The following is a 57,671-nucleotide window of genomic DNA, read 5'->3' on the forward strand; positions in this document are numbered from 1 at the left end:
TAATTTTCTATGGTTAAAATGCTTTTGTTTTCCAGAGAACCCATGCGTTCTCTAGGACACTTCGTTTTCGGTCGTCTCACCGTCTCGACGCCGTTCGTAGCATGGTGTCACTTATTCGTGACACAACTCACCTCTCCTTACTTTAATAAGGGGGAACGCCCCCCTTAACACTTTTTCCTATGAAAAAATAAAAGGTGAGCCGAAGGAACCGCCCACCCATTAACTGTACAACTTCCGGGTTTCCAGTCGAATTGTCCTCTGACTCACATAATTTTTATATTCTTTCCCTCTCTTCATAATGGGTATGTAATAATCTATGGGCGGTTTCTCCAAAGGGTTTACCTAGGTAGTTTTTATAAAGTTCAATAATCTCTTTATTTTCATGGGATTTTCTTACTTTCTTTTCCCCATCTTCTTGATATAATCCCTGCTGACGCTTTTTAATAACTTCATCATTACCATGGTGAAAGGGCTGTCCTCCTCCACCAATGCACCCTCCTGGGCAAGCCATAATCTCTATAATATCATACTTTGATTTGCCTTCTCTTATCTCCTCTAAAAGCTTCCGAGCATTTCCAAGACCACTTGCTATTCCAATTCTGATTTTTCTATCTCCCATTTCTACCGTTGCATCCTTTAGGCCCGTTGCACCCCTCAGCTGCTGAAAAACTACATCTTCCCCCTTTAGCTCATCTCCTGTTATCCATTCATATGCGGTACGCACAGCCGCTTCAGCAACTCCCCCAGTTGTTCCGAAAATAACAGATGCTCCTGTTGTCTCACCAAGGGGATGATCAAATTCGCTATCAGGTAATTTAGTAAATTCGATTCCTGCTTCTTTAATCATTGCTCCTAGTTCACGGGTGGTTACCACGATATCCACATGATTATGCTCATCCTTAGTAAGTTCTGGTCTTGCGGCCTCAGCCTTCTTTGCTATACAAGGCATAATAGAAACTACTACTATATTGTCTGGGTCAATTTTATTTCTCTCAGCATAATAGGTCTTTGCTATTGCGCCAAACATAATATGGGGTGACTTGGATGTTGACGGTACGTCTAATAGCTCTGGAAATTGATGCTCTATAAATTTAATCCAGGCTGGACAACAGCTGGTTAACATAGGTAGAGTTTTATTATTCTCTAAGCGATAAATAAATTCAGATGCTTCCTCCATTATGGTTAGATCAGCAGCAAAATTGGTATCAAATACAGCATCAAATCCCATACGCTTTAATGCCGTAACCATCTTACCTGTTACCCTTGTTCCTGGCTCCATTCCAAATAACTCTCCTAAGGCTACACGGATGGCTGGTGCAGTTTGTACAATAACATACTTATCTGGGTCGTTTATAGCTTCCCATACCTTGTCTGTATGATACATTTCTGTAAGGGCAGCTGTAGGACATACCTGAACACATTGACCACAATAGGTACAGGATGACTCTACCATCGGAATATTAAAGGCTGGTCCTACAAAGGCATTAAAGCCACGACCTATTCCCGATAAAATGCCACAGGTTTGAACTACATTGCATCCAGTTTCACATCGCCTACAGTAAATACATTTATTGGAGTCCTTTACGATTGCATCACTGGACAGATCTTTAGGATAATCCATTCTTTCTCCTTCCCAGCGAATCTTTCTTACATTCAGCTCTTCAGCTAAGGACTGTAGTTCACACTCTAAATTTTTAGGGCACGTAAAGCACTCATTTGGATGATTTGATAAGAGGAGTTCAACCGCCATACGTCTAGCCGTTATTGAGCGAATTGTGTCGGTCCTCACCCTCATTTTATCGTAGGTCTTTGTTACACAGGCTGGTACAAGTCTATTTCTACTCTTATCCTTTGGATCCACCAATTCTACCATACAAACTCTACAGGAAGCGGTTTTATTGTATAATTGTAAATCGTGTAAATCTAAATGACACAAAGTTGGAATTTTCACCCCTGCTTCATGGGAAGCTTCTAAAACTGTGATTCCCTCTGGCACTGACATCTCTAGGTCGTTGATCCTTATATGAATCTCTTTTTTAACTTCACTCTTTTTAGTAATATCAGTCATACTCTCACCTCTCCTTGTTAAGCTTGTTTTTGGATTTTATTCTTGGCTGCATATTTTCCTTCTCCCTGGGGGTGATCTACATCCTTAATAAAGTCTAAATATTCATTCCAGAAGTGTTTCATAGTGCTTATTACAGGATTGGGAGCAGTTTGACATAAACCACATAAAGAGCTGTCCTTCACCATATAACACAATTGCTTTATAGCATCAAGATCAGCCATGGTTGCATTTCCACTGGTTATCTTCTTTAATAACTCATAAATTCTTATGGTTCCGATTCTGCCAGGTCCACATTTTCCACAGGCTTCATCCATGGTAAACTCTAAATAAAATTTGGCTATATTAACCATGTTATCGTCCTCGTCCATTACAATCATACCGCCAGAGCCCATCATGGAGCCTTTTGCAATTAAGCTATCATAATCTATGGGGGTATCCAAGTCCTTTTCCGTAATTACCCCGCCGGAAGGCCCTCCAGTCTGTACTGCCTTAAATTTTTTGCCATTGGGAATTCCCCCACCAATATCAAAAATGATCTCCCTTAGAGTGATTCCCATGGGTACCTCCACCAAGCCTACATTATTTACCTTACCTGCTAAGGCGAAAACCTTGGTACCACTGCTTTTTTCTGTCCCTATTGAAGAAAACCATTTTCCTCCCCTATTGATGATAGCTGGAATGTTTGCCAGGGTTTCTACATTATTAACGCAGGTGGGGTGTCCCCAGTATCCCTCTTCAGCAGGAAATGGCGGCTTAAAATTTGGCTCTCCCCGTTGACCTTCACAGGAATTTAGCAATGCAGTTTCTTCACCACATACAAAGGCTCCTGCGCCTAGCTTAATATCTATATCAAAGCTAAAATCTGTTCCAAATATATTCTCCCCCAATAAGCCTAGCTCTCTAGCTTGCTTTAGGGCAATATTAAGTCGTGCTATTGCAAGGGGATACTCTGCTCTAATATATATTAAGCCCTTATCTGCTCCTATTGCATAGCCTCCAATGGCCATTGCTTCAAGAACACTATGGGGATCTCCCTCTAATATACTCCTATCCATGAATGCTCCAGGGTCACCTTCATCTGCATTACATACCATAAATTTGACCTCGCTGTCCTGCTCCTTGGTTATTCCCCACTTTAACCCAGTTGGAAATCCACCACCTCCACGACCGCGAAGTCCTGACTCTTTTACTTCGTTGATTACTTCATTCCTAGTCATAGAGATCAGGACTTTTCCCAGTGCTTCATATCCCCCTAGGGCTATGTACTCATAAATATCCTCTGGATTAATAAGGCCACAATTTTTTAAGGCTATTCTTAATTGTTTCTTATAAAAGGACATCTCTTCATGCTTATCAACAACTTTATCCTTCTCCGATTCTTTAAACAATAATCTTTCAACTTTTCGTCCCTTAACGATTTGCTCATCAACAATATCCTTGGCATCCTTTGGGCCTACTCTTACATAAAATATATTGTCAGGTTCTATTTTTACGATGGGACCTTGTTCACAAAATCCAAAGCATCCTGTTTTGACAATCTTAACTTCATCACTATATCCCCGAGCCCTTACGATTAATTCTAAATTCTTAGCTACTTTTTCACTTTCACTTGCCAAGCAGCCTGTCCCTGCACAGACCAGTATATTGGTTCGTTCTTTAGCCATATATGGTACCTCCTATCCTCTGGTATGTCTAATATCTATCTTTAGGTTTTGAATCACAACCCCTTTATGGATATGACTTTCTACGATATCCTTTACCTTATCTTCCGTTATATTTCCATAGAGCACAGGCTCTTGTCCTGGAATATTGATTTGTACAGTTGGCTCTGAATGGCAGTAGCCTATACAGCCTACAGGAATTACTCGAACATTATCTATTTTCTTCTTTGCTAATTCATCAACAAATCTATTTAGTATTCCTCTTGCTCCTGCAGATATCCCGCAGGTTCCCATTCCAACAAGAATCTCTATTGATTCCCCCCTTGCCTCTCCATGTCTCAGGTTAACTCCCCCCATGGATTCCTCTCTGATTTTTTTCAGTTCCTCTAAAGATTTGATCTTCATCTCAATACCTCCCTAGCTCCTATACTTTTCAATAATGTCGTCTAGCTCATTTTCTTTAACCCTACCAAAAACCTTATCATCCACCATAACCACTGGTGCCAGCCCACAGGCACCAATACACCGAACATCCTTTAAGGTGAAGAGTCCATCCTCTGTTATTTCATTTGACTCTACATTAAGCTTTTCTTTAAGCCCTTCAATAATTTTATCTGCTCCCCTCACAAAGCATGCAGTTCCCATACATACACTGATGGTATGTTTTCCCCTGGGCTTCGTTGTAAAGTATGAATAAAAGCTGACTACTCCAAACACTTCTGCTCCTGGTATTCCCAGCTTCCTAGCTACAAATAGCTGAACATCCCTAGGTAAGTACCCGAAAATACTTTGAGCCTTATGAAGTATCGCTATTAAGGCTCCTTTGGTGGTTTCCATTTCATCAATAAACCCCTCTAGCTCATCAAACTTTTCCTTTGGCAGGTCTTCATTTACTGGTGCCGTTACACTTATGGATTGTGGTTTAGTCATATTTCTACCATCCCTTCGATATTAAACTTATGAAATTATTTAATCTTAAATCAAGACTTATAGAATTTTATTATTTACACAATAATGATTTACAATTCAAGTAAATGGCAAATAAAAAAGATAATCTTACTGATAACACTCATTCTTTACCTCTTTTCCTTTAATTTTAAATCTTTTATATTTACACTTCTCTTTCTGGAAAATCTTTTGGCAACTGCTTAAATCTCATATATAATAAATAATAAAGTTGTTGTTATATGATTTCTTTTTAACTTCCAATCAATGGTTTTATGTTTTTCTGCATTGACAAAGAACATGAGGGTTGCTGGAAGTGGGAGAGTATCTGATAAAGATAGTATTTTTTGTATATTTAGTACTTAAAGCCTTTAAAATTGACTAAATAAGATTAAATTGGAGTGATAACATGGAGGGTGTAATTAATAAGAGCATTAAAGTAAACAAGTATCATGTTAAGAACAGAATTGTAATGCCGCCTTTAGTATGCTTTAATTGGGGGGATGATGAAGGTTTTGAAATAGTTAGTCGTGCTAAGCATTATGGTGATCGAGCTAAGGGTGGAACTGGTTTAATAATTGTTGAAGCAACCGCTATTTCTAAGGACTGTAGAATAACCGACACTGGCCTAGGTTTATGGAAGGATCAGCATATTCGCCAGTTTGAAAGAATTGCAGATAGTTGCCATCCTGAGGACTCTGTAGTAATCCTTCAATTAGTACATGCTGGAATGAAGTCTGTTGGGAAAAATGTATACTCCTCATCCAATGTTGAGGTTAAGGATAAGGAATGTCTAGAAATGTCCTTAGCCCAAATTAAAAAGGTAAAAGAAGACTTTGTATCTGCCGCTATTAGGGCCAAGAAGGCGGGATTAGATGGAGTCGAAATCCACGGAGCCCACGGTTATCTTCTTAGTCAGTTCACTTCTAAGGTAATCAACAAAAGAAATGATATCTATGGGGGCTCCTTAGATAATAGACTTAGATTGCCTATTGAAATAGTTAAAGAGGTTAGGGCCGCAGCTGGCGATGACTTCATTATATGCTATAGATTTGGAGTTAATGACCCTACCTTAGAAGAAGACAGATACTTTGCCAAAGAGCTTGAAAAGTTAGGTGTTGATATCTTAAATGTATCCTCTGGTATAGGAGCAGAGAATATTACTGTTCCTGAAGATTACCCATTTTCACCTATTACCTATATGGGAACTGAAATATACAAAGAAGTTGATATTCCAGTGATTTGTGTATATGGGATAAAGGAACCTAAACAGGCTGAATATTTACTCGAAAATGAAATGATTGATATGGTGGCAGTTGGTAAGGGCTTACTTGCTGATCCTAATTGGACAAATAAGGCGATTAATGGTGAGGATGTAAATGTTTGTTTCCATTGCTCTCCTTGGTGTAAGTATGGTAAGGATGGTAAGACTTGTCCTTGGTATGGTAAGTGATTAATAAACCTGTACTATATGTTCTTACAGAAACTAATGAGATAGTAGCCTTCATGAATGTATAGAGCCCCTCTTATTTCTCAGAGGGGCATAAGGATAGTATGTGGTTTCTACTTTCATAAAATCAGTCATCTAAAGATTCCAATTCATTAAAACTTGGTGTATATCCCAGCAATTTCAAGAAACTTTGTGCTTACTTGTGGTAGGGTTCACCGTATCGTTGTAACTGCGTTTTTTATCATCCATGTATATCATTGGTAAAAGGAAGATTATGTAATGAAATCAATCGTGTCAATATATCTGTTACTTGTCATGTTTTAGGTTTCATTTACCTTTGTCGGTATATCTATTCTAATAGCTTGCTTACAGGATTTGTTAAAGAGCACGGCACATTACACATGCATTTACCACATGCATCTCCAATACCTATAGAGTACTGTGGTATATTGTCATCATAAATTTGATTATTACATCTTTTTTTATCAACAAAAGGATATCCAGTGTCAATCGAAATTGCATTGGCTACACAATAATCAATACACTTTCCACATGTCCCATTATACTTATATAGGCAATTTTCCTGTTCTTTTTTTATAATAGGCATTAATGCCATATTGGTAACAATACTTCCCATTCTCCCGCAGCACCCTTTTTCAGTTATCAGCATATTATTTATGCCAAATGTACCAATCCCAGCTATATATCCAACATGACGATGTGACCAATCACTGATTAGTCCTTTCTCATCATAATTATAAGTAGGAGGCAAGACAGTAGATGTATATCCTTTTTCTGTTAGTATTTCATGTAAATATTTGTTTATATCTACAATAAGATTATTTGTCTCAATATTGGCAATGTCCCATTCCCTTGAACTCTCAATATCTCCAATATTGCTTTTTACAATTTTTTCTTGAAAAGGCAGAAAAAATACAATAACGGATTTAGCATCATTAATGAAATCAGAAGGTAGCGCATGAGAAGGACTTATGATGTCTTTAAGCTCCAAAAACATAGGATCACCAGCATCAGCGATTCCAACAATTGGTTCACGCCAATCGGTCTCCGTTCCTTTCATTTCCTTGTAATTTTTTACATAGTCTTTAATTAAGGATATCACTTCTTTCATTATTATCATTCCCCTTAACATAATATTCTATGGTCATTAAAAGCGCTTACTGCTTTCAGTAAATTACATGATTTGAATGTGATTTGTGAATAGCCTTTTATTCTTCTTATTGAAGCATAGTACTAACAATCCATAGAATCTTTTGCAAATCATCATTCTAATACATGTTTATAATATATCCATGATTATTTTATGCTCATGAATATTATATGATATCTGCAGGTTAATAGATAGTAATTTCAGAAAAATATCCGTTAATAGGTATATCCGGGCAAGTGTGAATGGAATATCACTACTTCTATTGCTTGGTAATATTGATATTTGAGCTAATCACTATGAAAATAAATATATAAATTCTTTTACATCCTAGTATTTTCAATGTTTCCCAAAAAACCGCCGTTACTTATGGTACGGTTCACCGTATCGCTGTAACTGCGGTTTTTTCTATTTCTTCAACCTTACATAACAAGTTAGGATATCTTTTACTTTAGACACTAATTTATTTACAGATTCCGTTATTAGAGTTTAATAGTTATATTAGGTTTCTGATAGTTTTTTAATCTTTTCAACATGAGTCTTTACTACAGAAGAATTGTTCCCCATCATTCTCATCACTATCTTTGCAAAAAACTTCATTGGTCTATTTGTTGTAGTATATACTAAATGAGTTTTGTCTTCATCAACTTTTTTTAGCACATATTTCACAGTTATATCAAACCAATTACCTAGCTCAAATCCAATCTCAAACATTTTGTTATTATCGTCTTCTAGATAATCCTTTACTTCAACTACATACTCCATAACTTTCTTACCTTCTTTGTATTCTTGAAGGTATCTAGAGCCTATACGTTTTTCAGTTTCTTCTATTACCTTACTTGATATAATTTTAGGATCCAACTTCTTTAAGTTTTCTTCACTTCCATCAATTACTTTCCATACTGTCTCAATGGGCGCATTTATTTCTATTTCCTCTGTCCACGTTTTCATAAAGATCCCTCCTAGACACTGCCATTTTATTTTGATTTTACCCTTTAAATACATATAAAAACATATTTCAATAAGACTAATTCATTATATTTCTACTTTGCTTTATATCTTCTTTCTTATTGAAAAAAGTAACATCCGCATATATAACATAAATTTATCATAGTGCTTTACACCCTCCGGAATCTAAGATCCTAAAAACAGGTGTTGAAAAGTTGCTTGTTGTAATCCAAACCTTGATTCTGAATGTGTTCTTGTTCATAACTCAAATAGAAAAGAGATGATTTATTAAAAAACATCCCTTACTAAAATACATTGCATTCTTATATAACTAAAATACTATAAAAAGTGTACTTATTAAATATTTCGAAATGAACATCATTCTTGTCCAACTTTGATAGAAGCATTGTACCTTCAAATGCAGCTATTAATGCCTTAGCTTTTTCATGTGAATTTGCTATCTTTTTTTCCTCTAATACTTCTATTATCCATCTTTCTAAAATATTGTACCATTCTAAAAGTTTTAATCTAAATCTTTCATTCTCGTCTGATAATTCCAATATCAGGTTTCCTACAGGACAACCACGTTTCAAGCTAAGTTCAATTAAACGATTGAAGAATATATTAAAGAATTGATTTAGTCCTTCTATTGATTTTTCTACTCGATTTAGACAGTTGGTTGTATCAGCTATATAAAAATCTATGATAGACAAGCCTAGTTCTTCCTTACTTTTAAAGTAATGATAAAAAGATCCTTTAGGCACGTTCACTTCGTCAAGTATAGCCTTAATCCCAACATTATTATAACCTTTTTCATGTATAAGTCTTGCAGCAGTAAACAATAAAGTTTCTCTTTTACTCATCACGTCACCTTCACTTCCTATCGTGATAATTATAGAGAAATAATGCTTTATTGTCAAACCTTTAGTAGTTAAATATATCTACGTGACCAAATCCTAAGCTGTTATCAGTAACTTTAACTTCTTTAAGATCTATTCTAAACAAACTCATCATTGAAGGATCACCTGGTAAGTCTTTTAAAAATGGATATTTAGTCATAAGTAGTCCCATAGCCTTTTGCATTTCTTCAGGTGAATCTAACTCTGTTGTAACGCCTGTACCTCTTATGTATTGAATCTGAGCAAGTTCTTCAATAGAATTAGCTGTCTTATCTACAACTATATATACCTTGTTATTCATAGCAAGCTCTTTAACTTTGTTGGTTTCTTTAAATGTAGTAAAGTAAATTTTTGATTCATCCTCTTCATCATTTGCAAAATCTATTGATCTTACATTTGGAAACCCATTTTCATCTAATGTAGCTAATCTTAATAATTCATGTGATTCTAGAATTTTTTTGATTTTATTTCTCATAATAATCCTCCATTCATAATAATTAATAGACCAGTCGTCTAGTTAATGATACAATTTTTATCTCAACTTGTCAATATTAAATTTTAGAAAATTTATTAAAGTTTTAGTAGCAACATGATAATAGTACTCAGTAATATCTATAAAAACCCAATATAGCTCTATAGCCAAGTTTTTTGATTCTTCCATATATTAAGTAATTAACTTACATCTTCTTCGAACATCCTTCGACTAAGTAAAATTGATTCTTGTGAGCATTTTCACTTGGACTAATATAAGGCTTTGTTTTATCGATATGCTTATTAATGTCAGGCATTGCTTTTTTTATATTCAATGTATTCCCCTCTTTATATGTACTTCTCATTAATCTCAATCAGATAAATACTATGCTATTGTTAAATCAAAAAAGTCTATTTGTCCTTGGTCATTTCGTTTTTCTTAACAAGATTATTAACACCTAATTGAATTATTTCAATTTTCAATTTAAAGGTATTTATTGAAACATCAATTTTGTTTTCATCTTCAATCGCTACTATTAGACAATCATTTAGAGTAGCAAATAATAGATCAATAATACTTTTTCTAAGATCCTTTTTATCTATTATTGATGATATATTATTCCAACACGCCTCAAGCATTGGGTGCTCGAGAATTACATTTGTCATTACATTGTAAAATATCGATGTTGCTTTCGCACTTTTTATTATTTGTTTTAGTAATAATAGTCTAGCTGATTCTTCCTTGTTCTTTAGCTTATTGATTTCATCCATAAATAAAGCTTCCATAAGTTCATAGATATTCAATTGCAGTTCACTTGTTATATGCTCTAACTCCCCATGACTTTGATTCCTTGTTTCAGATATCAAATAAACTAATGCTTCTTCTTTATCAGTAAAATACTGATAAAAACTACCTCTTGGTATATCAGCTGAATTAACAATATTTTTCACTGATACTTCTTCCAGGGGTACACGTGTGTACTCTTGAAAAACAGCTCTATATACTCGTTTTTGCTTCTCTTCATTCAAATTAAAATATGTTTCAGTTGGCATTATTATCTACCTTTCTAATTTCTGTATATTTAGTTTTCATTTTATCATATATTTTAGGATTTCGTGAAAAAGGACAAACACTGATACATACGGCACAGCCCATAGTTGCAGAGAATGATACAAAACATTTCTCTCGATCATAGCTTTCATATCTATCCTTTGTATTTTCTGAATGGCTGGTTTGCACAAATTTAGATTTTTCATAGATTGCTTTAGCTACACACGATCTAGCACAATTACCACACTTATTGCAAAACTCACCAATCCATTCATGTTCAGTTGTATTTGTAAACTCGAATATTTTTTCATCAATGAAAATTGGAGATATGCGGCAACGTGGTCCAAATTCTTTTGTTATAACCATTCCATGACGACCTATTAACCCTAAGCCTGCTTTTTCTGCAAGGGGTACAAAATCCACTAAGCCTCCTAATGGATGGTTAGCCATTCCTATAATGTTATACTTCGTTTTTAACCATTTTACAATATCATTTGTTGCAATTCCTAAAGAATTGTAAACATTAACAACTTCTATGCCAGCATCTAATTCCGGTGCTTTTTCAATGGGCTCTTTTTTCATTTCTTGAGCAAAAACTAGGGCATATTGAAAGGGGATTGCTTTACCTTCAAAAATATACTCTTCTGGAACTTTGGTAAATCCAACAATTACCTTATATTTATCCCATGAGTATTGAATCAAATCATTCCAAATATCCTTATTGGGGAATGATTTAACCACCTTTTCAGATGTATGGGGAATTTCTTTCCCATTTTCTAATGAATATAAATAATCATCCATATCCTTAAAATTCTTTTTAATGTTGCATTGCATACTTGGCATTCTTTTTGCCATGTGAGTGGCTAAACGAATACTGCCTTCTATTCCATGATTAGTAAACATTTTTTTTGCTCTATTCTTTACTGCCCCAGGTTTTTTCTTGTAGTCACTGGTTTCAAAATATTCAAATCCTTCCATAACTGATATGTTACTGGCCCTAAATATTTTTTCTGGAAACTTCTTCAGTCTTGTTAAAAACTTTTTTTCTTCTTTGCTTTTCATAATATATCCTCCATCTAATGACACGTGTCATGTTTATGATAGTATTATATAATGACATGTGTCATTTTGTCAATTTAAAATTTGATTGCATAAATGCAGCCTACCACCAGTCTCATCAATCTGCCTATGATTTTTTAATCTCAAGAATCATAAATTCCCCTAGAAGTAAGCCTAAGAGCATAACAGATTTCTTCTCGTCTCAAAAATATTGCTCTTGAAACATTCAAAATTAAAGTATTTTCATCTCAATCATCTTTTACTTATTTTTCTATTAAGTATTCTTGTTTACTCTGTAAACCGCCACACAAAACTCTTAACAAATACGTAATATTCTCTGTTCAGCGTAATTGTATGACTCCCTAAAAAAACCCCTCAAACCGTAGTTTAAGGGAACATATCACACACTTCAATATCTATACTATTGTTAGAATTATTCCATAATATAACATCAGAACAATCCGTGCAATAGATATATTGTTATCTTCCAGAACTCACTATTGCAGACATTTCTTGATTACTTATATTAAAGCTCGTATTTTGAGTAACTGTTTCTGCTATTTGCAATATATATGTGAATGAGTTATTACAGCTATCACCTAAATAATCACAAAAATTAATTACTAATGGTTCAATAGTATTAAACTCCTGAACTGTAGTAGATATAACTTCAGATGCCCTATAATTCCAGCATTCTAATACTTTTATATCACCTGTATAGTTAGACCTGCGAATTAATCTATACACTATACTAATCATAGGACTGAAACCGCCAAAATCAAACTCTAAATTTTGAGAGTAGTTGATAAGAACATAGGGGTTTTTTATATTTCTTGTATTCACCTGTACTAAAGCTAAATTTATAGGCAAATTATTTTTTATCAACTCACTTGAAAAACTATTTTTACATATATTACCACAATATAGTAATGGTTCACCAGAACAAATTCTCATTACTGCCCCTCCTTCCTAACATAATCCTTGCTGGTGTTTTCCTGAATAGACTTTAGCAGTCATACTTTTCTGACTGATGTTATAGAATGATTTTTCAGACAACTCAGCCTCGACTAATGCGAAGGTGTAAGTACAATGTCTATCAAATTTAGAATTTAAACATTCACAGTAGTCATATACAAGGGGTTCCTTAATATTGGTATCGTTTACAAATACCCTTCTAAAAGGCCATTCCCTAAGAACTTGGGTAGTGAAATCACTACAGCTTTTTACTAATCTAAAAGTTAAGTTGTTAAAGTGATCCTCTTTTAAAATTGAGGTAACAAAACTAGAAAAATTGATTAGAATACATAGATCATTATTTCTTTCTGTATTAATTATTAATTGAGTGAGTATAACAGGTGGATCTTCTTTACTTAATTTAATAGGTAATACAGGATCAAATACTTTTCCACATTTTACATAGGGTATAAAACCTAGATTACGATCTAGAAAATAAGAGTTGTGCCTTTTTCCCTCTTCCTTTAATCCATTTATAACTATCGCTGTAAAGCTTTTATTCGTTAAACCATAGCTTGTAACATTATTTGTTTCAATTTGAACAATTTCTAGCCTATAGGTTATTCTGCCACTAGTATATCTATCCAAGCAATCACAATAATCAAGAACAGTTGGTTGATTTGTATCTACATTAGCAATTTCTAGCATCTCAGAAGATTCAAATTCAAACTCCCACTCTTTAAGAATTTGTGGATAACTTAAATATCTATCTTCTCTAACTAACCGGTAAATAATATTAAATTTTGGATTCAATCCTAATAATGTAAAATTAATAAATTCAGAGAATTTGACTAATATACATGGCATTGGTATGTCCTTTGTGTTCACATTGACTTCTGCTAGTACAATTGGCGGTTCACTTTCATCTAATCTATAAGGTAAATCAATTTGGTATATCTTACCACACTTTACATGTGGTGAATAATTTACTCTTCTCATTTTTACATCTCCCACATTACAATTTCTAATTATTACAGTTACGGTAGTATCCAGTATTTATTACATAGTATGTAGCCCTAGTACTTATTGTTAACTACTACATTTAATATTATCTATTATATAGTCGAGTAGATAACCAGATGTTCAAATACTGTGAAGATAAATTTTAAGACCATAATTCTTTTGAAAAGAGAACTTATAATTCAAATTATATTTATCCAAATAACCACAAATATATGGATTATTATATAAACTTTAGAACCACAAAAAAATCTTTAGGGATTCTCCCCAAGACTTTCTAAATAAATGTGTAAATTTAAAATGAGTCAAGTGTATTTCACTTCCAAGTTACCCTAGTTATTAACTTAATAAGGATAGGCTTGTTCTGCTTTGCTAGTGTGTATATATTGAAACTACTCACATCTGAAAAACCGCAGTTATTTATGGTAGGGTTCATTAGAATTAATCTTAAAAGCCCTATATATCTGCTCTAGTAGCACAACCTTCATTAGCTGATGGGGAAAAGTCATGGGTGAAAAGGATAGCTTAAAGTCTGCTCTGTTTAGCACCTCTTGTGATAGCCCCAAGGAACCACCAATGATAAAGATAAGATGGCTATTACCTTGTAGGCCTAACCCTTGGATTTTCTCTGCTAAATCTTCTGATGATAACATTTTCCCCTTAACTTCAAGGGCAATAACATAGCTTCCATCCTTTATATTTTTAATGATTCCTTCCCCTTCTTTAGCCTTTACCTGGAGGATCTCTGCTTGGCTATAACTTTCAGGGGCCTTTTCATCTTGCACTTCTATCAACTTTAACTTGCAATATATAGATAATCTCTTGCTATATTCCAATATTGCATCTTTAAAATACTTTTCTTTTATTTTACCTACAGAAATTATAGTGATGTTCAATATATTTCCTCCTTTATAAAGCCCATGAAAAAAGCCGAGATTTACCCGGCTATACCACAAGATATTTTGGGGGTTCATCACAGCAGTGACACTTTGCTGGGGCTGTCCACTCAGTAAAGCTGGTTTTTTCCAACTCATAGATATCAGGCGGCTGTTCATATACCTCTATAAATTCCTCTATAGCATCCTCAAGATGCTTATTACATACAACAAACATTGTTTTCACTCCATATTTTCCGACATTTATACTTATCTTATTATTCGATATTTTATACCTTAATAAACTAGCATAAAATCTGTAATTATTTATATTTATTACCTAGTTTATTATATAGCATTTATTGATCTTTTACAAATTTATAAAAAAATATCAGGCATATGCCTGATATTTTAATCGAAGGTTATTTCAATTTCAACTTCCTCATTACCTCTATTGACGGTAAGCACAACTTCATCACCTGGTCTGTATCTATAAAGCTCCCTTAATAGGCTACCTACAGTTTTTACCTCTGCCTCGCCTATTTTAAGAATAACATCCCCTGCAAGAAGCCCAAACCTCTCGGCTGGTGAGTCTTCAAATACTCTAACTACGTAGATTCCAGAATCAATACTTAGATCAACCCCTGTAGCATTTTCGAAGTCCTCTACGTTAATTGGAGTTATCCCGAGGTATACCCTAGTAAATTCACCTGTTTCAATAATCTGCTCAACTATTGGCTTGGCAGTATTTATTGGGATTGCAAAGCCTAATCCTTCACCAGTTCTGACCTTTATGGTATTGATACCTATAACCTGACCCCGTGCGTTTAATAGAGGTCCCCCACTATTGCCTGGATTTATAGAGGCATCTGTCTGTATAAGGTTCTCTATTGTATCTGTTTCCATTTGTATAATTCTGTTTAGTCCACTTATAACTCCTTGGGTAAGGGTTCTTTCAAAGTTCAGGCCCATGGGATTCCCAATAGCAACTGCTATTTCTCCAACCTCCAGGCTATCACTATCCCCCAGCTCTGCAACAGGGAGTTTATTTTCTGCCTCTACCTTAATAACGGCTAAATCCAAACTAATCTCATTCCATATAACCTTAGCTGGTAGCTGCTGGCCATCATGTAAGATTACCATAATTTCTTCAACATCACCGTCTCCTACAACGTGGGAATTGGTTAAAATGTATCCTCTATCATCAACAATAACACCGGTTCCTAAGCTGGGTGCCTTACGAACTCCAAAAACCGTTTGCTGTAGAGTAGTACTGGTTATCCCCACAACCGATGGCATTGCTTTTTTAGCTACTGCTGTATAAACTGTTAAGTCCTCAGTGGGCTCTATGGTAATTTGCTGTTGATTTCCAGCAAGGGAAATTCCCCTCATATTAAGAACCTCAGGCAGATAATAATAGCCTGCACCCATAGTAATCCCACTACCAAGCAGGGCTCCTATTAAAATAAGTAGTAGCATACTAAACTTAGACCTTCTGGGAGGTTTATTACTCTTCTTTACAATGGTAGAATCTACAACAACCTGAGGCGTTTTTTCTTCAGTTGAATCCTCTTCTAAAGGATTCTCGTCAGTAAATGAATCATCTACCTTATCTTCTTCTGTCTCATGAGGATTTTCCTGGTCCTCAAATTCATATTTTTTTTCATTATCCATGTCATCATCAGCCTCCTAAAGAAATTAGATATTGTTATAAAATCATTCTTTTATGGTTGACTTTATTACGTCTTCAACGTTCTTATAATATAAGTTACCCTTTTAAATAGAGTATAACCTACATTTGTGACAGTATGGTGACAATATGACGACATCTAAAAATCTACTTAAACTGATATAAATTGCTAATTCGATCACGGGATGCCAAATCAAGGATTATATCCCTTCCTACATCTACTTGGTTAGCCTTTAAAATCCCCTCCACTGTGGCAATGGCCAACTCTGGAAAATTATTTTCCTTACTAAGGTGGGCCAGCATAACCTTATGAACATTGTTTTTAACTAAATCCACTATTGCCCATCCAGCTGCATCATTGGAAAGATGCCCGTGGTCAGATAATATTCTGCGTTTTAGATAATAGGGGTAGCTACCTGCCTTCAGCATTTCCTCATCATGATTAGATTCAAGTACTACAAGGTTTGAGTCCTTAATCCTATCTATGATATTTCCATCAATATAGCCTAAATCTGTTGTAATACTGATTTTAATCTTATTGCAGTGAAAACTGAATCCAACCGACTCGTTGGCATCATGGGAAGTAGCATAGGGCATAATTGTAATGTCACCAATACTAAAGGATTTATTGGTATTAAATAATTTTATATTATTTTCCTTTAATTCACCAAGCTTACATTCCATCCCCTTCCATGTACCTTCGTTAGCATATATGGGGATATTAAACCTTCTCGATAGGATCCCAGCGCTATGTATATGATCGCTATGCTCATGGCTAATTAATATTCCTGTAAGCTGTGCTGGAGATACTCCAATCTCCTCTAGCTTCCCTTGAATTTTCTTGCCACTTAAACCAGCATCTATAAGAAGAGCTTCCTTATCGTTGCTAACAAAATGGCAGTTTCCACTACTACCACTGGCTAAAGAACAGAACCTTATTGTCATTAATAGTCCTCCAATAATTTATTCATCTGTACAAAAGCTATTTCATGAACGGTCTAAAAACCCAGTCCTTCCCGTATTTATACGTTAAGTCACTGGGCTCTATATGCCTTTAGAATAATAACTTATGTTTATTTTCTTTTCCTTAATTTACAGAAACAGCTCTTATTCCTCTATTCGTCGAATCTTTGCCCCTAAGCTTATGAGCTTTTCATGAAGGTTGTCGTATCCCCTATCAATGAAGTGAACATTTTCGATTTCTGTTATACCATCAGCAATTAAGCCAGCCACCACCAAAGCGGCTCCAGCTCTTAAATCACTGGCACTAACCTTTGCTCCCGTTAATTTTTCAACACCATAAACAACAGCTGCTCTGCCTTCTACCTTTATGTTGGCACCCATTCTCTTTAACTCATCTACATATTTAAACCTTCCATCATAAATAGTCTCTGTAACCATACTGTTACCACTGGCAGTGGTTAGTAGGCTTGTCATAGGTTGCTGTAGATCTGTTGGAAAACCAGGATAAACAAGGGTTTTAACACTAACACTACGTAGGGGATTATTTGCTACGATCCTTAAGGATTCGCCATTTTCGATTACTTCAACTCCCATCTCCTTAAGTTTAGCAGTAATGGCCTCTAAATGCTTGGGAATAACATTATTAATTAGTACATCCCCTTTAGTGGCTGCTGCAGCAATCATATAGGTTCCAGCTTCTATTTGATCCGGAATTACCATATGGTTGCAGCCCCTCATTTTATCTACGCCCTTTATTTTTATAACATCGGTTCCTGCACCTCTAATGTCTGCTCCCATGCAATTTAAAAAGTTAGCCACATCCACAACATGGGGCTCTTTAGCTGCATTTTCTATAACGGTATTTCCTTCGGCCATTGTTGCTGCCATCATGATATTTATAGTAGCCCCAACACTTACTACATCTAGATATATTTCTGCCCCCATCAATTTTTCAGCTTCTACAGATACTAAGCCGTGTTCAATAGATACCTTGGCTCCCATTGCCTCAAAGCCCTTTATGTGCTGATCTATTGGCCTACTACCTATAGAACATCCCCCGGGGTATATGCCTGTGGCCTTTTTAAATCGGCCTAGCCCAGCCCCCAAAAGGTAGTAAGATGCCCTAATATCCTTTGCAATCTCATATTCTGTATAGCTACATTCCTTAATATTACTAGTATCAATTTCTAGGGTCTTGGGTCCCCTTTGAATTACAGTAGCCCCTATTCCTGTTAAAATTTCCGATAACACCGTTACATCACTTATCTCTGGTAAATTCTCTATAATACATTTATCTCCAGCAAGTACAGTAGCTGGTATAATGGCAACTGCCGCATTTTTAAAACCACTGATATCTATAGTCCCCTTTAATTTAGAGCCACCCTCAATTATTAGTTTATTCATAGATTATTGACCACCCTCTATTAATTTAGCATTATCTTTAGTATTAAACTGATTTACATAAAAAGTTTCACATGAGTACATTATAGCATTTTATCAAGAAATTGTAATCCTTTTTTAACATACCTTAAAATGCCAACTATTGTAACCACAACAAAAAAGCAGAAAAGTTTTATTATACCTTTCTACTTTTGTTTACAAAATCCTCTAATTTTTTAAAATTTAGTTCTTTATTGCCTCTACATAATACTCTTTCCCGTTATCTAAGGTTATTTTCCAAGCTGGAAATGCATCTGCAAACTCAATGCTTTTTAAATCTGTTTCCTGCACATCATAAGGATCGAAATAATAGCCTAATTCTATATTTATTATAGCAACCCTACTGCTATTTTCTCGAGAGATATCACTCATTTTCCTCAATAGAGCATCGGTTGCAGTTATGGTTAGTTTTTTATGACTATAGGTTCTTTGATAATTTAACAGCATCGCTTCTAGAGCAACTACTCCTTTATTATTAACATAGACATAAATGTAACTCTCTCCTAAAAATCGACCTTTATAGGTCTGGTTATATACTAGCTTATAGGTTGGTATACTATCCTTACTATAGTCATTCTCTAAGTGTATTTGTGATAATTGAAGGTTATCCCTAATTAACTCATGCTCAGTAAGGAAATTGGTCACATACTCCTCTATATTGCTCTCATCAAAGGAATAGATTTCCTTTCTATCACTATAGTCATTAAATTTAAGTCTTTTACCATCCTCAATTATCAACTCCTTATCTCCAGATTTGTAGTGATCCGTTCCTACTAAACTATTAGGTACTCCTAGTAGACTTGCCGCCATTTCATCGGGATCAAAACTTTCATATTTCACTTCTATTACTGGCAAGGATAAAATTTCAGTGGGTACCTCTGTTTTTACAGTAATACCGTTTTCATTAAGATAGTTCGCCACATAGGTAATATATTCCGGAGTAATTAATTGCAAATCTCCCTTTGTTAGCATACCTCTGCTGATGAAAAAAATCAAAAACAAATTTGTGATTACAAAGGCCGCTATAATGATATTTTTTGCTTTTGACCAATCCATCTTATTCACCACCAGTTAGTTCAGTATATTGGTATTTAAAAGTTCACCCTTGTAGCTATCGAAATAGTATACTCTTTCCTTTATTTTAATTTTCCAAGTAGGCAAAAGAATCTGCCTCCTTTTATCCTCCTTCGTATCAAAATAAACCATTTCTACAGCTTCAATATGATCTAAAATTTCCTCACGGCTTTCTATAGATTCAAGATTATTTACCCTTAAATAATCATTGGTGAGTAGCTCAATATTATTTTCTATAACTTTAAAGGGCGCCAGTATTGGTTCCTGCTTTGGTATTGAGGGTAATGTCATTTTTCTTCTTGTAAAGGTTCTATAGCTTCTAATTTTGTCATCGAAAACCTCTATCTCAACAGGATAATTTAAGTTGCTACTGTGGAATGCCATGGCATACCCGTCTATAAAATAATTAAAAGCAAACAAATATCCTCTATTTTCTTCTATAGTCCTAACGGAAGCTAAGTAGGAGTTATCAGGAAATCCCCCATGCTTTTCTATAAACTCTATCGCCTCCTCTAAGGCCGATAGAACATCCATACTGCTGCGGTTTCCAACATCCTCTGTATATACAAGCCTCCCACTGGGGTTTATCCTTAAACTTTTTTCACCATATCCATAGAGATATACTCTTGCTCCACTGGTTTCTTTAATGGTTTTTACGAAGTCAAAATTATCAAAATATCCCTTAGCCTTTAATATCATGCTTCTTTCGTTCTCAACATCAATTAAACTTTCTATAAATAGCTGAGGTACTGGTGTAGTAAAATTTGTAGGAAACATTATTTTGTTATTAAAAAGTGGCCTATATTCGGAATGGGCTTTACTTTGGATTTCTTCCTTGATATAGTCCTTCAGTAAATCATTACCGTAATTATCTAAGGTTAGCTGAAATATCTCCTCATCTTCCCCAACCATGAATACAATCCCTTTATAAGCTGCAGGTATCAGGATTTTCTTTATGGTCCTAATATTTCCAACTACTCTGTTATCTAATTCTTTACTAAAAACAGAAGAAACTAAAACCGAAGAAAAGTTTTCTCCAAATTCTAGTTCTACATATTGTCTTAGATAATTCTCAATATATGTTTCTTTTGTAATTTTTCTTATGACAGGCTCCTCTAAAAAGAAGGAGGCTATAACTAGCTTGCTTAAATCCCATACTTCCTTAGCATCATCGTAGACCAATACAGTTCCCAAATGGCTTGGGAAGCTAGCCCCAAAACCCACAGTCACCTTCTGGGGAGATATTATCTGATTCTTTGCCTCTAATATATCCTGTTGGCTAATGTCATTTGCTGCCTCCGATTGGATCACACCAATGGGAGCAAATCTCCATATCTGATTGGTCAGTAAAACACTTATTGCAACGAGTATGGAAAGAATGATGGTTTTAACTCTTTCTCTGTTCATTGCTATCAACTCTCTCAAGTATTATTTGGTTAACGGGTTAATTCTATTTTCTGGCAGTAGCTTTGCTGGTAGCTTAGGTTCATATTTTAAATCCTCTACATTGATCATGCGTACTACCGTTTTCTCTGTCCCATCTGGATATATAGCCGTTATTTCTATTTTGTTTCTTCTTTCCTTTAACTTAACCTCAGCCATGCCTATCTCTAACGCTCCAATTTCTACTTCAATAGCATCGGCAGAAGCTGTAAAGGTTTCCTCATTCTTAACAACGCTATTGTTATAGTATACTTGTATGATTACCTTGGTACCTTCGGGAGCAATAAACTCCAACATAACACTGTTATTACTGGTGGTAATATCCTCATCGGGGGTAACCACTTGAAAAGAAGCCACTGGTACAGTATCCGTTCCGTAGGCGGTAACAGAGGAAATCCCCAAACCTATAAAAACGATAGCCGAACATATAAAAACCTTCTTTATCATGAAAAACGCCTCCTGAACGTGCATTTATAATTATAAAATTTGTATTAAACTAATTATAAATCATTAATATTACAACCGTGTTACAAGGAAATTAAATTTAAATTACACAGCTTTTTCCTTAAATAATGGTAGATAAAGTATTACCTCTGTGCCCTCACCTTCATGGCTGGATATCTTGATTTCACCTTCATGGGCATCTATAATTTCTTTAGCAATGGATAGACCAAGACCTGTTCCTCCCAGTTCTCTAGATCTAGCCTTATCTACCCTATAGAATCTCTCGAAGATTCTTGGTAAATCACCTTCTGGTATACCCATACCATTATCCTTTATCCTAATGTCAACATATTCGCCAGTCTTATCTGCCTGTATAGTGATCTCTCCACCCTCGGGGGTATATTTTATTGAATTGCTTATGATGTTTAGTATAACCTGCTCCAGCTTATCTTCATCCGCATAAATGGTTCCTGCATTTTCATCCATCTCTACGTATATTCTTTGTTGTTTATTTTGTGCAGAAACATCTAGCTTTAGTACTGCTTTATCAATAATTTTGTTAATTATGATGGGCTTTTTATTCCACTTTGCTTGCTGAAAATCTAGATTTGATAACTGCAATAAATCCCTAACTAGCCTAGTCATTCTATCTGCCTCATTATCTATCACCTCTAAAAATCTTAGCAATAGTTCTCTACTATCTAAAGCTCCTTCTAAGAGGGTTTCTGTGTAGCTTTTTATTGTGGTAAGGGGGGTTTTTAATTCATGGGAAACATTGGCCACAAATTCCTTCCTCATGTTTTCTAGTTTTTCAAGTTCAGTAACATCCTGCAGCAACACAATGATTCCTTCATATTTCCCCTTGTCATTTTTATAGGGAGCATAATTTGCTCTAATGGTTACCCCTTCTTCCATATGAAGAATTTGAGTTCCCGACCAATTTTTACTACTTCCCTTTATTAAGTCTATTGTTAGCGGTTCCTTAAAGTTGGAAAAAAGTTTATTAAAGTTTTTATGATTAAAGGAACCTTCTTTTATTCTTAGCATCTCCAATGCTCGAGGATTGGCATGAATGATAGTACCCCTTGCTGTTGCAGCAACAAGGCCATCAGCCATGTATTTTATAATGGTGTCCATCTTCTGCTTTTCACTAGACATCTCCAGCATAAGTGAATTCAATTGGGCTGTTAAGTAGTTGAACATACTGGCCATTTGGCCAATTTCATCATCAGACTTTACCTCAACCACTTGATTAAAGTCCCCTCCAGCCATCTTTTCTGCTTTAATTGTAACATCGTTAATAGGCCCTGTTATACTTTTGGCTATTAGGTAGCCTAAAATGACTGTAATAAACAAAGCTAAAAAGGTTGCCCTTATTAATATACCTATGGATGCATCTAGGGTTTCATAAATATCATCTAAGGTTCTCCTGACATATAAAGCTCCTATTATTCTACTGTCATCGTCATATAATGGGTAAACCAGGTTCTTCGAAGTTTTATTGATGGCCTCACTTGGCGAAATATCCTTTTCAGCAACTTCACCGGCGAAGGCCTTTATAATTAGGTCGGTTTCTAATATATCTGCAGCATTCTGATTTAGATAATGTGCATTTGTACTGGCAATAATAGAAAAGTTTTTATCTTTTTCAATTACGAAGAATTCCATACCCATTTCTTCATAATAATTTATGTTCTCTTGCACCTCTTGTTTGTTATTAACCCAATCTATCTCCCTTAGTGTCTGCATAAAACTATTGGCCCTAAGGTCTATATTGTCCTTAACGGTATTTAAGTGATAGCTTTCAAACTGCTGCATGATAAATACTCCTAAAATAATCATGGCGATAAAAACCAAAAGGAAATAGATGGCAATGAACTTCCACCTTATACTCTTAAACATCTTAAGCCCTCCTAAAGTAGTATCCGACTCCCCTCTTAGTCATGATGAATTTGGGGCTACTAGAGTTATCTTCAATTTTTTCTCTTAATCGTCTTATGGTAACATCCACTGTTCTAATATCACCATAATACTCATATCCCCAAACTTCCTTTAGAAGCTGTTCTCTTGTAAAGACCTGCTCTGCCTGCACTGCCAGAAATTTAAGAAGTTCAAACTCTCTTGAGGTTAATTCTACGATATCTTTATCCTTCTTAACTTCGTATTTATTAAAATCTATGGAAAGAAGACCGGAAAAAATCATATCCTCCTTACCACTTGTTCCTTTCAAAACATTAACTCTTCTAATATTAGCCTTAACCCTAGCTAGCAATTCCCGCATTCCGAAGGGCTTTGTAATGTAATCATCTGCTCCCATTTCAAGGCCTAAAACCTTATCAAGTTCTTCTTCCTTAGCAGTCAGCATTAAAATAGGCATGGAGTAAGTTTCTCTAATCTTGCGACATACCTGAAAGCCATCCATTTTAGGCAACATAACATCCAACAGTACAAGGTCTGGTGATAACTTTGCAACTTTATGTAAAGCTTCTTCGCCATCCATGGCTACCTCTACCTGATACCCTTCCTTTTCAAGGTTAAATTTCACGATTTCTGCAATGGGCCTTTCATCCTCAACAAGTAGTATCTTTTTTTCCATTATTACATCACCTCATTATTGGATTGATGAATCTATGTTTCTATATTTAATATAAAAATCCTGCTGACTATGCTATGTTTAACCTGTCCACGGGGAGCTATCGCCCTTATAGACAGGTTTTTCATAACCATTTATTTCATAATATCATTTTTTAATAGCACTATTCAAATAAATTATAAAAATCCTTTATATTTCCTCCATCACCTAAATGATAGATCAATTCAATCAATTCTTCAGTTCCTTGGTTTTCAACAAAGCTATCAACTAATCTAAAGGATTTCGTATAGGCCTTGTATTGGTTCAAGCCATAGAAATCCCTTGTTAACTGATTTATGCTATAGGGAATCTGACTGTCCTCCAGCTCTTTTCCCCATTGGTAACCGTCAATCAGATACTCAAAATACAGACTGACACCCTCAGTAAACCATGTAGGAAAATTGCCCTTAGCTGTGTGATCAGTTAATAAATGTACCAGTTCATGAAGAATAGGACCCTCTGAATAAAATACTTCTCTATAATCCTGATTATCTCCATACCATACTTCTGGATTCAATATGTGAATGGTGTTTCCATAATATACTCCCATAGGTGATTTGGCTTTATTAAGCATTGTTGCCTTCATCATGGATGCTCCATCATTATATACGATCATCCTAACTTTATTCTTAGGCTGATACTTAAAGATTTTAGTTGCTGCATGATATTTATCCTCTGCTGTTTCTCCTAAATAATTTATAATTTCTTCATCTATATCTTGATGTTGAATAATGAAGTTTTCTGTTTCAGTTGTCTCAAAACCTCTTGTATTAAAGGAAACGTAGTTATACTGTACCGCCCTTATGACTGGTTTATATAAGCCACTGAAGGGTAGCATTCCCACATTTGACCGTAAAAAAATGGCTAAGAAAAAAACAGCTAACCAAACCAAACTAAATTTATATTTAAATTTTTTCAGTACTTTCATAACTCTATCCCCCTTTCAAAAGTTATGTAAGGGATAGCTATCATTTTCACCAAATTCAATAAAATAATTATATCACAACTTTATGTAAACTTCCATTAAAAACTAATAGCATTTTTTTCTTAGAAGAGCCAACCTTTAACTCTATCCATATCTATCACTTTTTTTTCTATACTGCATAATCTATATTAGAATGATTTTAAAGGAGGACTTATCTGTGTTTGGATATAGAAATATTATAGAAGATTTAGTTGTGGAAAGACTGATAGATACAGAAGAAGATATCCCTGTTATCATCTCAGCAAAGGACTGTGACTGTGATAACTTAGAGGAATTTGTAAAGCGAATGGGTGGAAAAATTAAGCATAAGCTTAACATCATTAATGCAGTTGCAGCTTATATGCCCAATAAAGGGGTTAGGTCTGCTGCTATGGAAAGGACTATAGAGAAAATCCAATTAGATGATAGAGCCTACAAGCTCATGAATATTGCCTCCGAGACTGTTGCTTCAGACTATGCTAATGAGCATGGTTTAACTGGAAAGAACGTGTCTGTCGCCATAATAGATACTGGGGTCCATCCTCATAGTGATTTAACAAAGCCCACAAATCGAATCATTGCCTTTAAAGATTTTGTGGGAGATAAGATCCATCCCTACGATGACGATGGCCATGGTACCCATGTTGCTGGTATCATTGCTGGTAATGGCTTTTCTTCTAGAGGAAAATACATGGGAGTTGCCCCTGATGCAAACATCGTTGGAGTAAAGGTACTAGATGAAGAGGGCGGTGGTAGCATTTCTGATGTTATTGCTGGGATTCAATGGGTCATAAACCATAAGACTACCTATAATATTAAAGTAATTACTTTATCTTTAGGTACAAAGGCTAAATCCCTTTACACCGAAGATCCCCTTTGTAAAGCTGTAGACGCAGCTACTAGGGCAGGGATAACCGTAGTTGCTGCAGCAGGTAACAATGGCCCTGAGAAGGAAACCATAAATTCACCAGCTATTAGCCCTAATATTATATCCGTTGGTGCCTGTGATGATAGAAATGGACCGTCTTCCCTGACAATTGCTGATTTTTCAAGCAGGGGTCCTGCTATAGGTGGAATTATGAAGCCCGATATTATTGCACCAGGTGTTGGAATACATTCCCTTAGTAATGAAGGCAACGACTATATAAGCTTAAGTGGTACTTCAATGGCTACTCCAATCGTTTCTGGTTCTGCAGCTCTATTATACGAATATAACCAAAATTATACTCCAAACGAAATTAAAGACTTAATCAAAAATAATGCTTCATCCCTTGGATTCCCCGTTCAAGAAGAGGGGGCGGGCCTGTTAGACCTCCGCAAAGTGATTGATAACAATCTTCAAAGGCCTATACCAAAGGAACCCCGAACTAGCCCAGATAGAGGAAGGGGAGGCTGGTCTTATAAAGGCTTTAATGGTTGGTTTTTAGTTATAGTGCTGGTTGTTTTGGTTTTACTGCTGTAATGTGAATAACAGACCCTTAATGACCACCATATGATTCATTGTTCTACAGGATTCATAATTAGCATGTTAAAAAGCGTAACCGAAGGTTACGCTTTAATTCTTTAAGTTATTCTTTTAGTAGCTTACAAATCTCAATGGATTAACTGGTACGCCATTTTTCCTTACCTCGAAATGTACATGGGGCCCAGTGCTGTTTCCTGTACTTCCAACCGTTGCAATTTTCTGTCCCTTATACACCCTTTCACCCTTCTTAACCAGTAGGGAATTGTTATGGGCATAATAGGTTTGGTATCCATTCTCATGATCAATAATTACTAAATTACCATATCCACCATTTCTACCAGAGAATGTAACTAATCCACCGTCAGCTGCAGTAATACTAGTGCCTGTTGGTGCAGCAACATCTATACCTTGATGTCTTACTCCCCATCTCATTCCAAAGCCTGAGGTTAGCCTACCCCTAGTAGGGTTTGAGAAGATACCAGTGGCCATAGTTTTAGGCCTGGGCTTTGTCCCCTTTGCAATAACCCTGGTTTTGGGATCTGAAAGAATTTCTTCCTCTAAAACATCTCTACCTACCTCAACGCCATTTTCCTTGATAATATAGGCTTTAACCTCTCGTATACCCTCAACACCTTGAACTAGGATTTTGCTATCCCCCTCATAAAGGGTTTCATTATCCTCATAGTTTGTTTCAAAGGGAACTCCTTCAACCAACTCAGCATACTCTCTTGTAACTACTGATATATAAGGTTTTGGAACGATTAAGCTAATTTCTTGGCCAATTTGTAACCTGTCAGGATTAATGTCAGGGTTTGCCTTTGCTATATCTTCAACGCTTATCTCATACTTTTTAGCTATTCCCCAGGCACTTTCGCCCTTTTGTACCTCATGAATTTTTTCTTCATCTGTACCAATAAGAATATAATTTAGAGCACTTTCAAGGGTCCTAACCGAACCTGCTGCTCCAACAATTTCTCTTAATTCTACTTTTTCTTTGTACTGAATACTAACTTGGTTATTTCCTTCAACATGATAAGGCTCCTTTATGGTATCCAACAATTTATTAGCGGTCTCCATATCTGGTAGTCTTAGCAACTCCTTACCATCCACAAGTAATGCAACTGCACTAACCTTAATGTCTACCTTCATAAGAATATTTCGAACAATTGAATCATGGTTGGTTAGCATTTCATCATCGGCATCTACTTCATTAAATTGAATTTTTTCAACAAAGGGGATATCAACATCATAGACCTGGATCTGCTCTTCTGCAGCCTCCAGTGCTTTTTGGAAATCCGCTTCATCCCTCACTATAGCCAAAACCTCTTGGTCTACTACAACCTCAAAGGCTGCAAGGGAGTCATCAAGGGTTGAAATCATCATAAAGACAGCACCAATCATCCCTACCAACAAGGCAATGGAAGTGAAGCCCAGTATTTGCTTTTTTCGATCATTCTTAAAAGAAGAGAAGAACTCTATGCCCCTAATTTTATTTAAGCCAGCTGTGTATATAGTCCTGTGTCGGCTAATTAAAACTTTTCCCCACTTATTAGCCTTCTGTTTAAAGACCATAACCCTATCCTTCATATAATTTCCCCTCTCAAAATAGGCTTTTCCATAGTTTGAGTAAGAACTTTTATGTAATGTAGTACCTTTTGCCTAATTTTGGTTTTTATTTGTAATCATTTTGTAATATTTACTACTCTATTATATACTACACTTTTTATTGCTAGCAAGCCCAAACTAGTGTTCTTTTTCATTTAATAGGAAAATTCTATTTGTTACCTATTAAATGGGGGTTTTTAAGGGGCCCCTCCCCCTTATTAAAGTAAGGAGAGGTGAGTTGTGTCACGGAAATGCTTTTGATCAAGAATATTTTTTACCAAATCAATCCTTTTTATTCAAAGCTTATCTCCAACCATTCCTCAAATAAATCTTTTAGATTATGTTTTGAATTGTTCTGCATTATTCGATAAAAATCTAGGGTGGTTACATTTTTAAATTTATAGGTATTATAATATTCTTTTAAACCATCAAAAAAGCCTTCATCTCCCATCTCCTTCCGTAAAGCTTCTATAAACATAGCCCCCCTGCTGTATACTATGCTGCTATATTCTAAGTTGCTTTCAAATTCCCTTAAGCTCCTTAGTATACCCTCCCCCCTATCGGGTTTTAACATAATATAGCTTTCATATTGAACCTCAACAATTTTTTCATATATTTGCTCTTTGATGTGGTCTCCATACCTCTCCTCAAAATATAATAGGGTTGAGTATTCAGTAAGGGCCTCATCTAACCAAGGCTCCCTAACTTCATTATTTCCCACAATTCCATACCACCACTGATGAGCAATTTCATGGGCGATTACATATTCAAGGGGAAAGTTTTCTTCCATTTTATATAAATCTTTACTAATCATCACTAAGTTTGGATATTCCATTCCTCCAAGAAAAAAATCTGTTGCTACCACCGACAATTGATTATAAGGGTATTTGCCAAATAACCTATTAAATATCGACAAAGCTTCTGCACTGATTTCTATGGCTTCCTTTTCCTTACTACCATTTATGGTAAAGGACTTAACCATTGTATCGTCTCGTGCCACCTCTTTTATGGAGAAGTTTTTACTTAATATAATTGCAAAATCCCGAACATTGTTTGCCTTTACATTATAGAAATTCTTATTCCTTTTGGACTTTTTTGATAGGATATCCCCTGTAGTTACTAATGTATATTCCTTTGGTATTTCAATTTCAAGATTATAATTGGCAATGTCACTATAAAAAGGGTCTCCTATCGGATAATAAGGATCCAAATTCCAGCCCCTATTATCATAAACAGAAAGAATGGGATACCAGTTGGTTATATTTATCGTATCCTCACCATAGCCAAAACGTCCAATGGCATTGGGGATCTTAATGATGAAATCTATATTGATCTCCGTCTCTTCTCCATTCCTTATGGGCTTACTAAAGGTAGCTCTAAGGAGATTTTCTGTTTCTCCCATAATCTTATAATCTATGGATCTTTTATTCTCCCTAACGTCCAATATCTTTATCCAACCAGAATCAAATCCATTGGGATAGGCTCTGTTAATTTCATCCTTTTCAAAGGGGGCCGTAGCTTTATTTTTAAAGGTATTGCAATACAAATGAAAATATATGTGGGGTAAATCCTTCTCAATATTGCTACTTATAACAACTTTCTGGCTACCCTTTAAAATCATCTCCTCATCGTCTAGAGATATACTAATATCATAACTAACTGGTAGACTATTATTGAATGCAGTATTAAAAACGCCCTCATCTGATGGCCCTAAAAAGATGCTGTGAAAAATGATGCTAAATAATAATGTGCTAATTACGATACCCATTGAAAAGAGCTTTCTTTTTAGCTTCATTATAAACCTCCTCTAATTCCATATAAATAAAGCTATCCAATCTTATAATATATATGCTAAAATTAATTCCTTTACCTCAATTAATTATTATTTCTTATTCCTGGTTTTATTCCATTTTTATTCTTAAGGAATTTCCTATAGCCCCATATCGTTAAAAAGGACTTCATGATATAATAAAAAATGAAGAAAAATTTTGGAGTGATTTATATGGGTTTTATTAAAGGTACGTCATCAATAGATTTAGGAGATACCCCTATTGAAAACATCTTTATAGATGTTTATATGCCCATGGCCAATGGTACCTATGTAAAAGTCTATCTTATGGCGTATAAATATGCTTGTGAGTTAGATAATAGCCTAAAGCTATGCAATTCTACCCTTGCCAAAAGTCTAATGATTTCCCTTGAAGATGTACATAGAGCTTGGGATTTTTGGGAAGGCAAGGGAATTGTAAAGAAGCATTCTGAATTAGAATCAGAAGAGGATTATAGTATAGAGTTTATCAATTTAAAGCAGCTTTATATTGACAATAATTTTAAACATATTACTGTAGACGAAACAGCCAATACTTCAGATGACTATAGCCCCTCTACTAAGGACTTAGTAGAGGCTAATCAAAACCCGTTAATAAGAGAAATGTTTACGGATATTAACAAAATAATAGCAAGGTCTTTAGTGCCAAATGATAAAAGAAAAATCATTAAATGGTTCTCAGATTATAATATTGATCCACCATTAATTGTTAAGGCCTTTAGCTATTGCAAGCACAATAAGAATATCACTAGTATAAATTATGTTGGAGGAGTTTTGAGAAACTGGTATGATATGGCCATTACCACTGTTGAGCTTCTGGAGGAGTATTTATTAAAGCAGGGGGAGCGTTATGGAGTGTATGAAAGGGTTTATAAAGCCCTTGGTTTTAGCTCTAGGGAGCCAGCTGAGGCAGATATGAGAATTATGGATAAATGGGTTGACGATTATGGATACTCTTTGGAGGTAATCCTAAAGGCCTGTGAAAGTACAAGTAAAACTACCAAGCCAAGTATTAATTATATAAATGGTATCCTAACTGACTGGCATAAGAAGGGTGTAAAAAGACTTGAGGATATTGATGTATTAGATAAGAAGGAAGCAAAAGCTACAAGTAATCAAGTAAACCAGAGTAGTTCAGTTAAGACAAAATTTCATCTGTCAAAAAGTCGTTTTGATGAATATACACCTGAAGAATTAAAGTCTTTACTACTTAGAAAACAAAGAAATAATTCATAGATTGGGGTGTAGTTGATGATGGATCAAGTAATTAAAAGGATATTGAGGGATTACGAAGATAAAAGAAGTAAATCAAAAACTCGAAAGATCAAAAGGATTCAAGAGATTTATAATAGGATTCCCAGAATTAAAGAAATAGATGATGAAATCCAAAGGATTGGAGTATCTATTACAAGGGCTATATTGGTTAAAACAGAGTCTCCAGAAATACTGGTAAACAAGCTTAAGGTCCAATTGGAGTCCTTAAAACAAGAAAAAGCCTTTCTTTTAACCGAAAACAACATTCCTATTCAGTACCTAGAGGATGAGTATTCTTGTAGCTATTGTAAAGACACTGGTTTTGTTGGAGGAGGCAAAAGGTGTAGCTGTTTTAAGCAACAACTGATTAACAGCGCTTACTCTATGTCTAACCTAGAGGGAATATTAAATAAAGAAAATTTTAAAACCTTTGACATAGAGCTATTTTCAAATAACCCCTTTATGGAATATCCTTTAACCCCTAGAGAAAACATGATGGATATACTACAAGTCTGTGAGGGCTATACCATAAACTTTGATAGAAAGAATGAGGATAAAGATAATTTGTTATTCTTTGGTGACACAGGACTTGGTAAAAGCTTTTTAGCAAACTGTATCGCAAAGGCTCTATTGGATAAGGGGAAGCTGGTGGTTTATCAAACAGCCTTTAAGATATTTGAAATAATCGAAAATGTCCGTTTCCATAATAAGCAGGATAAAGATAAATATGACTTATTGTTTAGCTGCGATTTATTAATTGTAGATGACTTAGGTACTGAAATTACAAATTCCTTTACCAATAGTGAGCTATTTAACATTATTAATAGTAGATTAATGTCAAAAAGTAAAACCATCATCTCAACCAACCTTCAGCCTATGGATTTTGGTAAGCGCTATGATGATCGTATAGCCTCTAGAATTTTTTCTAACTATAAAGTTTTAGAGTTTTATGGTAAAGATCTTCGCTGGCAAACATAATAAAAAAATCCTTCCCTATGTAAGGAAGGATTTTTTATATTTGGTGACCCCTAGGGGAATCGAACCCCTGTTACCGCCGTGAAAGGGCGGTGTCTTAACCGCTTGACCAAGGGGCCAATGGTGACCCATCCGCGACTCGAACGCGGGACACCCTGATTAAAAGTCAGGTGCTCTACCGACTGAGCTAATGGGTCTAGTTATTGCTCACATTTATATATAATAAGAGATACTTCGACATAAGTCAATACTTTTTACAAAATAAATGCAAAAACGTGAACAAAACGTTAAAAGCGTTAAAAAAGAGAAGGCTCTTAACGAGCCTTCTCTACTTTTTTTGGATGTTTATCCTTCAAAATGCTTATTCAAATCTTCTATTAGCTTAGTAACATCTATTCCGTGTACTCTACCAGCATCGCCGATGCTCTCCATTGTTGCACCAGGTCAGCCAAGGCAATGTAAACCATACTTCATGAATATTCCTGCTGCTTCTCTATCCATTTTTAAAACATCCATTATGGTCATCTCTGCTGTAATCTTATTGGCCATATTTGTAACCTCCTAACCTTTGAATATACTTATTATATTACCATTAATTATAGTAAATATCAATGTTATCCATAAAAAGCTTATCCACAAGTTGAACTATAACATTAGTCCTAGTATTCCCAACTTTTTATATTTTTATATGCCTTCAGTTTGTTGAAATTACTCAATTATGGTTGTGTATTATTTTCCTTAATATCCTATTATCCACACGGACTAAAGAACTATGCACAGGTGTTCGGTGGATAATGTGGATAAATATTCTTTTGTTTTTCATAACCTTCTTTAGTTATTAACATATGAATAAACCTACATTGTAAAACACCTTTTTCAATTTTAAAGTAATCTCGGAAATATTCTATGCTTTTATCTTTAAATACTTCCACACTCTGATCTTCAAATGGATTGTATTCTAGTTTTTCTACTTTAAAGCCGCAATTTAAATAGCATTTTCTGGCCCTATGATTAAATTCTGCAACTCGTAGAATCAGTTTTTTCATTTTCATTGTTTCAAAATAATAGGGTATAAAGGCTTTTAATGCATCCGTCCCGTAGCCTTTATCTAGATAATTAGGATCAAATACGATACCCATTTCAGCACTTCTTCTGATCATTCTGATATCCCTTAATGCAATATATCCCACAAGCTTATTTTGATTATTAAATGCTACAAAGCACTTTCTTGAAAAGGTATAATTCTTTCTGTAAAACCAATAATGCTTTTGAAGAATATCCATTTTGGGAAAATTATACGCCAAAAATAATGGATCATTATGAATTCCCCAGTTATCCATTTCATCCACATGGTTACGTTGAAGCTTTATGATATAGGAAATCTCTCCCTGTGCGATTACCATCTTGCCCTCCACTATATTGACTGTGACTAAAGTATTCATACTTAATAGCATTTTAAAAGAATGCTCTTATACTCTACATATACTAAATTTTGTTTTTTAATTAGCTATTATTCATTGTTGGTTTATCATTATAAAAAGATTTCGTTACGCATTGCTAAAGGGTTCTTATTCCCTATATTTTTCATAATCTAAAAATTTCTGGTATTGCCCCAGCCACAACAGTTCTGTTGTTCCGGTTTCACCATGACGATGCTTTGCAACGATTACCTCTGCTAAGTTCTTCTTGTCTCCATCTGGATGGTAGTATTCATCTCTATAGAGAAACATAACTAAATCAGCATCCTGCTCAATAGCTCCTGATTCTCTAAGATCTGATAGGATTGGCCTATGATCAGCCCTTAGCTCTGGAGCTCTAGATAACTGTGAAAGTGCTATAACAGGACATTCCAGCTCTTTAGCCATGATTTTTAAGTTTCTCGAAATAGCGGATATTTCCTGTTGTCTATTTTCTGTTCGTCTATCTCCCTGCATTAGCTGCAGATAATCCACCAATACTAAGTCTAATCCCTTTTCCATCTTTAATCGACGACACTTGGATCGCATCTCCATTACGGTTATTCCTGGCGTATCATCAAAATATATTTCAGCTCTAGAAAGAGGAATCATGGCTTGGGCGATCTTTCCCCATTCTTCTTCGTTTAAATTTCCTGTCTGTATTTTACTTAATTCCACCATAGACTCTGATGCAAGGACCCTCAGCATCAACTGTTCCTTCGACATTTCTAAACTGAATATTGCAACTGATGCTCCGGCTTTTATGGCAGCATTTTGAGCTAAATTTAAGGAGAAGGCTGACTTTCCCATAGCTGGCCTTGCAGCTACCAGGATTAAATCTGTAGGATGCAGTCCACTTAATTTAGTATCTAAATCTAAGAAGCCTGTGGTCATTCCTGTTATTCCCTTCTTATTTTCATAAAGGTTTTCAATTTGGTCAAAGGTTTTAGAAAGAAGTTCATTGATTGGTGTAAAACCTTCTCTAAATCTATTTTGAGATAAATCATAAATGTTTTTTTGAGCTTGTTCTATAGCCTCCTGAACCTCAACCTCTGTGCTATAACCTAGCTGTATAATTTCTTCGGATGTTCTAATGAGGTTTCTTAGGGTTGCTTTTTTTTCAACAATTTCTGCATAATACTTAACATTTGATGTTATAGGTACTACCGATGTTAAGCTACTGATATAGGGTATTCCACCAATAGCCTCTAGAATCCCTTTGCTTTTTAATTCTTCAGTAAGGGTAACAAGATCCACGGGTTCATTTCTGTTGAATAGATTAAGAATTGCAAGGCAAATCTCCCTATGGGCTTCCTTATAAAAGTCCTCAGGCTTTAACACCTCCAGGGCTGTTAAAATGGCTTCTCTATCCAATAGCATTGAACCTAAAACCGATTGTTCAGCTTCTATACTATGGGGTGGTATTTTACTAAAAACATTCATCCCTTCCATAAAATCCTCCTACTTCTAATTAAGGGCTGGAATTAGCTCCAACCCTTCCTTCTTATTCTTCTGTTACATTTACCTTTAATTTCCCTACCACCTTAGGGTGTAGCTTAATCTCAATAATTTTTGCACCCAGTTCTCTAATAGGCTCGTTTAAAAGCATTTTTCTTTTATCTATCTTTATCTTATGGGTCTTTTCAAGAACTTCGGTTATCTCCTTTGTTGTTACAGATCCAAATAACCTGCCTCCCTCTCCAGCCTTTGCTTTTATTTCTACTGAGAGTTTCTCTATTTTTTCAGCAAGCTCCTTAGCATTTTCTAGTTCCTTTTCCTTCTTTTGAGCCTCTGCTTTTTTTTGTTGATCTAATGTTTTCATATTTCCTGTACTGGCTTCAACAGCTAATCCCTTGGGTAAAAGAAAATTTCTTGCATACCCATCACTGGCATTAACCACATCGCCTTTTTTTCCTTGACCTTTAACATCCTGTAATAAAATTACCTTCATTTTTCTTCACCTTCCTCTAAGTATTCTAGTATGATTTCCTCTAGCTGCTCTAAAGCTTCCTCAAGGGTATATCCTTCTAATTGGGCCCCTGCCACAGTTAGATGCCCCCCTCCTCCAAGCTTTTCAAGAATAACCTGAACATTTACATCCCCCATGGATCGTCCACTGATGAAGATTCTTCCATCCTCCTTCATCCCAAGGACAAATGAAGATATCACTCCACGGATATTTAATAGTTCATCAGCCGATTGAGCAGCAACCAGCTGTATATTTTTAACCTGACTACAGGTTGAAATAGCCACTTTATCCTTTAATATCCTTGCTGTCCTTAAAACTTCTACCTTTGCAATAATCGTAGATAGTTCATCCTGAAAAAGCTGACGAACAGAAGTTGTATCTGCTCCCGCCCTTCTAAGGAGAGAAGCTGCTTCAAAGGTTCTTACACCCGTTTTAAAGGTAAAGTTTTTAGTATCTACAGATATACCCGCCAATAATGCTTCTGCTTCCATTTGTTCTATATTAACCTTATCCTCCATGTAGAAAAGAATTTCTGTAACCATCTCACTGGTTGAGGATACGAAGGTTTCATGATAACTTAGCACTGTATTTTCAATAAACTCTGTTCCACGTCTATGGTGATCTATTACTACAATATTCTGGGTAAGATTTAGGATTTCTGGGCACTCAGTAAAGCTTGGCCTATGGGTATCTACAACTACAATAAGGCTATTTTCACCAATCCGTCCCTTTGCTTCTTCACAGGAGATCACAGAGCTTCTAAAGTAATCCTTCTCCATCATCCTATCTAGGAGGACTTCAATTGAAGGATTTCCTTCATTTAGAATAATGAAGGCTTCTTTATCTAAGTTCATGGCAGCTCTGTATATTCCTATTGCAGAGCCCAGGGCATCCAAATCAGCATTCTTATGTCCCATTACAAATATATTATCGGCTTGCTCTATAAGCTGCTTTAAGGCATGGGCAATAACCCTAGCCTTCACCTTTGTTCTTTTTTCTACAGCCTTTGTTTTTCCACCATAAAAGCTTATTTTTTCATTATTCTTGATTGCTGCTTGATCTCCGCCTCTACCAAGGGCTAAATCCTTCGCTGTGTTGGCGAAATCGCATACTTGTTTAGGAGTTTCGCCTCCAATGCCTACTCCAATACTTAAGGTTATAGGCAGCTTATTTCCTATGTTTATCTCTCGTATCTCATCTAAAATTTCAAACCTTTTAGCCTCTAGCTTTGGTAACTGCTGATTTTCGAATACAACAATAAATTTATCATTATAGTATTTTCTAATAAAGCCATTTAGTTTATTGGCCCATAGATTTATACGTCTATCTATTTCAGCTATTACCAGTGGTCGGACTGCTTCCTCAGTACTTTGCATAACTTCATCAAAGTTATCTACCTGTATAAGGGCTACAACAGACTTTTCATTATGATATTTTCTTTTTAACAGTAATAAATCTGTTATCTCCACCCAGTATAACATGATAATATACTTTGAGGCATGTTGCTTTGAAAGCTTGATAATATTATATAACACAGTAAAATATCTGCCATTTATATGAATTTCTTTAATATTTTCTTTTTTATTTTGTAATACATCCTTTAATTCAAAACTTTCAATAATATCTTGTATGTCCTTCTCTAGTAGCTCTTTTTTACCTACAATTTCCACAAACTTCGAATTGTACCAGGTTATAGTGCCATCGAACTCTACTATTGTAAGGGGTATAGGTAGATTTAGGATGGCTTGTTTTGTTGCTGAATCTATGTCGGATGAAAGGCCTTCAATATAACGAGTCCATTCTTCCCTACGAATATTTGTGGTTTTTAAATTATAGTAAATTAAATAGGCTAAAAGAAAAACACCTATTATCCCGATTATATGATTATAAAAGGATACAATCACTATAAATACCGATATTATGATAAGGTATATTCTAGTATCTGGGGTAAAAAGCTTAAAAAACCTACTAATTTTCATGTTACTACCTCCAGGTTATTATTGTTTCTTGATGCTTCTCAGCTTTCTAATGTCAAATGCAGCATCAATTAACCCTAATGGAGCAATAATATAGGCTGTTAATGGGCTAAAAACTACAATTAGAATAATTAAGAAAATCCTTAAAGCCTTTGGTGTCTTTATTCTCTTCAGCATATAACTGATGGTGGCTATACCTTGTAAATAGAAAACAAAAATAAAAATTACAATTACATTATTTAATAATGCATTAAAATGAATACCCTCTATGAATCTTGTTAAATAGCTAAGAACAAATATGATAAATGAGCCTAATAATATGTTGCCAGGCAATCTAAATTTACTGAACTCTGGTAGTTTATCATAATCATAACGAATCTTCTTTAAAACTGAAATTGCCAAGTAATAGTTTGCAAAGGCTCCCATAACCGATTGTAATATTAGAAAGCTTGGAATTAACATAATTAGGTTATCAATTGCAGCTTTAATAGTGGCTTTACTATATTCCATAGATAGGATTTCTTCCATTTGCAGCTGAACTTCCTTGAAACTATCGGCTATGATTTCCATAAAGTTTATGCCACCGATTATGGCTATCAGCTGTATGATTAAAAAGGTTGTTACCACCCAAAGAGCAGAAGCTATTGATATGGCCGTAAAGGGTTCCTTTTTCGTTCTAATACAATACCCTATAACAAGGGCCACTGGTCCAAACATAATCAATATAAATCCTGTAAGTATGAGCTCCGTCAATAATCCAATGGCTAAACTTGATATTAAAAGGGAAAGAATCGTGTACTTTGTTCCCCGCCTGGCAGATAGAATAATAAAAGGCACTGGTAGAAAAAAAATCAGTATTGATAATACCGGTATATAGATAACGCTGATTGCAAAAAATGCTGAGATCATAGCTATAAGAGCCGATTCAATTAGAGCTCTTTTATTATTTTCCAAATTCAATTGCATTCACTCCTATTGTTTTCCTCGATTTTTAAGATATTGACTTATGCTAGAAAGGTCTCCATACCACTTTTCTAGATGATGCTCCTCTAGCATATGTAGCTTGGCCTTTTCCTGTACCTTTTTATCAACAGTATGATAGTCGATTCCAAGCCTTTTACCTAGGGAATAGGTAACTAAAATAATATTGGCTAATACTTCAACAATCGCTTCCTGTCCTTCTTTAAAACCCTTTACAAGTAGTTCAAACAATGAGGCGATGCTATTTAAAAGCTCACATTTTAAAAACTCTATCATTTTAATATTCTTCCCTATATCAATTTGTCTTTTTTCTATTTCCCCCATACTACCCCTCTTTTCTAAAACACTATTTATATTAATACAAGTATTATATCAAAAATATAGACTCATAAGTAGTATTCTATAACGAATTATCCTTTCCTTCAATGATAATTACACAGAGGCTCTAATTAATGGGATTAACCCATAGCATCAACAGCATTTATAGATCTTTAATAAAGTTGATCTTTGAAAGAATTTCTTCTAGATTATAGATCACAACCAGTAGTTTAATTACCTCATCGGAGGGAAATTTATTAACATCGGGATTATATTTGAATCTTCTTTTTGCCTGCCTAATTAAATCAACTGCAGTGTGAAGATTATCCTCTGCTCCTTTACCGCCATCATGGGTATCCTTTAATAAGAGACTTCTAATTTCCCTTAAATCTTCAATAATGAAATTAACAACCTCTCCCTTTATATCCTTTTCCATCACTCCCAATAGGTTCTGAAAGTGTAGATAGATTTCTTTGCTTAGTTTGACCCTAACCTCCATCTCTTTAAATTCACTGTTATCATAGATTTTCATTTTTCCTTCCTTAGCGTGTAGCTTAAAGAGATTCTCTACCCGATCAATTTCTGCCTCTATTTCTGATGTATTGCGTTGAAGGGTATCTAATGTTTTTTCCTCCCTTAATAGAAGATTAAAACACTCTACTACATTTCCCCATATATCCTTTAATACGTGATTTGTTTCTTCCATTAACTTTTTATCATAGGTTGGTGGATAAATTAGATAATTCACTATTAAGGCTATACTGATTCCAATAAAGGTATCAAATAGTCTATTCAATGCATAGGAAGTATACCCATCTCTATAGTTTAAGAATACTGCAATAAACACAACACTGGCAATGTTTATAGACTCATTCCATTTCAATCGATTCATAATGTGTATTAAAATGATTAAGCCCAGGGAAGCCATTAGAAAATTTTTGGGTGTGATTACAATAAATATTACCCCTACTATGGCTCCTATAAATGTTCCCAGCATTCTGTTTATGCCAGCTTGCCAAGAATCTGAAACCGTAGGCTGTATAGCAATTAAGGCTGCAACCATGGCGAAAAAAGGTTCATCAATGCCTAGAAGTCTTGATACCATCATAGTTATACCAACTGCTATACCAGTTTTAATGGTTCTTAATCCAATTTTCACTAAAATCACCTTCTCTCGTTATAAATCCTTCTCGTCTATTATAATATACCTTGTTGATTTCTTATACTCCTTTTCCTATATCTTTAAACAGAAAAAGACCGATTTAATCGATCTAAGGTGCTAAAAACTATTCTTCCAACCCATCTTCATTAAATGCCCTGCTTCCTTAAGATTGTAGCAGTAGGTTTAGTTTCTTTAAAAGTCTTCTATTTGTTAAGAACTCCAACGGTTGCAATGTATACAGTTTTAGTGGTTGGAGGTTAGAAGTTGGAGGCTGGAAAGAAGACTTTTTCTCATTTCTAGCCTCTTTCATCTTGCTTCTAAGTTACCAAGAGTGCTGGGTTTCTGAAGCAATAAAAAAATTATCCTTTTTCAACAGGCTCAGATATATTAAAGCTTATTAATTGCCACCATCAGAACAACTCCTGGTATTCCTAATATCCCAACAATGGTAGCTGTCAAAGGATTTATCGTAACAGAAACGCCTATGAAGTTGCCAATAAAGTTTGTTATAAAAAGAATGATCACTCCAATAGCTGCCTTTACTACTATTTTACCAATAAATTTTAAGGGTGTTGCTAAAACCCATACAATAATATATAGCGCAATTAGTCCAAGGGCATAAGCAAGTATAATCCCTAGTTCCATACCTATGTTCACAATATCCCCTCCAATTAAACAAAATAGGAGTAGTTTGACCTACTCCTATTTTATATTCTAGTTTATCGGATTTTATCCCTATTCTTTTGCTTTTAGGTCTAGTATCTAACTAAGATTTACTTTAATTCCCTCTTCTTTAGCCTTCTTTAATAGATAAATGTATCTACTTTTTGCTGCCTCCATCTTATAGATTGCATGGTCTATTAAGTCTGGTTCTGTAACATTTTCAAAGAAGACCTCTGCACTTTTCCATTCGTCATGGGCTATCCTAATAATATCAACAAAGGCTTGATTCTCATCAACTTCTTCTTCCATCAGATGATTTACTTTATGGTGAAGAGCACCTAGGATATTATTAAAGTTCATCATAAACTTATTCTTCTTTGTTGTAAGCTCCCTTTCCTTCATTATGGAATACCCCCTTAAAAGGATTTATTGTTTAGTAGGATATCCATTATTTTCAAGTTATATACCCATAACTTTGAAATAATACTTCTTATTTGAATGTTATAAAAGCTCTGCTGCAAGTTGAGCAAGGGAAGATCTTTCAACCTTCTTAAAGTTTATGTGGGCTGATATTTCTTGTTCTTTAAACTTATCTATGGTATAAGTAAGTCCATTACATATTGCATCCAGATATGGATGGTCTATCTGTTCAGTGTCCCCCATTAATATAATCTTAGTTCCCTCCCCTACTCGAGTTACTATGGTCTTCACTTCATGCCTTGTAAGATTTTGGGCCTCATCTATAATCATAAATTGATTGGGAATGCTTCTACCTCTAATATATGTTAAAGCTTCTATCTCAATTCTATTCATTCCAACAAGGGTGTCTTCTAACTTATTAATGGTTTTTGTTCCTAAAATAAATTCCAAATTATCATATATAGGTTGAACCCAATAGCGAAGCTTTTCATTTTTATCTCCTGGAAGATATCCTATATCTCTACCAACAGGGATTATTGGTTTTGTGATAATGAGTTTATTATAAAGCTTTTTATCATTGGTTTTATATAATCCTGCAACCAAAGATAGAAGGGTCTTTCCAGTTCCTGCCCTACCCGTAAGGGTCACTAATCTAATCTTATCATCCATTAATGCTTCTAAAGCCATTCTTTGCTCTAAGTTTTTTCCTTTTATACCCCAATAAACCTCTTCTCCATAGTGTAGGACTTCGATTTTAGTAACCTTAATATCTACTTTACCAATGGCGGATTTAGAGGTTCCACAGAGATCTTTTAAATGGAGGAACTCATTAGGATAGATGGTGGCACTATCTAAATACACTTTAAAAGCGTCTATAGGCAGAATCTTATCCTGATAAAACTGATCTATTATATCTGAAGGTACTAATATATCCTTATATCCTTCATATCCAAAACTTATGGCATCATTCCTATCCTGTATATAATCCTGACTCGAAATATTCAGTGAATCAGCCTTAATTCTCATAATTACATCTTTACTTACCAAAACTACATCAATACTTTTTTTATTACTATTGTTTTTGAGTTGCAGATTGAGTGCTACAGCTAGAATTCTATTGTCATTATTTATTTCATTAAAATACTCTGATAGAGTTTCTAAACTTCTATGATTTAACTCAACCCGTAAGGAACCCCTCCCCTTTAAACTTATGCCATTGCTCAAGCCTCCTTGATGTTTTAGTTTATCTAACTCTCTTGCAACCTCCCTTGCATTTCTTCCAATTATATCTTGAAGATTCTTTTTTTTGTCGATTTCCTCGATCACCACTGCTGGTATTACTACATTGTCGTCACCAAAGGAATAGATACTTTTAGGATCATGCAGTAAAACACTTGTATCAAGTACAAAGGTTTTGGTCATAAGGTCCCCAAATTTAAGGGATTCACCTTCCTTTCTCCTGTTTGCTATATATTATATTGCTATTATATATTTATGTTGTTATAGCAGGATGAATGTATTGTAAATTTTTATTGTAGAAATCACCCTTTACTTGTTATGTATCTAATTCTTAAGTTTATTTCCCGGGAAATAAACTAATGTTATAATAGAAAAAAGGTTTAAAAGTATGTAAGCTCTTCTAAACCTTTTCTTGATTAGGGGATTTTTTATTATTACAGCAGCACGAAAACCTTCAATTAAAACTTAAATATAAACTTACTCTCTATTATCTCTAATATCGTTAAGCCTTATAATCCTTAGGATTTGGGGCTTTTATTACAAAGAATTCTAATATATCTTCATGATTATTATTAACATTCATCTTGGTATTAAAGGGTATATTAATAATATCTCCAACAACATAAAGCTGAGTGTCCTCTTGATTGAGCTTTAATGACATGGTGCCTCTAATTACTATCATATACACATTTGAATTGGAAAAATGTTCAGGTAAGCTGGTCCCCTTTGTTAAAACCATATGGTTAAGATGAATATTATGATCGTCAATTATCCTTTCTATGATCTTTTCATTCGTAACTGAATATTTATAATTTTCCTGTATCATGACAAAACCTCCTTATTATTATTTTAATTATATATTATAATAGATTCATGATTAGTACAGTTACCATGGTAACTAAATTTAAAAGGAGATTCTAATGGATAACTCAATTGTTTCTTTAATTATGGCTACAGATCTTTTTAAGGATTTTTCTCCAATGGAAATTACTAAACTCTTAAAATCCAAAACCTCCTTTTCTAAGTACAAAAAGAACACTATGATCTATTTTGAAGGAGAAAAATGCATATCTTTAGATATTTTATTGAAGGGTGAAATCATTATCCAGCGTATTGATGAAAAGGGGAATGTTTTAACAATTGTTGATTTTCATTCAGGAGATATCATTGGAGGTAACCTTTTATTTTCCAATCATCCCTATTACCCTATGTCAATAATAGCTAAAACAGATGTAGAAATTCTCCATCTTCAAAAAATCTTAATACTTGAACTGTGTCAAGAAAGCAAAATCTTTCTTACAAAATATCTATCCTCTATTTCAGATAAAACAACCATGTTAACCAATAAAATCAAAGAAGTCTCCTTAAAAAGTATTCGAAACTCAATCATAGATTACTTAAAATATCAGCATAATATTCAAAATAGCTATAAGATAAACCTAGGAATTTCAAAAAAAGAACTAGCAGAAAGGTTAGGAATTCAAAGAACGTCCTTATCACGAGAGCTCAACAAAATGAGAAAAGATGGGCTAGTAGAATTTGATGCCCATTCCATAACAATTATCAATAATCGTATTATTAAATAAATCTTTTTTTTATCTAGATCCATAAAAAAATAGAAGGGACCCACTACAGACAACATCCCCTCTACTTTTTATTAAACTTCTCTATTTGCCTTGAAGCATAAAGGTTGCACAGTCAGTTTCTTGTGTGTCGTGGGCATTTCTAGGCTGAACTTCTATTCTTTCAGCTGCACAGTGATCACCTTGCATATAATAATGACAGGTATTAACCACACACTTAATTCCCTCATTTGGGTGATCCATTTTTTGTACCCTCATTTTGTAACCTCCTATATAGAATATTAGAATCGAAAATATTACTTGCATAATCCTTTACTCTATACAGAATAAAATCTTGAAATAGTTAGCTTTTAGTAGCTATTCAGGTTTTATTCACAGCAATATTAACTTATTGTGTTTTATATGGACATAGCCTTTTTTAAGTTCTAATTCATGTATAATTCCTATTTGTTAAAGAATTAAATAGGAAAGAGCATTAAAGAGATATCCGATAATTAGTATGCCAATAGTTACGATTGCAACAAAGACCCCTAATAATTTTTTCTTCATAACTTTACTTAACATAATCATAGAAGGCAATGATAATGCCGTCACAGCCATCATAAAGGATAGTATTGTTCCGATTCCTACACCTTTAGAAAATAAAGCCTCTGCAATTGGCAATGTTCCAAATATATCTGCATACATAGGTATTCCCACTAAGGTAGCAAGTAAAACTGAAAAGGGATTATTTTCTCCAATTACATTTTGAATCACTGATTCAGGTATCCAGTTATGAATGATGGCACCTATCCCAACTCCTATCAGAATATATAACCAAACCCTTTTAATAATTTCTGTAACTTGCCCCTTTGAATAAGAGATTCTTTCTTTACGACTCATTTCCTGAATTTCTACATCAGCAACTTGTATTTCTTTAACATATCCTTCTACATATTTTTCAAGCTTGAGTTTATCAATTAAGGTTCCTCCTATAACTGCTAGGATTAATCCCACAACAACATAGACTGTAGCAATCCTTATTCCAAAGAATGACATCAATAACAAGAATGATGCTAAATCCACCATAGGAGATGAAATTAAAAATGAAAATGTAACTCCTATTGGTAACCCTGCTGAAGTAAAACCTATAAAAATTGGAATACTAGAGCAGCTACAAAATGGTGTAATAGTACCAAGCAAAGCTCCTAAAAGGTTTCCTTTTATTCCTTTAATTCTACCAAGTATTTTCCTAGTTCTTTCTGGTGGAAAGTAACTTTGTATATAGGATATTGCAAAAATAAGTATCGAAAGAAGTAAAAAAATCTTTATTGTATCATAAATAAAGAAATGAACACTTCCTCCTAGTCTACTCCCATAATCTAATTTAAATATTTTTTCAACCAATAGTTTAACAAGATCATATAGCCATGTCATCTTTAATAATTGATCATTTAGAATACTAAAGATTTGATTGATATAATTCATTGTAAGTCCCCCTAATCATCCTTTTTTAAATCTTTAAGCTCCTTCATCTTCTCTTTAATATAATCGTCAGTATAGCTTATCCTTAGTAAATCCTCTTTTAGTGTTGGATAGTCTTCAGTATTTCTTGTGATATTTTCTAAAATTGAAACCAGCATTTTATTTTCTTTATTTAGATAGTAAAATATGAATTTTTCATCTCGTTCATCTTTAACAAAGCCCATATTTCTAAGCTTTGCTAAATGCTTTGAAATTTTAGGCTGACTTTCTTTCATTACTCCTTGCAATTGGCATACACAAAGTTTCTTTTGATATAGAAGCACTAGAATTCTCAGACGAGTTTCATCAGCTAAAACTTTAAAAATATTTATAAGTGCCCTCATTCTTACACTTCCTTTACTCTTATTTTCCTTCGCAATCATATTCTCGTATGGGTATATGTGTATATAATTATATTATTCCTCCTTTCTTCTCTTGTCAATATATAAATGATTTTCTAGAATCCTATAAAGACTGATTAATAACTGAAAGATAATGTTAACGAATTACTATACTAAAATACCCTTATAGATTTAACTTTAGCTGTTTAAATGTATTATTATGGAAACAATTTTTTATTCTCTATAATAATTCTATATCTTTACTTTTATTTCATCTTATTTAATAGGTTACTCTTCAAATTTAGATTAAAGCTGTAGCATAAAAAAACATACTAATAAGGTTGTATCAATCCTTTACCAGTATGTTTTATGTAATCTTTTATATATAAATGTTCGTACAATAATTGGTTTTTTTCAAAAAAACTAATTTGTTACTAAACTTCTCTTCTGCCCTCTAAAGCCTTTGCAAGGGTAACTTCGTCTGCATATTCAAGATCTCCACCAACGGGAATACCATGGGCTATTCTTGTAACCTTAATACCTAAGGGCTTGAGAAGTCTAGCAATATACATAGCCGTGGCTTCTCCTTCTATATTGGGATTCGTTGCTAAAATAACTTCTTTAACAGTAGTTTCTCCCACTCTGCCTAGCAATTCTTTAATCTTAATTTCCTCAGGACCAATTCCATCTAAGGGTGAAATTGCACCATGTAGCACATGATATAAACCTTTATATTCTTTCGTTTTTTCCATAGCAATTACATCACGTGGGTCTTCTACTACACAAATAACCTCATCACTTCTTGTCCTGTCTGTGCAAATATTACATTGATCAGCATCCGTCAGATTGGTGCAGATACTACAATACTTTATGCTTTCTTTTGCAACGGTTATGGCTGTCGCCAGTTGATAAGCATCCTCATTGGTTAAGCTTATCACATAAAATGCCAATCTTTGAGCTGTCTTTCTACCTATGCCGGGTAGTTTGGTAAATTCATCAATTAGTTTTGCTATAGGTGCTGAATAATAGTTCATTAATCCCCCTCAATTCCTAGAAAGCTAGAATAACCCCAGCAAGCTAACATTTCCTGTTACCTTTGCCATTTCCTTAGATACCATTTCTTCAGCAGAGCGTATAGCTTCATTTACAGCTGCCATAATTAAGTCCTGTAGCATTTCAGCATCATCTGGATCAATTACTTCAGGTTTGATTTCTATAGCAAGAATCTCCTTCTTCCCATTTATTTTAACGGTTACTGCACCACCACCAGCACTGGTTTCTAACTCTTTTCTGTTGAGCTCCTCTTGCATTTCTTCCATTTGCTTTTGCATTTTTTGAACCTGCTTCATCATATTATTCATATTGGGCATACCACCCATTCCCTGGAATCCTTTCTTCATTTCTTATACCTCCTTAAGGTTTATTAATTTTTTACTTTTTAAATTATATCACAAACTTCTCTAAATCACATTATTCTTCAATTATTTCAAGGATATTTTCTGGAACCTTCTCCCTTAGTATATTGATGGCTTCATCCTCTTGAACCTGGCTAATAGCATCCCCATCCATAACAACTTTTAATCTTATTGATTCACCTGTTACCTTATATATTACAGAAGCAATATACTCCTTAGTGGCTTCCTTATCTAAAGCTTCTCTATGAAAACCATAACCTTCTTTAAATCCTATTATTAGATTTCCATCTTTTACTCCTACAAGATGTCCTTCCATAAGAAAAGCTTTAATCTGTGCCTTCTTATTTTTCTTTAATGCTTCTAATACCTCATCCCAGTTGTCTTTAATCACATTAAAATCCGCCGCTTTTTCAGGTTTTTTTACTGTTTCTTTAGCACTTTTCTTAGTTTGATCTTCTTCTATAAATTTCTTATGGTAATTTGATTCTTCTTTAGATTTTATTTGATAATGTCCATCTAAGTTTCCTGTATCTTTAATTAAGGGAGTTTCTGCTGCAATTGCAATATTTTTACCCTTAATTAAGCTCTCCAGCTGTTGAATTCTATCCTCCAACTCTTCCACAGAAGAATTAAATCCCTTCTTGGAGATTTTAGCAATAGTAACCTCTAGTATAATTTGTGGCTGAGTTGCATATTTCATCTTACCTTCAGCTTCAGATAAATCTTGTATAATTTTAATAAGCTCCCCTTCCTTAAAGAGTTTCTCCTCTTTAGCAATATGATGAAGGGAAACATCATCTCCTCTATATAAGTCCTCAAGTTGAATTTTCATTTTTTCCATTAATAGTATTCTAAGATGTTTTATAAGATCCTTAATAAATAATTGTACATCTTTACCTTCCATTACCACCTTTTGTATATGAGTTAATGCTTGTGATGGCTCCTTTTCCCCTATTGCTTGAATCAACTGATGCAATAGCTCATCACTAATTAATCCCATGGTATCAGCTACTTTGTCATATAGTAACTCCCCTTGAGTAAAGGATATACATTGTTCAAGAATACTAAGTGAATCTCGAATGGATCCCCTACCGTTGGCAGCTATCACCCAAAGTGCCTTTTCCTCATATTTAATTTCCATACTATCGCAAATAGATAGGATATGGCTGAAAATTTCCTTTGTTTTTACAGGTTTAAAATCAAATCTTTGACACCTTGATAATATCGTCGCAGGAAGCTTATGGGGCTCTGTGGTAGCTAATATAAAAATTACATGGCTAGGTGGCTCCTCTAAGGTTTTTAGTAATGCATTAAAGGCTCCTGTGCTAAGCATGTGAACTTCATCAACAATATATACCTTATATCTTCCTCTAGATGGAGGGTATTTAACATTTTCTCTAATTTCTCTAATATGATCTACACCGTTATTGGATGCTGCGTCAATTTCCATTACATCCATAATACTTTCTGAGAGAATACCAGTACAAATGGCACATTCATTACATGGATTATTGTCAATAGGATTATTACAATTAATTGCCCTGGCGAAAATTTTAGCAGTTGAAGTTTTACCTGTTCCTCTGGTTCCTGAAAAGAGATAGGCGTGGGATATTTTTTCATCCCTCATCTGATTCTTTAAGGTTTTCACAACATGTTGTTGTCCAACTACGTCTTCGAAAATTTTCGGCCGCCATTTTCTATATAATGCCTTATAAGTCATTTTATCACCTTCACTTATTCTTAAGTAGTTTCATTATATCACAGCTTCTTCCTTCAATATAATATTACAATAACCAATTTAGAAAACTAACCAGCCAATTTTCCAAAAAGCTCTGTAATAGTATAGATTCATCTATTGCCATTGCCATTTTACCGTAAGGATTCTTTAATGTTATTGGAAGAATAATGATTAGTACTATAAGAATGATTAAAATTCCTCTTATGGCTCCTACCATGGCTCCTCCAAGTCTATTCATGGTGTTTAAAATTGGTAATTTAAAAGCATTATCGATGATTTGTGATATAAAAATTACTGTCAATCTTACAAGGATGAATATTAGTATAATACTAATTATATTAATGATGAATATTGTAATGCTATTGGATAAATCATTTTTTATTGCTGCTGCGCTTTCAGTATGGGTTAAAATACTGGTTTCTTTGATTAAATAATCCTTTAAAAAGCCCACAAGGGGATTACTTCCCTCCTCCGGGAGTTCTTTTGGAATCCATAGAGAAATCAAACCATCAAAATTGTTACCAATAAAATTTTTAATCGCTAAGTCAATGGAAGTAGTTTTTTGTATCCACTCAGATAGTTTGAGATAGTAAATCTTAGCAGCAATAACAGCTACAATATAGCTTCCAAAGCTCATCAACGAGAGAACAAATCCCTTTTTAAAACCCCATAAAATATTCATGAATATCATTATAATAATAAATATATCCAACATTTGATTTTACTCCTTCTTTTGCTATTATTGAAGCTTTGTAAAGGTTAATCTTTCCTTTGTTACAATAACCAAATGATTATTGGGGAATAAATAGGCCCTTTCTATGTCGCTGCTATATAAATGCTCTAGTATTTTTTCTTCATTAAAACCCTCAACATAAATAGATCGTTCTCCATAATACAATACTTTATCCTCTATAACATCTAACCCCTTCACCTTCTCCTTTGGTTTTATCTCCCTTATTAGCTTACCATTAGTCTTATATATTATAATTCCTAAACTATTTCTACCTTGAATTATACCACTATTTATATCATTACCTCCATATAAAACAAGGATTTCATCATTAAAGGTTTCTACAAGTTTTACATTTCTAATTGAAGCTGACCATTTTTCTTCCTTGTCTATATAACTAGTTACTTTGTTTTCCTGTACCAAAACTAAGCTTCCTTTTTTATCATAAAACATATTTAATATAATTTCATCTACTTGATTAAAACTTATTACATCTCCATTATAATTGTAGGTGATTAAGTGACTTTCTAAACTACCCCCTTTAACAGCTATGATCTGAATAAGGAGTTCATTTAGCTTTTTTGAGTTTAAAGTGCTTAGTATATCGCCTTCCCTTATTAGTATTTCTGAAATTTTCTTTCCAGCTTCATTTAATAGAGTTACCGACTTTACTAAAAGCCCCCCTTCTGCATTATGCTGAAGAACCACCAAATTCTCATTGTTGACATCAAAGCTTTTAACCTTTTTTTCTATTACCACTTTATAAACTACATTTCCATCCTTCTCTATTCGTGTTAATTGATTATTGTTTTGATCATATATATATATACTTTGGTTATTGTTTGTAATTAAAGGGTTAATTGCCCCTATATGAAGACTCCAAATCAATTCTCCCTTATAGTTATAATAGAATAAAACACCATCCCAGTATTTAGCTATTCCATCATTAAGCTTCTTATATTGAATATGGCTACTATGGGGCAATTCAATTTCTTTTAAAAGATAGATGTCTAAAGCCTCTGCCTTTATTTTTCCCTTAAAATAGTTTATAGACATTGGGTTTGCTAAAAGAAAGATCAATATCAGCACTAATAGAATATAAACTATTCTTTTTTTTATTTCCATTTCATAACCCCCTTGTTTCACGTGAAACATCCATTTAATATTTTCTAAGACCCTTTAAGTATTTACTATCATTAATTAGATAAATTCTTGTTTTTCCAACTTATCTCCTTTTGTCATGTGATTTCGTTTTTACCTATTGAATGGAACTTAATTAATAGTCTTCATTTATATCTCTATATTTTCTACCTTGAAGGCGGTAATCCTCTATATAAAACTTCTTTATAAAAGAAATTGGAGTTATCTATAAACTTCTTATCATTGTTAAAGATTTTAAAGAACTGTATTTAAATAAAAAATTTGGGCAAACTCTTTTAGAAATCATATTTTTATAACTGACTTAATACTTTAATATATGATATTTAATTTCTCATAAAGGAGGCTCTATATGTCTTTAATAAAAACTTCTTCTGATTCTATAAATATAAATATGCCTATGGCTTACATAGATTTCAGCTCTTTACTAATTGGATACCTAAAGGAATTTTACAAAGACCCCTTTGAAGAGCTTATCATTTTATGTATTGGAACAGACCGATCTACTGGTGATTCATTGGGGCCCCTCATCGGCTATAAACTTACAAGCACCCTTTCTAGATATCCTAATGTTTTTGTTTATGGTACATTAGATGAACCTGTACATGCTAAAAATTTAGATGAGAAAATTAACTATATTTATTCTAATTATAAATCTCCCTTCATAATTGCTATAGATGCTTGTTTAGGTAAAATGGACAGGATAGGTTATATAAAAATAGGTAATGGCCCCCTTAAACCAGGTGCCGGTGTTAATAAGGACCTGACAGCTGTTGGAGACTTGCATATCACAGGTATTGTGAATCTATCGGGTTATATGGAATATTTAGTGCTTCAGAATACTAGATTAAGTCTAGTCATGAAAATGGCAGAGACTATTTCAGAAGGGTTAAAATTTTCTTTATGGAAGCTAAATAAACATAGGCTATTAGTTCAAACTTAAAAAAGGGTCTTAAAGAAGGGTCTTAAAAAAGACCCTTTTTTCATATACCATATAGATTACTCAAATATTCATTATATAATATTTTAAGTAAGGTTGTGTTAGTACAAGTGATCTTTAATAAAAATATTTAACTAAATAAACTCCCATATCTTCTTTTTTCAATTATGTATTTAATATCTTCTATGGTTTTTCCCTTTGCATTTATAAGAATTGCCCCATAATCATCCCCTTGCTGATTATTAATTGTTCTTAATCCATCATAATCATCGATATATATAACTGCATCTACATGGTTAGCCATGTTAAAGCCTACAACCTCATATCCTTCTCTTTGCAAATCATTTGATAAACCCTCTAATCCTTGCTGTATTGCTATCCTTTTCAAAACAAACACCTCCTACATTTATTATTGGTTATAGGAGGTGCTTTAATACACTTATGTAGCTATTCTTAAAATGATAATTCCTTTACAACAATTATCTTACCAAAAGTTTGATTTTCCTATCAGATACCCCGATAAAAATACCATCTTTATTTTCTATTGCTTCAATGATTTCACCATCAATATTAATTTTAACTTTTTCATTGGTGTATAAAACCATCTCTTTTCCTCTTAGGGCTTCTACTTCCTTATATCTTATGTGATTGCCCTTAAATATTGAAGGGAATAGAATAAACAGTTTCAGTTTTTTCATTTTGCTCACAATGCAGATATCCAATAGGTCGTCGTTAAAGTCAGCCATTGGTGCAATTTTCATTCCTCCACCATAGGATCCTCCATTACAAAAAGCAATTAACATGGTATTTATATCCACTAACTTTCCATCTACAGATAACTTCAGTTGTATCGTTTTGTATGTGATTAATCCTTTAATTAAGGCCACAATATAGGCTTTAGTTCCAGTTATATATTTTTTTATACTTGTAACCTTATCTGCAATATGCGCATCAAGCCCTACAGATGCAACATTTACAAAATACATGTCCTGCACTATTCCCAGGTTAATCTCTCTAGTTTTACCATTTAATATAATTTCTAGGGCCTCTTGGGGATCGGAGGGAATATTTAAGCTTCTTACAAAATCATTACCTGTACCTGAAGGCAATAATCCGATAATCTTATTACCATTCTTTACACCGTTGGCTATTTCATTAATGGTACCATCTCCACCTACTGCAACGATTACATCTTCCTTAGCTTCTTCTGCTAGTTTTTTAGCATGTCCTACCCCTTCAGTTAGTTGTATCCTGTACATACAACCCTCTTTTTCCATAGTTTCTTTAATTATTTTTAGCCTATCTAAGGGCTTTCCTTTACCTGATGCTGGATTTACGATAAATAAGTAACTTCTTTTATTCATCAAACAACCTCTTTACTACGTCTGGAGGATTTCATTTCAAGTCCATCGATTTCTTTAGCCTTTGCCCTCTCCAAAGCCTGTAACTCCTCCACTGATAGACTGTAATTCGATTTACCTTCTTTTATTGGTTTGGCGTAAGATATCGTTTCGGTTCTTCCATGAATTCCTGTAATAATCAAACCATCGTTATTATCATCCAGCATTGCTATAGAAAAACTTAGATCACTACCCGTGTCTTTAAAAGCATTGTATCTTATTATTCCAATCTTTTGTACACAAAAACTTAATCTGTTATCAAATAAATCTAATCTCCTATTAAATTGTTGAAACTCTGATCTAACTTCATCAACCTCTTCTTTATGCTGCAGTAAAATACCTTCGATGTTCTTACCATTAGTACCTTTAACTAATTTCTTATACTTATCCTTAAGATTGGCTGTAATTAAATAATTACATAATAATAAAATAAATAATAAGATATTAAAGGTCATTAAGACAATAACAGCAATGGAGTTATTATCCTCTATGAACCTAAAAATTTGGTCCAAAATTAGTCCCTCCTTAACAAATAAAAAATAATAAAGCCTGTACACTATATTTTATCATTTCTTTGGGTTTACAGCCATCTTAAATATTCAAATGTCAAAAAAAACCTAACTATGTCAATTTACAAGGGTTTATCACACCTTATAGAAGCTTGTGTTTCGATGTTTTCATGAAAAAAAGGCCCAAAGGCCCTTTACAATCTCAATATAATATAAAATTAAATTTGGCTACAAATATCTTTTATTGCGTTGATTGCTTCATCAATTTCATTTCTAGTGTTAAAATATCCAATACTGAATCTCACGGTACCTTGTTCAAAGGTGCCTATTGTTTTATGGGCCATAGGGGCACAATGTAAACCGGATCTAACTGCTATATTATATACCTTATCAAGTATATAGGCTATTTCTGATGAATCTTCATTACCAATATTTATTGAAACCACTGAAGCTTGCTTAGTGGAATCCTTTGGTCCGTATATTTTTACCTTTTCCATCTTACTAAGCTCTTCTATAAAATATCCCGTTAGCAATTCTTCATGTTTCCTTATATTGTCCATACCCTCATTAAGGATAAAATCAACTCCTGCAGCTACCCCTGCTATACCTGGGGTATTAGGAGTGCCACTTTCATATCTATCTGGCAACATTTCTGGTTGAAATAATTCCTCTGATTTACTACCAGTTCCCCCTTCTTTAAAATGCTTTACATTCAAACCTTCCTTTATATAAAGTATACCCGTTCCCTGAGGTCCTAGTAGCCCCTTATGGCCTGGTAGTGCTAAAAGATCTATGTTATCCTTGACAACATCTATTTCATAGACCCCTGCAGTCTGAGCAGCATCAACCAGAAACAAAACGCCCTGGTCCTTTGCTATTTTACCTACTTCTTTTATCGGCATTATCGTACCAGTAACATTTGAGGCGTGGGTTAGTACAATTAATTTAGTATTCTCTCTAATTGCGTTTCTTATATTCTCTGGGTTCAGGCATCCATCTTCTCCACACTGAATTATCGTGCTTTCTACCCCTATCTTCTCTAAAGCTTTAATGGGTCTAAGTACGGAATTATGCTCCATACTACTGGTTATTACATGATCCCCTTTACTCAAAATCCCCTTTATAGCAAGATTCAGTGACTCGGTTGCATTTCCTGTAAAGATTATCTGCATTGGATTTTCGATGTTGAATAGTTTGCTGACTTTTTCCCTTGCAAAAAAAATACTTCTTCCAGCTTCTAGAGCTAATTTATGTCCAGATCTTCCTGGATTAGCTCCATAATCCTTCATGGTATTAAGTACTGCATCATATACTCCTTGGGGTTTTGGGAAGGTAGTTGCTGCGTTATCAAAATAAATCACCTTTATCCTCCTCACTCACTTCAATAGTTATAGACTGCTTTAATACACCATATTCCACAATGTAATAATTGTCACCCTTATGGGTGAAATATTATATTTTAACCCATCTTGATGATTCTTATTATATTAATGTTTCACGTGAAACATTTTGGGGTTTATCGATATTATTTTCTACATGTATCTCATTTGGTGTTATTGGCTATTATATCTAATATTCTTTCTAAATCTTCATTGTTATAGTATTCGATTTCTATTTTACCTTTATTTTTTCCCTTAGATATGGTAACCTTTGTTCCGAGGGCTTTCTTTAAGGTATCTTCTACATCAATTAATAAATAATCCTTACTTTTCTTTTTTACTCCTTTTTTCTTTGGAGGCATTAATATCTTTCCAATTAAATCTTCGGTTTCTCTAACACTTAGTTTTTCTTCCATGATTTTTAGGGCTATTTGATACTGCTTTTCTCCATCATCGATTCTTAGCAATACCCTACCATGGCCACTACTTAAAGAGTTACTCTTAACCAAATCAATTATTCTTCCATCCAAATTCAGAAGGCGTAGGGTATTTGCTAAGTAAGGCCTGCTTTTTCCTAAAGCTTCAGCTAACTGTTCTTGAGTAACCTTGTGATTATTGATCAAGTCCTTATATGCTAACGCTTCCTCTATAGGATTTAAATTTTCTCTTTGAAGATTTTCTACCAAAGCAACCTTCATTAATTGACTGTCCTCATAATTTTTTATTACACAAGGTATTTCCCTTAATTGTAGCTCTTTAGAAGCCCGCCATCTTCTTTCTCCAGCAATTATCATATACCCATCTTTCCTTTCAGTAACAATGATGGGTTGAATAATTCCATGGACCTTTATTGACTGAGCCAGCTCCATTATGCTATCTTCATCAAAATCCTTTCTTGGTTGATGAACATTAGGGTAGATTTTATTTATATTAATATGCTTTATCCGGTCTTCAGAAATTTCCTCTTCTACCTGCTCAAGGGTTGACATTTCTGGAATTAAGGCCTCTAGTCCTTTCCCTAATCCTCTTTTTTTGTTTTTAATCATTTATATCCCGTCCTCCTCTAAATCGATAAACTCTTCAGCTAGTTCCTTATAAGCTTCGGACCCTTTAGACTTCTCATCATAATAAATTACCGGTTGTCCAAAGCTAGGGGCTTCAGCTAATCTTACGTTTCTAGGAATGATTGTAGCATATACCTTTCCCTTAAAGTAACTTTTAACCTCATCAACAACTTGAATAGAAAGGTTTGTTCTACCATCGAACATACTAAGAACAACCCCTTGTATCTCCAGATTAGGATTTAAGTTTTTCTTCACCAATTGAATTGTGTTCATTAATTGACTAACACCCTCCAAAGCATAGTATTCACATTGTATAGGGATAAGAACACTATCAACAGCGGAAAGGGAGTTAATTGTTAATAGACCCAAGGATGGCGGACAATCAACAAATATATAATCATATGAATCTTTTATTTCATTAATAGACTGCCTGAGTTGAATTTCTCTATTGCTTACTCCTGCCAATTCAATTTCTGCTCCTGCCAGCTGAACACTTGAGGGGACGATATGTAAATTGTCGTATTGGCTTTTAATAACAACTTCCTTAATACTAACATCATTAACTATTACATCATAAATGCTATATTCAAGCTCCGTCTTATTAATTCCAAAACCACTGGTGGTATTTCCTTGAGGATCTATATCTATAACACATATTTTTTTACCCATATTGGCAAGACAAGCACTTAGGTTTACATTCGTAGTTGTCTTTCCAACACCACCCTTTTGATTAAAAATGGCTATTACCTTCCCCATTTTCATTCTCTCCCTCCACGAGTTATTTTCATATTATATACTTCTATACAATATAATTTTCACCTTCTTTATAATCACAAATGCTTTTGTTTTCACTCAATATCCTTTCTAATATTAAATTATATAATATTTTCTCGGCTTTTTATCATTTATTTTATAATAATGCTAAAAAAATACTATATAAGAGATTACTATCATAAATATTAGTATTATTGAATCTTTGAATCAGGAGGATAATAATGCTTAAAATTGTGATTATGACATTTTTTATTGTATTTATTGCTGAGTTGGGAGATAAAACTCAACTCCAGGTTATGTTACTGGCTACACAAAGCAAATCCATTTGGCCTGTTTTTATAGGCTCTTCACTAGCTTTGATTTTTAGTTCCTTAATTGCTGTTTTAGCTGCTGATTACATTTGCAAAATCATTAATCCATCGATACTACAAACAGCTGCTGGTATAATTTTTATTATATTTGGTGTTCTAACCTTATTCGGTAAACTCTAAAACTCCATAAAAAAAGATTACAGATTTACCTATGTAATCTGTAATCTTTTTTTATGCCTTTGGAATTCTTACGGTTAATTCGATATATTCACCGTGATCAATTTGTTTTAACTCA

The 57,671-nt window shown here is 34.2% G+C and carries 59 protein-coding genes and 2 tRNA genes (1 of these 61 running past the window's edge); 7 read left to right on the forward strand and 54 right to left on the reverse strand.

The window, feature by feature from the left end; all coding sequences use genetic code 11:
* Positions 1 to 274: 274 nt before the first annotated feature.
* From F8153_RS02580 to F8153_RS02595, 4 genes are read right to left on the reverse strand one after another with little or no spacing between them, the layout of a single operon-like run.
* Positions 275 to 2,068, reverse strand: coding sequence for an NADH-dependent [FeFe] hydrogenase, group A6 (locus F8153_RS02580; RefSeq protein ID WP_151864796.1), 1,794 nt, complete (start codon positions 2,066 to 2,068; stop codon positions 275 to 277).
* 17 nt (positions 2,069 to 2,085) lie between these two features.
* On the reverse strand, positions 2,086 to 3,732 hold the full coding sequence (locus tag F8153_RS02585; RefSeq protein ID WP_151864797.1) for a NuoF family protein: 1,647 nt from the start codon (positions 3,730 to 3,732) through the stop codon (positions 2,086 to 2,088).
* A 12-nt stretch (positions 3,733 to 3,744) separates the two neighbouring features.
* A complete protein-coding gene (locus F8153_RS02590) occupies positions 3,745 to 4,134 on the reverse strand; it encodes a (2Fe-2S) ferredoxin domain-containing protein (protein ID WP_151864798.1) in 390 nt (129 codons plus the stop codon).
* A 12-nt stretch (positions 4,135 to 4,146) separates the two neighbouring features.
* On the reverse strand, positions 4,147 to 4,659 hold the full coding sequence (locus F8153_RS02595; RefSeq protein ID WP_151864799.1) for an NADH-quinone oxidoreductase subunit NuoE family protein: 513 nt from the start codon (positions 4,657 to 4,659) through the stop codon (positions 4,147 to 4,149).
* A 424-nt stretch (positions 4,660 to 5,083) separates the two neighbouring features.
* Here F8153_RS02595 and F8153_RS02600 point away from each other — a divergent pair, with 424 nt between their 5' ends.
* A complete protein-coding gene (locus F8153_RS02600) occupies positions 5,084 to 6,127 on the forward strand; it encodes an oxidoreductase (RefSeq protein ID WP_151864800.1) in 1,044 nt (347 codons plus the stop codon).
* A gap of 346 nt (positions 6,128 to 6,473) precedes the next feature.
* Here the strand turns inward: F8153_RS02600 and F8153_RS02605 are convergent, their stop codons facing one another.
* The 19 genes from F8153_RS02605 to F8153_RS02695 form a co-directional block, all read right to left on the reverse strand.
* Positions 6,474 to 7,256: an epoxyqueuosine reductase gene (locus tag F8153_RS02605; RefSeq protein WP_151864801.1), complete on the reverse strand. Its 783-nt coding sequence runs from the start codon at positions 7,254 to 7,256 to the stop codon at positions 6,474 to 6,476.
* A 537-nt stretch (positions 7,257 to 7,793) separates the two neighbouring features.
* A complete protein-coding gene (locus F8153_RS02610; RefSeq protein WP_151864802.1) occupies positions 7,794 to 8,243 on the reverse strand; it encodes an SRPBCC family protein in 450 nt (149 codons plus the stop codon).
* A gap of 320 nt (positions 8,244 to 8,563) precedes the next feature.
* Positions 8,564 to 9,103, reverse strand: a complete 540-nt coding sequence (locus tag F8153_RS02615; protein WP_151864803.1) for a TetR/AcrR family transcriptional regulator — start codon at positions 9,101 to 9,103, stop codon at positions 8,564 to 8,566.
* A gap of 61 nt (positions 9,104 to 9,164) precedes the next feature.
* On the reverse strand, positions 9,165 to 9,614 hold the full coding sequence (locus F8153_RS02620; RefSeq protein WP_151864804.1) for a pyridoxamine 5'-phosphate oxidase family protein: 450 nt from the start codon (positions 9,612 to 9,614) through the stop codon (positions 9,165 to 9,167).
* 407 nt (positions 9,615 to 10,021) lie between these two features.
* Positions 10,022 to 10,663 carry a TetR/AcrR family transcriptional regulator gene (locus F8153_RS02625; protein WP_151864805.1) on the reverse strand — a complete coding sequence of 214 codons (642 nt, stop codon included), beginning with the start codon at positions 10,661 to 10,663 and terminating at the stop codon, positions 10,022 to 10,024.
* Complete coding sequence (locus F8153_RS02630) at positions 10,653 to 11,723, reverse strand: 4Fe-4S double cluster binding domain-containing protein (protein ID WP_151864806.1); 1,071 nt, start codon at positions 11,721 to 11,723, stop codon at positions 10,653 to 10,655. The genes F8153_RS02625 and F8153_RS02630 overlap by 11 nt, the downstream gene beginning before the upstream one ends.
* 477 nt (positions 11,724 to 12,200) lie before the next feature.
* The gene (locus tag F8153_RS02635; RefSeq protein ID WP_151864807.1) at positions 12,201 to 12,674 is read right to left on the reverse strand and encodes a DUF4489 domain-containing protein; all 474 of its coding nucleotides are present in this window, start codon (positions 12,672 to 12,674) and stop codon (positions 12,201 to 12,203) included.
* 15 nt (positions 12,675 to 12,689) lie between these two features.
* Positions 12,690 to 13,673, reverse strand: coding sequence for a DUF4489 domain-containing protein (locus tag F8153_RS02640; protein WP_151864808.1), 984 nt, complete (start codon positions 13,671 to 13,673; stop codon positions 12,690 to 12,692).
* A 437-nt stretch (positions 13,674 to 14,110) separates the two neighbouring features.
* Positions 14,111 to 14,590: a 23S rRNA (pseudouridine(1915)-N(3))-methyltransferase RlmH gene (rlmH, locus tag F8153_RS02645; protein WP_151864809.1), complete on the reverse strand. Its 480-nt coding sequence runs from the start codon at positions 14,588 to 14,590 to the stop codon at positions 14,111 to 14,113.
* A gap of 49 nt (positions 14,591 to 14,639) precedes the next feature.
* On the reverse strand, positions 14,640 to 14,807 hold the full coding sequence (locus tag F8153_RS02650) for a CxxH/CxxC protein (protein ID WP_151864810.1): 168 nt from the start codon (positions 14,805 to 14,807) through the stop codon (positions 14,640 to 14,642).
* Positions 14,808 to 14,980: 173 nt separating this feature from the next.
* A complete protein-coding gene (gene htrA, locus F8153_RS02655; RefSeq protein WP_151864811.1) occupies positions 14,981 to 16,243 on the reverse strand; it encodes a serine protease HtrA in 1,263 nt (420 codons plus the stop codon).
* Positions 16,244 to 16,406: 163 nt separating this feature from the next.
* Complete coding sequence (locus tag F8153_RS02660) at positions 16,407 to 17,204, reverse strand: MBL fold metallo-hydrolase (RefSeq protein ID WP_151864812.1); 798 nt, start codon at positions 17,202 to 17,204, stop codon at positions 16,407 to 16,409.
* A gap of 162 nt (positions 17,205 to 17,366) precedes the next feature.
* Positions 17,367 to 18,626 carry a UDP-N-acetylglucosamine 1-carboxyvinyltransferase gene (locus F8153_RS02665; RefSeq protein WP_151864813.1) on the reverse strand — a complete coding sequence of 420 codons (1,260 nt, stop codon included), beginning with the start codon at positions 18,624 to 18,626 and terminating at the stop codon, positions 17,367 to 17,369.
* Between the two features lie 219 nt (positions 18,627 to 18,845).
* Entirely contained in the window at positions 18,846 to 19,718 is an 873-nt protein-coding gene (gene yycI, locus F8153_RS02670; RefSeq protein ID WP_151864814.1) for a two-component system regulatory protein YycI, read from the reverse strand.
* A 15-nt stretch (positions 19,719 to 19,733) separates the two neighbouring features.
* The gene (yycH, locus tag F8153_RS02675) at positions 19,734 to 21,143 is read right to left on the reverse strand and encodes a two-component system activity regulator YycH (protein ID WP_151864815.1); all 1,410 of its coding nucleotides are present in this window, start codon (positions 21,141 to 21,143) and stop codon (positions 19,734 to 19,736) included.
* Positions 21,144 to 21,164: 21 nt separating this feature from the next.
* A complete protein-coding gene (locus F8153_RS02680; RefSeq protein ID WP_151864816.1) occupies positions 21,165 to 21,626 on the reverse strand; it encodes a hypothetical protein in 462 nt (153 codons plus the stop codon).
* Positions 21,627 to 21,728: 102 nt separating this feature from the next.
* A complete protein-coding gene (locus tag F8153_RS02685) occupies positions 21,729 to 23,525 on the reverse strand; it encodes a sensor histidine kinase (RefSeq protein WP_151864817.1) in 1,797 nt (598 codons plus the stop codon).
* Between the two features lies 1 nt (position 23,526).
* Complete coding sequence (gene yycF / locus F8153_RS02690) at positions 23,527 to 24,219, reverse strand: response regulator YycF (protein WP_151864818.1); 693 nt, start codon at positions 24,217 to 24,219, stop codon at positions 23,527 to 23,529.
* A gap of 160 nt (positions 24,220 to 24,379) precedes the next feature.
* On the reverse strand, positions 24,380 to 25,183 hold the full coding sequence (locus F8153_RS02695; RefSeq protein ID WP_151864819.1) for a peptidase MA family metallohydrolase: 804 nt from the start codon (positions 25,181 to 25,183) through the stop codon (positions 24,380 to 24,382).
* Positions 25,184 to 25,397: 214 nt separating this feature from the next.
* Between F8153_RS02695 and F8153_RS02700 the strand changes: the two genes are divergently transcribed.
* Entirely contained in the window at positions 25,398 to 26,681 is a 1,284-nt protein-coding gene (locus F8153_RS02700; protein WP_151864820.1) for a S8 family peptidase, read from the forward strand.
* Between the two features lie 114 nt (positions 26,682 to 26,795).
* Here F8153_RS02700 and F8153_RS02705 read toward each other — a convergent pair whose 3' ends face one another.
* Positions 26,796 to 28,271, reverse strand: coding sequence for a M23 family metallopeptidase (locus F8153_RS02705; protein WP_151864821.1), 1,476 nt, complete (start codon positions 28,269 to 28,271; stop codon positions 26,796 to 26,798).
* Positions 28,272 to 28,581: 310 nt separating this feature from the next.
* Positions 28,582 to 30,084 carry a M1 family metallopeptidase gene (locus F8153_RS02710; protein ID WP_151864822.1) on the reverse strand — a complete coding sequence of 501 codons (1,503 nt, stop codon included), beginning with the start codon at positions 30,082 to 30,084 and terminating at the stop codon, positions 28,582 to 28,584.
* Positions 30,085 to 30,264: 180 nt separating this feature from the next.
* Between F8153_RS02710 and F8153_RS02715 the strand changes: the two genes are divergently transcribed.
* Together F8153_RS02715 and F8153_RS02720 are read left to right on the forward strand one after the other, a co-directional pair.
* Positions 30,265 to 31,353 carry a DnaD domain-containing protein gene (locus F8153_RS02715; protein ID WP_243136875.1) on the forward strand — a complete coding sequence of 363 codons (1,089 nt, stop codon included), beginning with the start codon at positions 30,265 to 30,267 and terminating at the stop codon, positions 31,351 to 31,353.
* Between the two features lie 15 nt (positions 31,354 to 31,368).
* Positions 31,369 to 32,349, forward strand: coding sequence for an ATP-binding protein (locus F8153_RS02720; protein ID WP_151864824.1), 981 nt, complete (start codon positions 31,369 to 31,371; stop codon positions 32,347 to 32,349).
* 41 nt (positions 32,350 to 32,390) lie between these two features.
* Here the strand turns inward: F8153_RS02720 and F8153_RS02725 are convergent.
* From F8153_RS02725 to F8153_RS02790, 14 genes are all read right to left on the reverse strand, one after another.
* Positions 32,391 to 32,465, reverse strand: a tRNA-Glu gene (locus tag F8153_RS02725).
* Between the two features lie 2 nt (positions 32,466 to 32,467).
* Positions 32,468 to 32,543, reverse strand: a tRNA-Lys gene (locus F8153_RS02730).
* Positions 32,544 to 32,790: 247 nt separating this feature from the next.
* The gene (locus F8153_RS16630; protein ID WP_330577591.1) at positions 32,791 to 32,895 is read right to left on the reverse strand and encodes a DUF1858 domain-containing protein; all 105 of its coding nucleotides are present in this window, start codon (positions 32,893 to 32,895) and stop codon (positions 32,791 to 32,793) included.
* A 221-nt stretch (positions 32,896 to 33,116) separates the two neighbouring features.
* Positions 33,117 to 33,749, reverse strand: a complete 633-nt coding sequence (locus F8153_RS02740) for a GNAT family N-acetyltransferase (protein ID WP_151864826.1) — start codon at positions 33,747 to 33,749, stop codon at positions 33,117 to 33,119.
* 165 nt (positions 33,750 to 33,914) lie between these two features.
* On the reverse strand, positions 33,915 to 35,246 hold the full coding sequence (gene dnaB / locus F8153_RS02745) for a replicative DNA helicase (protein WP_192929623.1): 1,332 nt from the start codon (positions 35,244 to 35,246) through the stop codon (positions 33,915 to 33,917).
* 61 nt (positions 35,247 to 35,307) lie between these two features.
* The gene (gene rplI / locus F8153_RS02750) at positions 35,308 to 35,754 is read right to left on the reverse strand and encodes a 50S ribosomal protein L9 (RefSeq protein ID WP_151864828.1); all 447 of its coding nucleotides are present in this window, start codon (positions 35,752 to 35,754) and stop codon (positions 35,308 to 35,310) included.
* A complete protein-coding gene (locus tag F8153_RS02755; protein ID WP_151864829.1) occupies positions 35,751 to 37,751 on the reverse strand; it encodes a DHH family phosphoesterase in 2,001 nt (666 codons plus the stop codon). Before F8153_RS02755 ends, rplI begins: the two co-directional genes overlap by 4 nt.
* Before the next feature lie 18 nt (positions 37,752 to 37,769).
* The gene (locus F8153_RS02760; RefSeq protein ID WP_192929620.1) at positions 37,770 to 38,708 is read right to left on the reverse strand and encodes a YybS family protein; all 939 of its coding nucleotides are present in this window, start codon (positions 38,706 to 38,708) and stop codon (positions 37,770 to 37,772) included.
* Positions 38,709 to 38,720: 12 nt separating this feature from the next.
* Entirely contained in the window at positions 38,721 to 39,053 is a 333-nt protein-coding gene (locus F8153_RS02765; RefSeq protein WP_151864831.1) for a MazG-like family protein, read from the reverse strand.
* Positions 39,054 to 39,210: 157 nt separating this feature from the next.
* Positions 39,211 to 40,206, reverse strand: a complete 996-nt coding sequence (locus tag F8153_RS02770) for an FUSC family protein (protein WP_192929621.1) — start codon at positions 40,204 to 40,206, stop codon at positions 39,211 to 39,213.
* 390 nt (positions 40,207 to 40,596) lie between these two features.
* The gene (locus F8153_RS02775; protein ID WP_243136876.1) at positions 40,597 to 40,866 is read right to left on the reverse strand and encodes a pro-sigmaK processing inhibitor BofA family protein; all 270 of its coding nucleotides are present in this window, start codon (positions 40,864 to 40,866) and stop codon (positions 40,597 to 40,599) included.
* A 105-nt stretch (positions 40,867 to 40,971) separates the two neighbouring features.
* Positions 40,972 to 41,274 carry a DUF2508 family protein gene (locus F8153_RS02780; RefSeq protein ID WP_243136877.1) on the reverse strand — a complete coding sequence of 101 codons (303 nt, stop codon included), beginning with the start codon at positions 41,272 to 41,274 and terminating at the stop codon, positions 40,972 to 40,974.
* 99 nt (positions 41,275 to 41,373) lie between these two features.
* Positions 41,374 to 42,714 (reverse strand): PhoH family protein, encoded by a 1,341-nt coding sequence (locus tag F8153_RS02785; RefSeq protein ID WP_151864833.1) that lies wholly within the window; start codon positions 42,712 to 42,714, stop codon positions 41,374 to 41,376.
* Between the two features lie 319 nt (positions 42,715 to 43,033).
* Entirely contained in the window at positions 43,034 to 43,357 is a 324-nt protein-coding gene (locus F8153_RS02790; protein WP_151864834.1) for a cupin domain-containing protein, read from the reverse strand.
* A gap of 94 nt (positions 43,358 to 43,451) precedes the next feature.
* Here F8153_RS02790 and F8153_RS02795 point away from each other — a divergent pair, with 94 nt between their 5' ends.
* Positions 43,452 to 44,117, forward strand: a complete 666-nt coding sequence (locus F8153_RS02795; protein ID WP_151864835.1) for a Crp/Fnr family transcriptional regulator — start codon at positions 43,452 to 43,454, stop codon at positions 44,115 to 44,117.
* Positions 44,118 to 44,198: 81 nt separating this feature from the next.
* Here F8153_RS02795 and F8153_RS02800 read toward each other — a convergent pair whose 3' ends face one another.
* The 8 genes from F8153_RS02800 to F8153_RS02835 form a co-directional block, all read right to left on the reverse strand.
* Positions 44,199 to 44,372 (reverse strand): DUF1540 domain-containing protein, encoded by a 174-nt coding sequence (locus tag F8153_RS02800; protein WP_151864836.1) that lies wholly within the window; start codon positions 44,370 to 44,372, stop codon positions 44,199 to 44,201.
* Between the two features lie 192 nt (positions 44,373 to 44,564).
* On the reverse strand, positions 44,565 to 45,581 hold the full coding sequence (locus tag F8153_RS02805; RefSeq protein ID WP_151864837.1) for a permease: 1,017 nt from the start codon (positions 45,579 to 45,581) through the stop codon (positions 44,565 to 44,567).
* Positions 45,582 to 45,592: 11 nt separating this feature from the next.
* A complete protein-coding gene (locus F8153_RS02810; protein WP_243136878.1) occupies positions 45,593 to 46,000 on the reverse strand; it encodes an ArsR/SmtB family transcription factor in 408 nt (135 codons plus the stop codon).
* Positions 46,001 to 46,392: 392 nt separating this feature from the next.
* Positions 46,393 to 46,992 (reverse strand): recombination mediator RecR, encoded by a 600-nt coding sequence (gene recR, locus F8153_RS02815; protein WP_151864839.1) that lies wholly within the window; start codon positions 46,990 to 46,992, stop codon positions 46,393 to 46,395.
* A 24-nt stretch (positions 46,993 to 47,016) separates the two neighbouring features.
* Positions 47,017 to 47,358 (reverse strand): YbaB/EbfC family nucleoid-associated protein, encoded by a 342-nt coding sequence (locus F8153_RS02820; protein WP_151864840.1) that lies wholly within the window; start codon positions 47,356 to 47,358, stop codon positions 47,017 to 47,019.
* Between the two features lie 70 nt (positions 47,359 to 47,428).
* Positions 47,429 to 49,093, reverse strand: a complete 1,665-nt coding sequence (dnaX, locus tag F8153_RS02825) for a DNA polymerase III subunit gamma/tau (RefSeq protein WP_151864841.1) — start codon at positions 49,091 to 49,093, stop codon at positions 47,429 to 47,431.
* Between the two features lie 64 nt (positions 49,094 to 49,157).
* The gene (locus tag F8153_RS02830; protein ID WP_151864842.1) at positions 49,158 to 49,826 is read right to left on the reverse strand and encodes a CvpA family protein; all 669 of its coding nucleotides are present in this window, start codon (positions 49,824 to 49,826) and stop codon (positions 49,158 to 49,160) included.
* Positions 49,827 to 49,850: 24 nt separating this feature from the next.
* Positions 49,851 to 50,966: a DUF5711 family protein gene (locus F8153_RS02835; RefSeq protein ID WP_151864843.1), complete on the reverse strand. Its 1,116-nt coding sequence runs from the start codon at positions 50,964 to 50,966 to the stop codon at positions 49,851 to 49,853.
* Between the two features lie 385 nt (positions 50,967 to 51,351).
* On the opposite strand from F8153_RS02835, the gene yyaC reads away from it, so the two are divergent.
* The gene (gene yyaC, locus F8153_RS02840) at positions 51,352 to 51,942 is read left to right on the forward strand and encodes a spore protease YyaC (protein ID WP_151864844.1); all 591 of its coding nucleotides are present in this window, start codon (positions 51,352 to 51,354) and stop codon (positions 51,940 to 51,942) included.
* Positions 51,943 to 52,069: 127 nt separating this feature from the next.
* Here yyaC and F8153_RS02845 read toward each other — a convergent pair whose 3' ends face one another.
* The 6 genes from F8153_RS02845 to F8153_RS02870 form a co-directional block, all read right to left on the reverse strand.
* Entirely contained in the window at positions 52,070 to 52,327 is a 258-nt protein-coding gene (locus tag F8153_RS02845; RefSeq protein WP_151864845.1) for a YkuS family protein, read from the reverse strand.
* A gap of 91 nt (positions 52,328 to 52,418) precedes the next feature.
* On the reverse strand, positions 52,419 to 53,303 hold the full coding sequence (locus F8153_RS02850) for a diacylglycerol/lipid kinase family protein (protein ID WP_151864846.1): 885 nt from the start codon (positions 53,301 to 53,303) through the stop codon (positions 52,419 to 52,421).
* On the reverse strand, positions 53,303 to 53,851 hold the full coding sequence (locus F8153_RS02855; RefSeq protein ID WP_243136879.1) for a DUF4446 family protein: 549 nt from the start codon (positions 53,849 to 53,851) through the stop codon (positions 53,303 to 53,305). The genes F8153_RS02850 and F8153_RS02855 overlap by 1 nt, the downstream gene beginning before the upstream one ends.
* Before the next feature lie 215 nt (positions 53,852 to 54,066).
* A complete protein-coding gene (locus tag F8153_RS02860) occupies positions 54,067 to 55,209 on the reverse strand; it encodes an aminotransferase class V-fold PLP-dependent enzyme (RefSeq protein WP_151864847.1) in 1,143 nt (380 codons plus the stop codon).
* A gap of 182 nt (positions 55,210 to 55,391) precedes the next feature.
* Positions 55,392 to 56,273: a ParB/RepB/Spo0J family partition protein gene (locus F8153_RS02865; protein ID WP_151864848.1), complete on the reverse strand. Its 882-nt coding sequence runs from the start codon at positions 56,271 to 56,273 to the stop codon at positions 55,392 to 55,394.
* Positions 56,274 to 57,047 carry a ParA family protein gene (locus F8153_RS02870; RefSeq protein ID WP_151864871.1) on the reverse strand — a complete coding sequence of 258 codons (774 nt, stop codon included), beginning with the start codon at positions 57,045 to 57,047 and terminating at the stop codon, positions 56,274 to 56,276.
* Between the two features lie 239 nt (positions 57,048 to 57,286).
* On the opposite strand from F8153_RS02870, the gene F8153_RS02875 reads away from it, so the two are divergent.
* The gene (locus tag F8153_RS02875; protein WP_151864849.1) at positions 57,287 to 57,556 is read left to right on the forward strand and encodes a TMEM165/GDT1 family protein; all 270 of its coding nucleotides are present in this window, start codon (positions 57,287 to 57,289) and stop codon (positions 57,554 to 57,556) included.
* 51 nt (positions 57,557 to 57,607) lie between these two features.
* On the opposite strand, the gene noc is transcribed toward F8153_RS02875, so the two are convergent.
* Positions 57,608 to 57,671, reverse strand: partial view of a nucleoid occlusion protein gene (gene noc, locus F8153_RS02880; RefSeq protein WP_151864850.1) — the 3' end only. The gene runs 734 nt beyond the window's last position; only the last 64 of its 798 coding nucleotides appear in the window; its start codon lies off the right edge, out of view; the stop codon is at positions 57,608 to 57,610.

The sequence above is a fragment of the Alkaliphilus serpentinus genome (assembly GCF_009017255.1).
GTDB classification, from domain to species: domain Bacteria; phylum Bacillota; class Clostridia; order Peptostreptococcales; family Natronincolaceae; genus Alkaliphilus_D; species Alkaliphilus_D serpentinus.

Excerpts from the sequence above, each read along its gene's own strand:
- F8153_RS16630 (WP_330577591.1), bottom strand. The coding sequence starts at position 32,895 with ATGGCCAATAAGATTACAGCAGAGATGACCATAATGGATGTTTTAAAA.
- F8153_RS02600 (WP_151864800.1), top strand. The coding sequence starts at position 5,084 with ATGGAGGGTGTAATTAATAAGAGCATTAAAGTAAACAAGTATCATGTT.
- F8153_RS02875 (WP_151864849.1), top strand. The coding sequence starts at position 57,287 with ATGCTTAAAATTGTGATTATGACATTTTTTATTGTATTTATTGCTGAG.
- F8153_RS02680 (WP_151864816.1), bottom strand. The coding sequence starts at position 21,626 with ATGATAAAGAAGGTTTTTATATGTTCGGCTATCGTTTTTATAGGTTTG.
- F8153_RS02640 (WP_151864808.1), bottom strand. The coding sequence starts at position 13,673 with ATGAGAAGAGTAAATTATTCACCACATGTAAAGTGTGGTAAGATATAC.
- htrA (WP_151864811.1), bottom strand. The coding sequence starts at position 16,243 with ATGGATAATGAAAAAAAATATGAATTTGAGGACCAGGAAAATCCTCAT.
- F8153_RS02630 (WP_151864806.1), bottom strand. The coding sequence starts at position 11,723 with ATGAAAAGCAAAGAAGAAAAAAAGTTTTTAACAAGACTGAAGAAGTTT.
- F8153_RS02740 (WP_151864826.1), bottom strand. The coding sequence starts at position 33,749 with ATGGTAATCGCACAGGGAGAGATTTCCTATATCATAAAGCTTCAACGT.
- F8153_RS02610 (WP_151864802.1), bottom strand. The coding sequence starts at position 8,243 with ATGAAAACGTGGACAGAGGAAATAGAAATAAATGCGCCCATTGAGACA.
- F8153_RS02650 (WP_151864810.1), bottom strand. The coding sequence starts at position 14,807 with ATGTTTGTTGTATGTAATAAGCATCTTGAGGATGCTATAGAGGAATTT.
- F8153_RS02785 (WP_151864833.1), bottom strand. The coding sequence starts at position 42,714 with ATGACCAAAACCTTTGTACTTGATACAAGTGTTTTACTGCATGATCCT.
- F8153_RS02605 (WP_151864801.1), bottom strand. The coding sequence starts at position 7,256 with ATGAAAGAAGTGATATCCTTAATTAAAGACTATGTAAAAAATTACAAG.
- F8153_RS02585 (WP_151864797.1), bottom strand. The coding sequence starts at position 3,732 with ATGGCTAAAGAACGAACCAATATACTGGTCTGTGCAGGGACAGGCTGC.
- yycF (WP_151864818.1), bottom strand. The coding sequence starts at position 24,219 with ATGGAAAAAAAGATACTACTTGTTGAGGATGAAAGGCCCATTGCAGAA.
- F8153_RS02850 (WP_151864846.1), bottom strand. The coding sequence starts at position 53,303 with ATGAATAAAAGAAGTTACTTATTTATCGTAAATCCAGCATCAGGTAAA.
- F8153_RS02790 (WP_151864834.1), bottom strand. The coding sequence starts at position 43,357 with ATGATACAGGAAAATTATAAATATTCAGTTACGAATGAAAAGATCATA.
- rplI (WP_151864828.1), bottom strand. The coding sequence starts at position 35,754 with ATGAAGGTAATTTTATTACAGGATGTTAAAGGTCAAGGAAAAAAAGGC.
- dnaX (WP_151864841.1), bottom strand. The coding sequence starts at position 49,093 with ATGACTTATAAGGCATTATATAGAAAATGGCGGCCGAAAATTTTCGAA.
- F8153_RS02715 (WP_243136875.1), top strand. The coding sequence starts at position 30,265 with ATGAAGAAAAATTTTGGAGTGATTTATATGGGTTTTATTAAAGGTACG.
- dnaB (WP_192929623.1), bottom strand. The coding sequence starts at position 35,246 with ATGAATGTTTTTAGTAAAATACCACCCCATAGTATAGAAGCTGAACAA.
- F8153_RS02755 (WP_151864829.1), bottom strand. The coding sequence starts at position 37,751 with ATGAAAATTAGTAGGTTTTTTAAGCTTTTTACCCCAGATACTAGAATA.
- F8153_RS02710 (WP_151864822.1), bottom strand. The coding sequence starts at position 30,084 with ATGAAGCTAAAAAGAAAGCTCTTTTCAATGGGTATCGTAATTAGCACA.
- F8153_RS02795 (WP_151864835.1), top strand. The coding sequence starts at position 43,452 with ATGGATAACTCAATTGTTTCTTTAATTATGGCTACAGATCTTTTTAAG.
- F8153_RS02635 (WP_151864807.1), bottom strand. The coding sequence starts at position 12,674 with ATGAGAATTTGTTCTGGTGAACCATTACTATATTGTGGTAATATATGT.
- yyaC (WP_151864844.1), top strand. The coding sequence starts at position 51,352 with ATGTCTTTAATAAAAACTTCTTCTGATTCTATAAATATAAATATGCCT.
- F8153_RS02590 (WP_151864798.1), bottom strand. The coding sequence starts at position 4,134 with ATGAAGATCAAATCTTTAGAGGAACTGAAAAAAATCAGAGAGGAATCC.
- recR (WP_151864839.1), bottom strand. The coding sequence starts at position 46,992 with ATGAACTATTATTCAGCACCTATAGCAAAACTAATTGATGAATTTACC.
- F8153_RS02720 (WP_151864824.1), top strand. The coding sequence starts at position 31,369 with ATGATGGATCAAGTAATTAAAAGGATATTGAGGGATTACGAAGATAAA.
- F8153_RS02820 (WP_151864840.1), bottom strand. The coding sequence starts at position 47,358 with ATGAAGAAAGGATTCCAGGGAATGGGTGGTATGCCCAATATGAATAAT.
- yycI (WP_151864814.1), bottom strand. The coding sequence starts at position 19,718 with ATGGATTGGTCAAAAGCAAAAAATATCATTATAGCGGCCTTTGTAATC.
- F8153_RS02805 (WP_151864837.1), bottom strand. The coding sequence starts at position 45,581 with ATGAATTATATCAATCAAATCTTTAGTATTCTAAATGATCAATTATTA.
- F8153_RS02765 (WP_151864831.1), bottom strand. The coding sequence starts at position 39,053 with ATGGGGGAAATAGAAAAAAGACAAATTGATATAGGGAAGAATATTAAA.
- F8153_RS02695 (WP_151864819.1), bottom strand. The coding sequence starts at position 25,183 with ATGAAAGTACTGAAAAAATTTAAATATAAATTTAGTTTGGTTTGGTTA.
- F8153_RS02705 (WP_151864821.1), bottom strand. The coding sequence starts at position 28,271 with ATGAAGGATAGGGTTATGGTCTTTAAACAGAAGGCTAATAAGTGGGGA.
- F8153_RS02870 (WP_151864871.1), bottom strand. The coding sequence starts at position 57,047 with ATGGGGAAGGTAATAGCCATTTTTAATCAAAAGGGTGGTGTTGGAAAG.
- F8153_RS02625 (WP_151864805.1), bottom strand. The coding sequence starts at position 10,663 with ATGCCAACTGAAACATATTTTAATTTGAATGAAGAGAAGCAAAAACGA.
- F8153_RS02835 (WP_151864843.1), bottom strand. The coding sequence starts at position 50,966 with ATGGAAATAAAAAAAAGAATAGTTTATATTCTATTAGTGCTGATATTG.
- F8153_RS02595 (WP_151864799.1), bottom strand. The coding sequence starts at position 4,659 with ATGACTAAACCACAATCCATAAGTGTAACGGCACCAGTAAATGAAGAC.
- F8153_RS02800 (WP_151864836.1), bottom strand. The coding sequence starts at position 44,372 with ATGAGGGTACAAAAAATGGATCACCCAAATGAGGGAATTAAGTGTGTG.
- F8153_RS02665 (WP_151864813.1), bottom strand. The coding sequence starts at position 18,626 with ATGAATAAACTAATAATTGAGGGTGGCTCTAAATTAAAGGGGACTATA.
- yycH (WP_151864815.1), bottom strand. The coding sequence starts at position 21,143 with ATGAACAGAGAAAGAGTTAAAACCATCATTCTTTCCATACTCGTTGCA.
- F8153_RS02615 (WP_151864803.1), bottom strand. The coding sequence starts at position 9,103 with ATGAGTAAAAGAGAAACTTTATTGTTTACTGCTGCAAGACTTATACAT.
- F8153_RS02660 (WP_151864812.1), bottom strand. The coding sequence starts at position 17,204 with ATGACAATAAGGTTCTGTTCTTTAGCCAGTGGTAGTAGTGGAAACTGC.
- F8153_RS02810 (WP_243136878.1), bottom strand. The coding sequence starts at position 46,000 with ATGATTGCGAAGGAAAATAAGAGTAAAGGAAGTGTAAGAATGAGGGCA.
- F8153_RS02685 (WP_151864817.1), bottom strand. The coding sequence starts at position 23,525 with ATGTTTAAGAGTATAAGGTGGAAGTTCATTGCCATCTATTTCCTTTTG.
- F8153_RS02830 (WP_151864842.1), bottom strand. The coding sequence starts at position 49,826 with ATGTTGGATATATTTATTATTATAATGATATTCATGAATATTTTATGG.
- F8153_RS02865 (WP_151864848.1), bottom strand. The coding sequence starts at position 56,273 with ATGATTAAAAACAAAAAAAGAGGATTAGGGAAAGGACTAGAGGCCTTA.
- F8153_RS02620 (WP_151864804.1), bottom strand. The coding sequence starts at position 9,614 with ATGAGAAATAAAATCAAAAAAATTCTAGAATCACATGAATTATTAAGA.
- F8153_RS02780 (WP_243136877.1), bottom strand. The coding sequence starts at position 41,274 with ATGAAGGAAAGGGAGCTTACAACAAAGAAGAATAAGTTTATGATGAAC.
- F8153_RS02580 (WP_151864796.1), bottom strand. The coding sequence starts at position 2,068 with ATGACTGATATTACTAAAAAGAGTGAAGTTAAAAAAGAGATTCATATA.